This window comes from Streptomyces sp. NPDC025793, assembly GCF_055558375.1.
The window spans coordinates 113669-170077 of sequence record NZ_JBVHMR010000003.1; the positions used below are offsets into that span (position 1 = coordinate 113669).

Sequence of the window (56409 nt, forward strand, 5' to 3'; positions counted from 1 at the left end):
CCGGCGTCCACTGCTTCTCCTTGTTGAAGCCGAACGTCTCGCACAGCTGCCCGGCGGTCATCTCGCGCCCCTTGCCGAGGTCCACGCGCTCGCGTACCCGCTGCACGGCCTCCAGGACCCGCCAGGTGGGGTCGAGTTCGGCGACCTCCTGGGAGAGGTAGGCGAGCTTGACCGTCCTGCCGACGGCGATACGGCCCGCCGCCGGCTGCTCCTCACCCTCGGTGCGGGCCGCTTCGGCCATGGCGCGCAGCAGCGAGGTCTTGCCGGCGCCGTTCACGCCGACGAGGCCGATCCGGTCGCCCGGGCCGAGCTGCCAGGTGACGTGCTTGAGCAGCACCTTCGGCCCGGCCTGCACGGTGATGTCCTCAAGGTCGAAGACGGTCTTGCCGAGCCGAGAGGAGGCGAACTTCATCAGCTCCGAGCTGTCCCGGGGCGGCGGCACGTCCGCGATCAGCTCGTTGGCGGCCTCGACCCGGAAGCGGGGCTTGGACGTACGGGCGGGGGCGCCGCGGCGCAGCCAGGCCAGCTCCTTGCGCACCAGGTTCTGCCGCTTGGTCTCCTCGGTGGCGGCGATGCGCTCGCGCTCGGCGCGGGCGAAGACGTAGTCGGAGTAGCCGCCCTCGTACTCGTACACGTCGCCGCGCTGCACGTCCCACATGCGGGTGCAGACCTGGTCGAGGAACCACCGGTCGTGCGTCACGCAGACCAGCGCGGACCGCCGGTTCTGCAGGTGCCGGGCGAGCCAGGCGATGCCCTCGACGTCGAGGTGGTTGGTGGGCTCGTCGAGGACGAGCAGGTCCTGTTCCTCGATGAGCAGCTTGGCGAGCGCGATCCGGCGCCGCTCGCCACCGGACAGCGGTCCGATGACGGTGTCGAGCCCCTTCGGGAAGCCGGGCAGGTCGAGCCCGCCGAACAGTCCGGTCAGTACGTCCCTGACCTTGGCGTTTCCGGCCCACTCGTGGTCCGCCATGTCGCCGATGACCTCGTGCCGGACGGTGGCGGCGGGGTCGAGGGAGTCGTGCTGGGTGAGCACGCCGAGGCGCAGCCCGCCGGAGTGCGTGACGCGTCCGGTGTCGGCCTCCTCCAGCTTGGCGAGCATCCGGATCAGGGTCGTCTTGCCGTCGCCGTTGCGTCCGACGACCCCGATCCGGTCACCCTCCGACACGCCGAGTGAGACGCCGTCCAGCAGGGCACGGGTGCCGTACACCTTGCTGACGTTCTCGACATTGACCAGGTTGACGGCCATTTCACTCCTGTGCGCGGGGGTCGGTCAGCCTTCTAGCGTAGGGCCTCGGGGGGCGGAAGCGGGGCGCGAGGGAATGGTCACTCTGTGTGATGACGTGATCGGGAACGTGCCGCTACCGTGGAGGGCAGGCAGCAGGATCCCGTCCATGGGAGGAACCATGACAGCCCAGCGTGCTGAGCAGCCCGGATGGCGAATGCCCCCGCTGGACGGCTACACCATTGACGACCTGCTCACCTTGCCGGATCTCCCGCCGCACACAGAATTGATCGACGGGAGCCTGGTCCTTGTGAGCCCGCAGCGCTACTTCCACTTCGCCACGATTGACCTGCTGGTGAGCGGCCTGCGCCAGACCGTGCCGTCTGACCTGAAGGTCGCGCGTGAGATGACGGTGGTACTGGACCGCCGCAACGGCCCCGAGCCCGACATCTCCGTGATCAAGGCTGCCGCGAGGAAGGGACTGGACCAGACGTACTTCGAAGGAAAGGACGTGGTGCTCGCCGTAGAAGTCATCTCTCCGGAGTCCGAGGCCCGCGATCGGCTGACCAAGACACACAAGTACGCGGCGGCGGGTATCCAGTACTACTGGGTGGTCGAGATGACCGAGCCGCACAGCCATCCCGTTGTCGAGGTCTTCGAACTCTCGGCGGACACAGGTACGTATCGGTCGACCGGCAGCTACCGGGACCGCGTCAAGGTCGACAAGCCATACCCCATCGACATCGACCTGACGGCGATCGACGAGCTCTGAGGGGACGTCCCTCAGACCACCGTCGCCCCCGCCACCGGCCCCTCCGCCATCCGCACGGCCCTGCACGTCCCCGACGACCGCAGGGCCGCCGCCACCTTCTCCGCCGTCTCGGCGTCACGCCCGAGGAACGCCGTCGTAGGACCGGAACCGGACACCAGCGCGGCGAGCGCGCCCGCTCCGCGCCCCGCCTCCAGCGTGTCCGCCAGCTCCGGGAACAGGGACAGGGCCGCCGGCTGGAGGTCGTTGGAGACCGCCGCGGCCAGCGCCTCGGCGTCCCCCTTCGCGAGTGCCTGGAGCAGCTCCGCCGACGCCACCGGCTCCGGAACGTCCCGCCCCTCCGCCAGCCGGTCGAACTCGCGGAAGACCGCCGGGGTCGACAGCCCCCGCTCGGCCATCGCGAACACCCAGTGGAAGGTGCCGCCGGTCTCCAGAGCCGTCAGCTGCTCGCCGCGCCCGACCCCCAGAGCCGCGCCCCCCACCAGACTGAAGGGCACGTCACTGCCCAACTCGGCGCACACGGCGAGGAGTTCGGCCCGCGACGCACCCGTGCCCCACAACGTGTTGCAGGCGAGCAGCGCGCCCGCGCCGTCCGCGCTGCCGCCCGCCATGCCGCCGGCGACCGGGATGTCCTTGGCGATGTGGATGTGGACGTTCGGTTCGATGCCCCGGCGAGCGGCCAGCGCGATCGCGGCGCGCGCGGCGAGGTTGGTGCGGTCCAGGGGGACCTCGGCGGCGTCCGGGCCCTCGCAGGTGACACGGAGCTCGTCCGCGGGGGTCACCGTCACCTCGTCGTACAGGCCGACGGCGAGGAAGACGTTGGCCAGGTCGTGGAACCCGTCGGGGCGCGCGGCGCCGACCGCGAGCTGGACGTTGACCTTGGCCGGGACCCGTACCGTGACGCTCACTTGCCGCTCTCCCCCTGCTGCTGCTTGTGCTCGGCGATCCGCGCGAACTCCTCCACCGTCAGCGCCTCCCCGCGCGCCTGCGGCGAGACGCCGGCCGCGACCAGGGCGGCCTCGGCGGCAGCGGCGGACCCGGCCCAGCCGGCGAGCGCCGCGCGCAGGGTCTTGCGGCGCTGCGCGAAGGCGGCGTCGACGACCGCGAAGACCTCTTCCCTGGTGGCCGTGGTCTTGATCGGCTCGGTTCGCCGGACCAGCGAGACCAGGCCGCTGTCGACGTTCGGCGCGGGCCAGAAGACGTTGCGGCCGATGGCCCCGGCGCGCTTCACCTCGGCGTACCAGTTGGCCTTCACGGACGGCACGCCGTACACCTTGGAGCCGGGCGCGGCGGCGAGCCGGTCGGCGACCTCGGACTGCACCATCACGAGGGTGCGCTCGATGGTCGGGAACGTGGCCAGCATGTGCAGCAGCACGGGGACCGCGACGTTGTAGGGCAGGTTCGCCACCAGGGCCGTCGGGGCCGGGCCGGGCAGGTCGGTGACGTGCATCGCGTCGGAGTGGACCAGCGCGAACCGGTCGGCGCGCGCCGGCATGCGCGCGGTGACGGTCGCGGGCAGCGCGCCGGCCAGGACGTCGTCGATCTCGACGGCGGTGACCCGGTCGGCGGCCTCCAGCAGTGCGAGCGTGAGGGAGCCGAGCCCCGGGCCGACCTCGACGACCACGTCGTCGGGGCGGACCTCGGCGGTGCGGACGATGCGGCGGACCGTGTTGGCGTCGATCACGAAGTTCTGGCCGCGCTGCTTGGTGGGACGGACACCGAGCGCGGCCGCCAGCTCACGGATGTCGGCGGGGCCGAGGAGGGCGTCGGGGGTGGGGCTGCTCACGGGACAAGGGTACGGGGCGGTGACCCCTGGTCCGCCCGCCGATCGGAACGAAACCGCCTAGCCGTGCAGCTTCGCCCCGCAGTGCGGCCAGGGTGTCGTGCCCCGCCGTGTGTACAGCTTCTTCGCCCGGAACGTCTGTTCGTCGGCCGACGCGTCCTGGGGGCGGCCGTCGCCGCCGAGGCTGTGCCAGGTGTGGGTGTCGAACTGGTAGAGCCCGCCGTACGTCCCCGAGGCGTCGACCGCGTCCGGGCGGCCGCCGGACTCGCAGGCGGCGAGGCCCTGCCAGTTCAGGCCGTCGGCGCCGTCCACGGAGGCGGGCGGTTTCTTCGTGCCCACCTTCACGATCTGCGGGCGCGGCGTGCGGACCACCTCGGAGGTCACCCGGCGCGGCTTCTCCTGCACCCCGTTGACGGTGCGCAGCAGGTAGACGTCGCGCCGCAGTCCGGGCCGGCCGGGCTGGGCGACGACCTCGGCGCCCTGGAAGAGGGTGGGGTCCTCCGTGCGCTCGGTCGCGAACGGGAGCTCCTCCTCGCGGATCTCCCGGACGCCGCTGACCCGCAGCACGGTGATCGTCTGTCCGTCGCGCGGGAAGCTGTCGGGCGGGACGGAGGTGGTGTCCTGGCCGTTCAGGGTGACCCCGGCCTCCTCGACCGCCTGCGCGACGGTGGCCGCGTTGGTGCGGATGGTGCGGGCCCGGCCGTCGGCCATGACCGTGACGGCGCGCTCGGTGCGCACGTCGAGGGCGAGCCCGGAGCGTCCGATGGGCTGGGCGCGCGAGGTGGACAGATACGCGCCCTCGGCGCGCACGCCGAGCTCCGCCAGCGCTCCCGCCACGGTGTGCGCCGTCGTCCACACCTCGCGCTGTTCGCCGTCCAGCGTGAGCCGGACGGGGCGCCCGTAGCGCACGGCGATGGCGTCGCCGCTGGCGAGCACCGCGTCGGGGGCGGGCGCGACCATGTCGTGCGACCCCACGCGTACGCCCTGGTCCTCCAGCAGCTCGCGCACGTCGTCGGCGAAGGTGTGCAGGGTGCGCGGCTTGCCGTCGACGGTCAGCTCGACCGCCTTGTCCTTGGCGATGAACGCGGTGGTGCCGCCGGCCAGGAAGGCCACGACCAGCGCCTGCGGCAGCAGACGGCGCGCGGTGGACTCCGGGCGCGCGGCGCCGCGCCCCCTGCGTCGGCGCGCGGCACGCCGGCTCGCTCCGGCGGGCTTCCCGGTGTCGCACTCCGTCGTGTGCGCCTCTTCCTCCAGCGCGCTCCCGGCGTGCGCGCCGACCGTGTCCCAGTCCGCGTCCCAGCCCGCGCCGCCGGCCTGCCGGGGCAGCACCGGCTCGGTGACGTAGTACGCCTGCGCCTCGTAGGCGGGCCGGTAGGTGTCCTCGTACGGCCCGTACGACTGGGTCTCCGTGTGGTGCACGGACGCGCCGCGGCCGTACACCAGGGCGGAGACCCTGCCGGGGCCGTACGGCGGGGCGGAGACGTCAGGGCCGTACGGCTCGTGCTGCTCGAACGTCTCGTACTGCGACTTGCTCACACCGACACGCTCCAGAGGCGCCAGAGGGGTCCGGATCGGGCCCCCAGAACCTAGCGGAGCGGTCGTCACTCTCCAAAGCGACGCGACTACGCACTGTTGCCCGTACGCGCGTGTGTGCCGCGTGTTCCGTGTGCGCTCAGTAACCGAAGGCGCGGGCGGTGTTCGCGGCCAGGGCCGTGGCCAGCGTGTCCTCGTCGAGGCCGCGCACGGCGGCCATGGCACGCACGGTGACCGGGATCAGATACGGAGCGTTGGGCCGGCCCCGGTAGGGCGCCGGGGTCAGGAAGGGCGCGTCGGTCTCCACGAGGACCAGTTCCAGCGGGGCGACGGCGAGGGCGTCCCGCAGGTTCTGGGCGTTCTTGAAGGTGACGTTGCCGGCGAAGGACATGAAGTAGCCCTCACGGGCGCAGATCTCCGCCATCTCGGCGTCGCCGGAGTAGCAGTGGAAGACGGTGCGCTCGGGGGCGCCCTCCTCCTTCAGGACGCGCAGGACGTCGGCGTGCGCGTCGCGGTCGTGGATGACGAGCGCCTTGCCGTGCCGCTTGGCGATCTCGATGTGGGCGCGGAAGGACCGCTCCTGGGCGGCCTTGCCCTCGGGGCCGGTGCGGAAGTGGTCCAGGCCCGTCTCGCCGACGCCCTTGACCTGCGCCAGCCCGGCCAGCCGGTCGATCTCGGCGAGGGCCTCGTCCAGTGCCGCGTCTCCGCCCGGTTCGCGGGCGCCCTGCCGCGACCAGCCGTCGGGGTCGCCGTGCACGATGCGCGGGGCCTCGTTGGGATGCAGGGCGACGGTGGCGTGCACGCTGTCGTACGCGGCCGCGGTCTCGGCGGCCCACCGCGAGCCCTTGAGGTCGCAGCCGACCTGTACGACGGTCGTCACCCCGACCGACGCGGCCTTCGCGAGGCCCTCCTCGACCGTGCCCGACTGCATGTCGAGGTGGGTGTGGGAGTCGGCGACGGGCACCGTGAGGGGTGGCGGCAGCGGCGGTGCGCTGTTCTTGTCGTCCTTGGTGCTCTGGCCGGCGTTCGAAGGCATGCCCCGATCCTACGAAAGGGGCATGCCGTCGGCCGCCGGCGCCCGCTCAGCCCGCCTTGCGATGGAACGGGTGCAGGAGATCCGACAGATGCCAGTGGTGCGGCTCCCGGGGCAGCTCGGGCGCCACGGCCCCGGAGGGCACCGCGGGGGTCTCGACCGGGCCCGCCTGCGGCACGCTGTGCCGGTGCTCCGCGGTGCCGCACACCGAGGAGACCTGCCCGGCGCGCATGATCCGCACGACGTGACCGTCGCAGTTGTGGCAGCTGGGCCTGCTCAGCGGCGACGGCACGACCCGGCCGTCGGCCACGTACAGCACGAACTCCTGCCCGTCGGCATCCTTGTGGTGCTCTATCTCGTACGACTGCTCCCAGCCGTGCCCGCAGCGCATGCAGGCGAACGAATACGACTCGTGAACGACGGCTGTGGCCGTACCGCGGAGGCCGGTCTGCCCTGCGATCTCGCTCATGCCAGCTCCTCTGGTCCGCTGGTCGAGGGACCCGTGTGCGTCCCTTCGACCAGTGGACGCTTCCGTGGAGCCGAGCGCATCCGGTCTGTCGAGTGTTGGAGGCGATTTGGCGCTTCCTTGCCGAATACGCCCCGTCCGGTCCCTTTTCGCTTTGCCATCGGCGACAGCCTTTTGCCGTCCCATGGCCCACTCGCTCACCCGAGAACACCCCTGCTCAGAGGGTGTTTTCCCGCAGGTGGGGGCGGGTCCCGAAACGCCTCACCCGGCGGAGCGCTTGGCAGCCACCACGGCATCGAAAACGACCCTCTTCGGCAGTCCCGCCTCCACCGCCACCGCCGCGATGGCCTCCTTGCGCCGCTCCCCGGCCTCCTCCCGCACCCGCACGCGCCGCACCAGCTCCTCCGCGTCGAGTTCCTCGGGCCCGGCCTCGGGCGCCCCCTCGACCACGACGGTGATCTCCCCGCGCACCCCCTCCGCGGCCCACCGCGCCAGCTCGGCCAGCGGACCGCGCCGTACCTCCTCGTACGTCTTGGTCAGCTCGCGGCAGACGGCGGCCCGCCGCTCCGCGCCGAAGACCTCGGCCATGGCGGCCAGGGTGTCGTCGAGCCGGTGCGGGGCCTCGAAGTACACGAGGGTGCGGCGCTCGTCCGCGACCTCCCGCAGCCGGGACAGCCGCTCGCCCGCCTTGCGCGGCAGGAAGCCCTCGAAGCAGAACCGGTCGACGGGCAGCCCGGACAGGGCGAGCGCGGTGAGCACGGCGGACGGGCCGGGCACGGCGGTGACCTTGATGTCCTTCTCGACGGCCGCCGCGACGAGCCGGTAGCCCGGGTCGGAGACGGACGGCATCCCGGCGTCCGTCACGAGCAGCACGCGCGCGCCGCCGAGCAGCTCCTCGACCAGCTCCGGGGTGCGGGCGGACTCGTTTCCCTCGAAGTACGACACCACGCGCCCCTTGGGCGTGACGCCGAGCGCCTGGGTGAGCCGGCGCAGCCGCCGGGTGTCCTCGGCGGCGACCACGTCGGCGCCGGCCAGCTCCTCGGCGAGCCGGGGCGGCGCGTCCGCGATGTCGCCGATGGGGGTACCTGCGAGGACAAGGGTTCCAGTCACACCCCCATCCTCCCAGGAACCACTGACAGTCCGGCCCGGGAAGCGGACCGCGCCCCGGCCGGTACCGCACATGCACGGGACTCCCACAGAACGGTTCCCTACGATGGCGCGGTGACCAGTACCGCGTCCTCCATGGACCTCCGGCAGGGCCAGTCGCCGCACGACCGGCGGCCGGCGTGGCAGCAGCGGCTGCGCCGATTCGGGTACGTACCGGCGAAGGACGCGCCGTCGGGCGACGTGCGCGACCGTCTGGTGCCCCCGTACACCGAGCCGGGCCCGCGGCTGTGGCAGGCGCTGGGCGTGCCGCCGGTCCTCGCCGGACGGATCACCCGGTGGTCGGCCTGGCTCGGCCCGCTGCTGGTGACGCTGGTGGCGGGCCTGATGCGGTTCTGGAACCTGGGCAGCCCGCGCGCGGTGATATTCGACGAGACGTACTACGCCAAGGACGCGTGGGCGCTGGTCCACCGCGGCTTCGAGGTCAACTGGGACAAGAACGCCAACGACCTGGTCCTGCAGACGCACGGCCATCTCGCGATCCCGACGGACGCGTCGTACGTCGTGCATCCGCCGGTCGGCAAGTACGTGATCGGCCTGGGCGAGCTGCTCTTCGGGTTCGACCCGTTCGGCTGGCGGTTCATGACCGCCCTGCTCGGCACGGTGAGCGTGCTGCTGCTGTGCCGGATCGGGCGCCGGATCTTCCGCTCGACGTTCCTCGGCTGCCTCGCGGGCGCGCTGATGGCGGTGGACGGCCTGCACTTCGTGATGAGCCGGACGTCGCTGCTGGACGGTGTGCTGATGTTCTTCGTGGTGGCCGCGTTCGGCTGCCTGGTCCTCGACCGGGACCGGTCACGGGCGCGGCTGGCCGCGGCCCTGCCCGTGGACCGCGACGGCCGGGTCCGCCCGGACGCGCGCGTGGCCGACACGTTCCGCTTCGGCCTGCGCCCCTGGCGCTGGGCGACCGGGCTGATGCTGGGCCTGGCCATCGGCACCAAGTGGAACGGCCTGTACATCCTGGTCGCGTTCTGTGTGATGGCCGTCCTGTGGGACGTCGGCGCCCGGAAGACGGCCGGTGCCCATCACCCGTATGCCGCAGCCCTCAAGTACGACACCGGTCTCGCCTTCGTCGCGACCGTTCCGGTGGCCATCGCCGTCTACCTGATGTCCTGGCTCGGCTGGATCCTCTCCCCGTCCGACGGCACCGGCGGCTACTTCCGCAACTGGGCGGCCACCGACGGCAAGGGCGGCAGCTGGACGTTCCTGCCGGACTGGCTGCGCAGTCTGTGGCACTACGAGCACGAGGTGTACGAGTTCCACGTCGGGCTGACCTCCCCGCACACCTACCAGTCCAACCCCTGGAGCTGGATCGTGCTGGGCCGCCCGGTGTCGTACTTCTACGAGTCCCCGAACCCCGGCGCGGACGGCTGCCCGGCGGACGCGGGCCAGAAGTGCGCGCGCGAGGTGCTGGCGATCGGCACGCCGCTGCTGTGGTGGGCGGCCTGTTTCGCGATCCTCTACGTGCTGTGGCGCTGGGCGTTCCGCCGCGACTGGCGGGCCGGTGCCGTCGCCTGCGGCATCGCGGCCGGCTGGCTGCCCTGGTTCATGTACCAGGAGCGGACGATCTTCCTCTTCTACGCGGTCGTCTTCCTGCCGTTCCTGTGTCTGGCGGTGGCGATGCTGCTCGGCGCGATCATCGGCCCACCGGGCTCCTCGGACACCCGCCGCGTGATCGGCGCGTCCGCGGCGGGAGTGCTGGTGCTGCTGATCATCTGGAACTTCATCTACTTCTGGCCCCTGTACACCGGCACCGCCATCCCGATCGACCAGTGGCGGGCGCGGATGTGGCTGGACACGTGGGTCTAGCTGGGCATAGACGCCATGAGGGCGCGGCCGACTGCCGCGCCCTCATGGTCGTTGTTGGTCGTCAGTGGTCGTCGTCGGTCCCCCTCGGACGGCCCACAGACGGCCCGACAGGGATGAGGTGCAGCGCCGCCAACTCGCGTGTGACCTGCTCTTTCCCAGCATCGCCACCGGCACTCGACGTCCTTTCGCCAGGGGCCGTCTGTCGGCACGGCCCCTGCGGGCGGTAGCGTCAACCTATGATCTCGGGCGAGGGAGACACCCAGGGCGACGTAGCGCCGTTCACGGCGGAGACGGCGGAAGCCGTTCTCAGGGAGGCATGCCAGGGGGCTGGGCTTGATCCAGCGGGCGCCGAGTTGCTGAGGCTCGGCTCCAACGCCGTGTACCGGCTCAGCAACGCTCCCGTCATCGTCCGTATCGCGCGTGATCCTGACAGCCTGGCCGAGATGGACAGGGCTGTCCGTGTGGCCCGTTGGCTGGGCGAGCAAGACTTTCCTGCCACCCGCGTACTGCCTGGGGTCCCGCAACCGGTGATCGTCGGTGGCCGGGTGGTCACGTACTGGGAGAGCGCCCAGGACCGCGAAGAGTACGGGACCGTAACCGAGTTGGCAGACCTCCTACGACGCCTGCACTGGCTCGAAGAACCGCAGTCCCTCGGGCTTCCCTACTACGACCCGATGTCCAAGGTGTGGGCAAGCCTCCAAGGCTTGAATGGCGTAGCGGACGACGACCGTGCGTTCCTGGAGGAACGAGCCGGGAAGCTCGGCAAGGAGTACGACCGATTGGACTTCGTGCTCCCCTTCGGGATGATCCACGGAGACGCGAGCATCGGGAACATCCTCCGCCACCGGAACGGCCAAGCGGTCCTGAGCGACCTCGATGGCTTCGCCCTGGCGCCGCGTGAGTGGGACCTCATCCAGACAGCGATCTTCTACGACCGGTTCGGCTGGCACGAGCGATCACAGTACGAAGGGTTTGTTCATCACTACGGGTTCGACGTCATGAACTGGCCGGGATACAAGGTGCTGGGCGACCTCCGTGAACTCATGATGACGCTCTGGATGGGTGGGCAGGCCGCCGCGAACGAGAAGGCCGCTGAGGAGTTCGCGCGCCGTGTGGCCGACTTCAGGAGCGGCGACGGTCGGCGCGACTGGCGACCCTTTTAGCTCTCACCTGGGCTGCTGTGAGTCCGTAGCGCTCCACAGCCTGTGTTCCCGCGCCTGCTCATGGAAGTCCCGGACAGCGGCGACATCGCTGAAGCGCCCGAGGTGCTGGCGGAACTCGCCGAGATAGGCGACGCAGCGCGCGGACTTGAGCTGTTCCCCGAGGTCCAGCGCATCGAGCGCGACACGGCATGCCTCTTCCGGATCGCCTGCGTGTAGGTGGGCGTCGGCCAGGACCATGGTCACGAAGAAGTCGCTTCGGACGTGGCTGCCGCTCATGGCGTTCTCGGCGTGCTCCACGGCCTTGCGGGCGCTCTTCACGTCGCGGAAGCAGTGAGCGAACTCGGCTGCAAGCTCAGCTTGGTCGAAGTACGTGATCCACTCGGGCTCGTCGTCGCTGTTCACACTGTCCAGCGCCTTCGCCGCCTCTGCAAGGGCAAGCTCACAGGCCCGCGCGTCGCCGGTACGCGCGAGGGCCCGAGCATCCATCGCGTGGAACTGGGCTCGGAGAGTGGGAGTTGCCACGCCCGAGATGCCCATGAGGGCACCGCGTGCGAGCGTGGCAGCCTGCGTGAAGTGACCGAGGAACGTGGCCTGATGACTCATCGCGGACAGGATGCTGCCGGCCAACCGGCGGTTGTTGGCGTCCTGGGCGAGGCGGAGAGCCTGAAGGAAATACCGCTGAGCGAGGCCGTGGTGGCAGGCGTCGTAGGACATCCACCCGGCGAGCATCGTTGCCTCAGCAACGGTTGAGAACAGCGCGCGTCCGACTGGCTCTGTGTACTGACCAAAGAGCAGCGGCGCGACATCGCGGCTGAGGTACTGGATCACGGAGTGACGGGCGTGGTCGCCACCGAATCGGTCATCGAGCTGGGCGAACATGTCGGCCGTGGACTTGATCACCTGAACGTCGGCGAACCCGACGCGCGGACCGTTGGCCGACTGCGTCGCCGGGAAGGACGGCTCAGGCGCCACCAGCCAGCGAAGCGATGCTTCGTTCCACGCGGGCTGGGACGGCTCGGACTGAAGCAGCGGTTCGTAGCCGTTGAGATCAGCACGCCAGAGCCGGTCTACGTTGCCGATCGCCGCCTCTGGGCTTGCGGGGTAGCTGGTGTCCAGAAGGGGCGCGTCCTGGCCGGTGATGTGGTTGAGCCCCAGTTCTGCGGCGGTCATCCCCAGCGCCTCGCAGAGCAGCGGACCGTAGAACTCGTCCGGGACGCTGTGGCCGTTCTCCCAACTGGCGATGCGTCGCTTCACGCTGGCATCGGCGGGAAGCTCGTGACCGTGCCGGGCCGCGATGCGTCGCAGTTCGTTGACCAAGCGCGGCTGGCTCCAACCACGCTTCTTACGAGCCTCGCGGAGGAGATTGCCGATCTGCTGGACCGTGCTCGTGGCCCTCGCCTCCCCACACTTCGAGTACCACCACAGTGGATGTTCCCTTTCCCCTGATGGACAGGGTGAAAGCCCTTGCCACCAAGGAGGACTTGGAGACTACCTCCATAACAATGACGGGGGATGACGCGCTCGTGCGTTGCTCGTCACCCCTCGTCACCTCTCGTCATCTGCCCAGCTCAGGCCCCTAGGGGCGACGCTGGGAGCACAGCGGCTGATGAACCGCTGAGAGCCGGTAGGGGTGAGATGACGTGCAGAGGATGACACGGCGAGGCATCAAATGGCTGTCCGCTGTGGCAGAGGATCCGGAACTGTGCCGCGCACGGTGGGCGGACGACCCACGGCAGCCGTACACGCTACCGGCGGGCCGTCTCTTCGATGTCGTGGTGACCAACCAGCGGATCGGCATGGAGACATTCGACCAGCTTGAGCGGCGGAACATGCCGGTCGGCCCTACGGTGATCGACTACGCCGCGAAGCAAACGGGCTTCTTCCTCCCCACGCGTTCTCGTGACAGGTTCACTCGGGCGCTGGCCAGGGAGACCGACGCCCCGCCTGAGTACCGGTACTTGGAACAGGGGTCGTACATCGTGGTACCCGGCCCGTTGTCGCTCTCCGGCGACCGCTACCAGTGGCTGGATGCTCCCCTTCGGAGGCCCGAGGCTTCGCCGCTGCGGACCATCGCCCTGGCCGTCATGCTCGTCGCTGCCGCCGACATCATCGCCCGAGCGGACCGGTACGGAGAGCAGTACCCGAACGTGCAGGCCGCCTACGCGGAAGACGCTCAGACGGAGGCGGACCATGGACGCTGAGCACGAGTCGTACGACGCCGCGCGCTGGAACCCCCTCGAGAGCGACGAGTGGTACGCCGCACGCAACGCGACATCGGCCCTGCGCGACGTACTCACCGCGGCCGGCATGACACGGGACTTCCCCTACCTCCGCGCGGAGCTGAACGCCTTCGGACAAGGGCTCATCGAATTGGGTCGGGTGTCCCCGGAGACCGCCGAGCGCCTGGCCGAGCTGCTTCAGCGCGCCATCGAGTGCCAGCGCGATGCGGCAAGCGCAGACAGCCCGTGCGGGCGCAAGACCAACTGACCTAGGTGCATTGGGGTGATGTGGTGATGGATCCGCGACGGGTGATCGCGAAGCGTGCGGAGGACCTGGCACCCGCAGTGCCGTACGTACGCGGCTGGGCCGAGGCCAAGCGAGCGACTGACGCCCTGGCCGAACAACTTCAGGCACTCGGCCTGGACTCCGACTTTCTTGGGCTGAGGGCCGACGTGAGCGTGTTCGGTGACGGACTCGTCTGCCTGGGCCCGATCCGCTCCGAGGCGGCACAACTGCTCACCGAGGCCATCGCGACGGGCCTGGCTCTGGAAATGGCGTCATCGGACGCGGCGTTCCCCGACGCATCGGCCGCCTGAAAGCACGCCCATGCTGACGCCGACCTTCGCTGAAGACTTGCACGTGGGCGGACGGTACGCCACCTACCAGTGCTGGGCCGCCGCCTATCCCTTGCACGAGGTCCGTTCCATCACGCTGGGGTCGCATGACGCCACAAGCCCCCGTCTGGCGCTGCGTTGGCTTCAGGAGCGTACGGGCCACATCACAGACCAGTTCGACGCCGCATACGCACGACCAGGCCGCTACTGGCTCACCGACGAGCCGGAGCACGAACGAGCCCTGGCGTATCTGGACACAGGAACGGCCTACCAGCTCACCTTGTACGACGAGAACACGCGCTACGTGCTCGTGGCTTACCCCAGAGGAGCGGCATCGTGACGGGACTCGTGCGCGGCTACTGGTGCGAGTGCTGGACTGCGGACCTCAGCGGCGACCAGCCGCCGGCACTCCGGGCATCCCTCGACGCCTACTCGGCGCCCCAGGCAGACAGATGGGTCGCTGTCACACTTCGCACGATCTCACCGGCGCTGGACTCCGACGCGTCCGACGTGGCGTGGGCTTGGCTGTCCCAGGGCCGCATTGCAACACGACGAGCCCTCTTGCGCCTCGAGCCCTGCACGGTCACGGTCACCCAGGACGCCACGCGCATCACGTGGACGATCCGACCGGTGCTCTTCCTGCCGCTCGCTCACCGCCAGGGCGCCGAACTCCCTACTTGCGCACACGATTTCAAGCCACAGACGACTGACTGAGTTACAACTTTCACTACTGGTTCAAGGCGGCTCGCTCCGCTCACCGCGCGCGCCCCGGCCCCCGGCCGGGCCTGCGCTCCTGCCTCCGTCCCGCTCCAGCCCGGCCGGCGCCCGTGCCGCGCTCATGGCAATCAGTCGCCTGATGCCAGAGAAGGGGTACGTCGTGGCTGGGGCGGTCGGCTCCACGGCTTTACGGAGCCACTTTGGCGCGAGCCTCGAAGATCATGGCCCCAACGTCGTGCTTTACCGGGCAGGTCCACAGACTGCCCGACGCGCCGCAAGCTTACGGGGCCATGATCACTCGCGCCAAAGCAGCGCCACCCCAAAGCCGTTCCACCGACCTCTGCGCGCAGCTAGCCAGCCAGAAGCATCGTATGCTCATCGGCTATGACATCTCAGGGAGGCGAGAACCCGAGTTCGAGCAACAACGCCACGACCACGAGCGCCACCCCACCTAATGGCGATCCTGAACCGGGAAGCGTCAACACAGGAGAAAGTGACCGAGCTTCAAGCACTCCTCAGACACGGCGATCCGAAGAACACCGCTTGGCACGTCTCAGCCTGGCAGCCGCTCTTCTAGGAGCCCTTATAGGCGGGCTATTCTCTTACTGGGGCGCTTGGCAGCAGGCACATACCCAACTTGAGGCTCAAGCGGCCCAGAATCGTGACGACCAAAAGAAGGAAGATCGAGAAAAGAAGGCCGATATCTACCAGAGCTATCTCAGTAGCGCAAACGCATACGCGATAGAAACTAACACCATAATCACAGACTGCAAGAGCGGAAAATGTTCCCCAAATTGGAGCAAATGGAATACCGCACGCACAAAATATCAAGACGCCATCAATCAGGTATGGGTATACGGAACTGATACCGCCGTTACTGGGACTCGGGAGATTTCAGCCAGCCTACCCAATTCACTGTGGGCCCCTGATTCGGATTCAATATCGCTTCGTTTCGATGCAGAGCAGTTCACAGCCTCCTATCAGCGATTTCAGTCCATCATGTGCCGAGAACTACCAGCACAACCACGACGTGGCTGCTAATTAGCCTCCACAGCGAGCATTGGCGCCTGCCCCAGGGGTCCGCATCATAGCGGGGCCGAGGCTTCCCCGGTCACGACGGCAGACTCTAAATTGGCCTCCCTATCGGCAAATGCAGACCCCCGCGGGCTAGCGCAGGATCACATCCCCTCTGCGCCCGCGCGCATTTTGCGACGCACGTCAACCAGTCTCTTTTCTGCGCTGTCAGAGTCCGCCTGAACACGGGTCAGCATTTCTTCAGTAAACGTCCGACCCCCATATTTCTTCTTCACCTCAACGAAGAGGTGATCCACTCTATCAAGACACAAAATGACCGCCTGCGCTGCTATCGCACAAATACGCAACCGTTCTTCGATACTTGAGTCCTCCAAGGCCATCTGTCGAATTTCCTCATCTTCATTCGCAATCAAAGAAAGCTGCAGACCAAGGAGGTTGAGGTGTGAACTTAGAACATACAACTCAAGTCGCTGATCAATAGACAACCCCACGTGCCCCTGAATTTCCTCCACCCTTTCGCATAGTCGCTCAACGCCATAATAAAGATGCGCAAGTTCCTCCAGCGGGGTGTTCGCCTTCAAATTTATGAGAGTGTTGCGAATGTCAGTAGCGTGTGTGCGTGCGCCATGGAGTTCAGGTAGAAGGGCCGAGGCTAGAGACCTTTTTCGGTCCCGCCATTCGCGAAATTGCCCGACGGCGGGTACGACGCCGGCGCCGAACAGCAGGAAGGTGGCAGCAACCAATCCCCACGTGGCGAGAACGAGCTGATCTTCCATCCTGGACTCCTTATATTTGGTTCTGCACCTGACGACGAGCCGTGCAAGTTGGTGATGCCTACCTCATGGCGTCGTACATGCCTTCCATGACCTCGCCATACGCGTGCTCCACTCGCCGTGCCCAGGCCATGCCGCCATCCTCCGGCGGCAACGGCTCGTCCCGTACGAAGCATCCCAAGCATTCCAAGGCGTGATCGCAGAGCTGGCTCAGGAGGGTGACCGATCCTCCGAGCTGCGGCTCAGTGACGTCAGACCACGCCAGGAACTCGGCGACCTTGGTTAGCCGGAGGCGGAACTCCCGGTCGCGAATCCTGAGCAAAATCGGCTCCAGCCTGCTGACTTGGTTCTGGAGGGACTTCTCCCATCGCTGGATGCGCTCCCGTCCTTCGGCCACGCTCTCAGTTGGCCGGCCCCGCACATGCTGCTTGATCTGGAAGAACATCTGGATCGCCGAGTCCGCTGCGACGTCCACCCGCTGTGACACCACGAGCTCGCGAGCCGCCTTGGCCTGGTGCCTCTGTGCGGTGATCGAAGCCCAGATGGAGAGCCCACCGCCGAGCGCGGTGCCGCCCAGTCCGAAGATCGCCCCGACCCATACCCCTGCGTCCACGGCCTCATCATGCCGACGAACCAACCGACATGGGGCCGTTCCCGTCAACTCCGTCTAGCCATCTGTGCTCGTCCAACGTCTCCGGGACGCTCAGTCACAGCTGACCACCAGGACTACACGAAAAACGGTGACGGGGAAGCTGTACAGCAGCGGAGTACAGCACCACCGTGACCGCAGCCGACCGACAACGGCCCTTGACGGCCGAGTGACCAGCCCACCAGACCTCAATGACCTCTCGGCCGATAGTTCCGGACGAAGAGGTCGTGCCAGAACCGTGCCAGGTCGTGCGGGGAATCACGGGGAATGGCGGGGACCAGGTGGTCGGCCAGTCAGCCGCCGTAGCTGCTTTGCCACAGGCCAGCCCAGCAAGCGCCTACAGAAGACCTAAGCTTCCCAAGCTGAGGTCTCCGGCCAGGCGCTCGCACCGATTCACTCCGACCGCGGCCTTTCACATTGCCCGCTCATACAGCGGCCAACGTGCAGAGCCCTGCGCGTGTCGTCATCGGGCTCCGGCGGCGAGTGGGTATGAGAGTTCCAGGTCATCCCCTGGCACGTGAAACTCCTCCAAGGCGAGCGGCTTACCGCTCTGGTCGAGAGTCACACGGATGATGTGGAGAACAGGGACGCCGTCAGGCAGCCGGAGCGCCTGGGCCTGGTCCGGCAGCGGCATCCGCGTGCGCAGGTACTCCGTGAAGTGGAGTTCATGACCCAGCTCGGCGAGCGCCGTGTAGAGGTACGGGGCCGGCGGGGGCGCCTCCCCCTCGTACTTGGTGTCGAGCAACACAGAGAACGGCACGTAGGTGCTATGGAGTTGACGTAGACGCCCACGTTCGGCGGTCTCCAACCCGGCGTAGGTGTACATCGGCTCGCCCGGAGGGATGCGGAGCAGATCAGCCAGTGCGAGCGGTGCATCCGTGCGCGTGGCGGTGGGTTCCTCTGCGCTCTCCCACCGCAGGCCGTCCGCCTCCGTGTAACGGCCGTCGGCCTCGCGCCGGACGCCGCGCGGCCTGGTCAGGCTGGGGCGAGTATGAGGCGAGCGGACGAACATGCCCCGACCCATCATGACCTCGACCAGGCCCGCCGCCCGTAGCTCGGCGATCCCCTGCCGCACCGTCGGACGCGACACCCCGAACTGCTTGGCCAGGACTTCCTCAGATGGGAGGGGCTGGCCTGCGGGATAGGTGCCGTCCAGGATTCCTTGCCGCAGGTGATCCGCGATCTGCCGGTACTTGGCCGGGGTGTTGCTGGGCGGCATGTTCCCTCCGTCGCTCGCTCTGGTCCGTAGCCCGTACAGCGTCCCTCATAACAACCACCTTGACAACCCGTACTACGGGCTGCATTCTTGTGAACCAAGCCCGTAGTACGGGTGGAAGCCATCCCGTATGGAGGCGACGTCTGTGGGGCCGAAGGAGACCGGGAAAGGCGACGAAGTCGCACGTCAACGGGCCATCGGCAACCGCTGATCTTTGACAACTCCAGAGCGCGCTGAAGAACGCGAGTGATTTTGGTCCCCGACGCGCCCCAGGCGCGCCGGGGGTCATGACCACTCGTCACGCGACGCGTGGTCCACAAGACGCGCCGGGGCGGCTGCCAGTCCTTGGCCGGAGAGCAGCCGCCCCCACTGGGCCGTCACCTACGTAGAGAGGTAGACCCTTGCAGTACATCGATGCTGGTCAGGATGGTGTTACAGCCTCTGAGGCCGACCGCGAGCCGACCGCCGCAGAGCTTGCCGCCATCCAGCTTGAAATGCCCGTGATCGACGCAGAAATCGAGTTGCTGGACGCGGAGATCGCAACCCTGGGCCGTGACCGCTTCCACCTCGACGCGCGGCGGCTTCGCCGTGCCGAAAGGCGGCTGTTGGAGGAGCGCCGGCACCTGGCCGCCAAGCAGCGGAAGTCCACTCGGGAGGCAGCCGAGGTGACCGTGATCGCAAACGCCCACCGTTACCCTCTGCCGCTGCCGACAGATGGAGAGGACCCACGGTTCTCCTTCGGGCTTCTCATTGACATCGCCAAGGTCCTTGAGCAGCACGAATATCCGCCCATCAGGACAGGCCATGACCTGCTGGAACTGAAGATGGCCTTGTTCAGGTACCTCTACGCGGCCGAGACGTCCGACGCTGGCGCCGTCGACGGCGGTGCCGCATGACCGTCACACTCGGAAAGTCGAAGTCTCCGGCGCCACCGCTCAGCGGACCGGAAAAGGTCCTCCTGGGAAGCGCGGCCGGGCTGGGTGTCGGCGTCGGCGGAATCGGGCTGGCATCCTCGTTCGGCACCGTCTCCGCGGCCGGGGCCCGGTGGGGCTTCTCCGTTCCCCAAATGCTGCCGATCGGTATCGACACCGCCATTCCGGTCTTCACGCTGGTCAACCTGCTGTTGATCCGGACGGACATGCCGTTGGCCTGGGTGCGCTGGGTTCCCTGGGGACTGACCGGGGTCACCTGCTGGCTCAACGTCGCGGCTGGACACTCTCTGTCTGCCAAGATCGCACACGGCACCATGCCGCTCCTGTGGGTGGTGCTCTCCGAGGTGGCCGCTCATGTCTACGCGGTCCGAATCGGCGCGGTGACCGGGCGCCGGTTGGAGAGGATCCGGCGTTCCCGGTGGCTTCTCGCCTTCCCCTCCACGTTCGCCCTGTGGCGCCGTATGACGCTGTGGGAGATCACCTCGTACGCCGCTGCACTCGACTGCGAACGGCAACGTCTGCTTACGCGCGCCGAGTTGCGCGAAGAGTACGGCAGGGGGTGGCGGTGGAAGGCTCCCCGGCGTACGCGTGTGCTGCTCAAGCTCGGCGAACTCACACCCGTACGCGAGCGTGCGCAGGCCACACGAACGCCCTCGTGCGCTCCACAACAGGCGCCTGATGCGCAGCGTCCGGAATCGTCGTACGCGCAGGTCACGGGCCGTACGCCGCCCATGAAACGGCAGACGGAAACGCACCGTACGCCTGACACAGCAAGCGCCCGTGCGATGACTCGACGGGCGTACGACGAAGCCGAGATCGAGCGTAAGCGGCAGCGTGCGCAACAGGCGTACGCCGAATCCCTCGACGCCGGACGCCCCATCGGCCCGAAGGCCCTGGGCAAGGAATTCGGCTTCTCCGAAGGCTGGGGCCGTAAGCAGATCAAGGCTGTCGCAGCACACCGAGCCGCCCAGGCCGCCGAGCAGAGCGAGAGCGGCCGGCCGATGGCAGCCGTCGGCGCCGGTAGCGGCCAGTAGCCACAGCAATCACGCGGAGCCCGGTCCTCAACCGACCAAAGCAGGGGCCGGGCCCCGTCATCCCTCCCCGTTCCAGGAAGGAACCTCAGTGAACCACGAAGAGGAACACGAACTCTTCAGACGTCTCGAAGCGGACATGACCGCTGGCTCAGGCGCCGATGTGGTCGACCTGGGCAAGGCCCGGTCGGCCCGAGACGGATCGGCCGATCCGAGCACCCGACCCGACGCCGTTCGCGTGGTGGTCGACCAGCCGACTGCCCCGGCCGGTCCGGGCTATCTGGGTCGGCTGCTCGCTGCGAAGCGCCGTCCAGTCGTTCCCGAGTGGCTGAAGTCCACGACGGAGTTGAAGACGGCGGCTGGCTGGGTGGCGCGCCACTACGCGCACGCAGCGGGGTATCACGCCTTGCGTGCCCCGGTCTACGCCGGCCGCCTGGCCCTTCAAGCACCCTCGGGTACGGCGCGGTTCGTTGGCGGCACCATGCGATGGGTTGCCGACAGGGAGGGTGAGCCGGTACGGCTCGCCGCTGTCCGGCGCGAGGATGCGGCCGAGTACCTGAAGCTGTCACGTCAGCGTGACGGACGGGTACGCCTGCGCACACTCGTCACTGTGCTGGCGATGTTCGTCGGCCTGGGCGCCGCGCTCGCCATGTACGTGCTCGCCCCCGGCTGGCTTCAGGCGGTGTCGGTCAGCGCGGTCGTGATGGCGCTCGGGTTCGCCGGCCGCCGCGCGGATGACCCGGTCATCCATCGGGCGGTGGAGCTGCCCAAGGCGACCAAGCTCACGAGTGACATCGTGCTGCGGGCGCTCGGCTCCCTGGGCATCCCGTCCATCAACCAGGCGCAGGCCAAGGGGCGGGACGGCTTCGAGTTCACCGCCCCGATCACCCGCGACGGTCCCGGTTGGCGTGCGGAGGGCAACCTCCCATTCGGCGTGACCGTGACGGACATCATCGAGCGGCGCGAACGCCTCGCATCCGGCTTGCGCCGCCCCCTGGGCTGCGTGTGGCCAGAGGCCGTGCCCAACGAGCACACGGGGCACCTGGTGCTGTGGGTCGGCGACCAGGACATGTCGCAGGCCAAGAAGCCCACTTGGCCACTGCTGAAGTCCGGCAGTGTGGACCTGTTCAAGCCAGTCGCGTTCGGCACCGACCAGCGCGGGCGCTGGGTGGAGATCACGCTCATGTACATCGCGGCCGTGATCGGCGCGATCCCCCGCATGGGCAAGACGTTCCTGCTGCGCCTGTTGCTGCTCATCGCGGCGCTGGACCCGCGCGCCGAGCTGCACACCTACGACCTGAAGGGCACCGGCGACCTGGACCCGGTCGGCAACGCCGTCTCGCACCGACACCGCGCCGGGGACGAAGAGGAGGACATCGAGTACGCGGTTCGGGACATGCGGGCGTTGCGCGATGAGCTACGACGCCGCGCGAAGGTGATCCGCACCCTGCCGCGAGACGTCTGCCCGGAGTCCAAAGTGACGTCCCAACTGGCGGACATGAAGGCGCTGGGTCTGCATCCGATCGTGGTCGGTGTGGATGAGTGTCAGGTCTGGTTCGAGCACGACAAGCACGGCAAGGAACTCGAAGAGATCTGCACTGACCTAGTCAAGCGTGGTCCCGCGACCGGGATTGTGCTGCTGCTGGCCACCCAGCGGCCGGACGCGAAGGCGCTGCCCACGGGCATCAGCGCGAACGCGTCAGCCAGGTTCTGCCTGAAGGTCATGGGCCAGCTCGAAAATGACATGGTGCTCGGTACCTCCGCGTACAAGCGGGGCGTGCGCGCCACCATGTTCAGCTGGGACGACAAGGGCATTCACTACTTCGTCGGCGAAGGGGCAGACGCCCGGATCGTCGGCTCGGTGTACGTGGATGCCCCGGCCGCCGAGTCCATCGGCGCCCGCGCCCGTAAGGCGCGCGAACTGGCAGGCACGCTCTCCGGTCACGCGCTCGGAGAAGAGCCGGAGCCGGACGAGTCCAGCGCGTATGACCTGCTGCGCGACATTCTTGCCGTGGTTCCCGCCGATGAGCCCAAGGTGTGGTCCGAAACGGTCGTCGCCCGGCTCGCCGAGCTGCGCCCGGAGGTCTACGAGGGATGGGATCCCGAGTCCCTGGCTGCGGCCCTGAAGCCGCACGGCGTCTCCACTATCCAGGTGGGGCGCCGGGTGAACGGCAAGGTCGTCAACCGGCGTGGTATCGACCGGTCCCACATGGTCGCCGCGATTGCGGAACGTGACGGAAACCGGGGCATGGGCTGACTGGTCGGGGCCGCTAGCGCTAGCGGCACACCCCGCTAACGTTAGCGGCCCCGCTAGCGCCCCAAACCAGCTCTGATCAGGCCGCTAGCGGATAGCGGCCCACCTGCGGAAACCTCTGGAAACCGCCTGGAAAGGCCCGTCATGCCCCCCGCGCTGCTCGCTATCACCTCGATTCTCTTCGTAACACTGTGTTATGTCGCTCTGTGTGCTGCCTCGCCGTTCGGCAACTGCCGCAAGTGCCGGGGCATGGGCCACAAGCTGAAGACCGACCGCAAGGGACGGCTGAAGCGCGGCAAGGACTGCCGCCGCTGCCACGCCACCGGCAAGCGAATACGCGTCGGCCGCTGGCTCTACAACCGCTGGGCTCGCATCTACCGCGCCGGCACCGACACGCCCCGCCCGGAAGGCTTCCGATGACGCTCACCTTCTCCGCCGTGCTGCTGTTCGGCGTCGCCTCCGTCGTTGCTGTGAAGACCAAGGCGGCCCGCGCGGGCGCTGCCGTCCTGCTGTTCCTCTTCGGCTTCTTCACCGCCGGGACCGGCGCCTACGCGCCCATCCACGGCCTGGTGGCCTCCTTCGCCCGCTTCCTGTCCCAACTCGGCCACTGACGGGAGAACTTCGTGAACGAACCCATAGTCGCGCGGCACTGGCTCGCCATCGCCACGCCCAAAGCCGCGCCCGCGCTCGCCACCACGACCGTGCTCGCGCTGGCCCGCATCTGGAACGCCAACGGCGCCGAACACTCTGTAGGCGACGCCGCACTCATGACCGCTCTGTCCCTGGGCGCCGCCGCTGCGGGCGCGTGCGCGAGCGTCGGCCGCGCCGGGGACAGCACCATCGCCGGGACCGCGTTCGCCGCCTCCGGTGCGCTCGCCTTCGCCGGGGTCACCGGATACTCCGACGGTCTGTCCCTGCCGCTGCTGCTGTGGTCCGTGGCCACCGCCGGCGCCTACGGGCTCGCCGCGCGGTACTGGCGCCAGGACCGCCGCGAGACGGCGGCGTACCAGCGGCACGTGAGCGAGCGGCGCGAGGAACGCGCCCACGTCGAACGTGTCGAGACCATCCGCGCCACCGCTCAGATCGAGGTGTCCCGCACCGGCGCCGCCTACGCCGAACAACTCGCCGCAGCGCTCACCGCCCGCGCCACGCTGCCCGGCTTCGACCCCAAAGCCCTGGAAGCCGCAGGGCTGCCCGCACTCCCCGCCCACAACAACCACGCATGAAGTCGCCCAGGGCGGTCGCCTCTCGCCAAAGACCGCGACCGCCCCCGGCTCTCCGCTCCGTTGCACAGAAACAGGAGAAGTCCAGCATGGCATCCGAGCACCACCCGCCGCCCCCAACCCGCGTTCGCAACCTCTACGCGGTGGACGGCGCATCCACCGAGCGCCTGCCTCCGCAGGACATCGAAGCCGAACGGGCCGTGCTGGGTGGCATGATCCTCTCGGCCGACGCTATCGGCGAAGTGGTGAACGTGCTCGATCCCGGCGACTACTACCGCCCCGCGCACGAGACCATTCACCGCACGATCTGCGACCTGCACCACGCAGAGCAGCCGGTAGACCCCATCATCCTCACCGCGGAACTGTCCAAGCGCGGTGATCTCACCCGCATCGGCGGAGCCTCGTACATCTACGGTCTCCTCAACGCAGTTCCCACCGCAGCGAACGCCGAGTACTACGCCGAGATCGTGCGCAACAAGGCGAGGCTCCGGCGCCTGGTCGAGCACGGCACCCGTCTTGTGGAGTGGGCCTCAGCGCCGGGCGCCGACCCCGAAGAAGTCGGGGCTGTAGCCGTCACTCAGGTCAGGGAGCTTGCCGCCCCGGAGCGTTCCGCGCTGGACAGCAGCCCGGCGGAGGAAGCCCCCAACGGCACAGTGCCGAACCCCCTGTACGACCCGAAGCCTGGGCTTCGGCGCCCGAACCGGCCCGGTCCCACCCCGCACCCAGACGTGTTCTGCGGCTGGTTGGGTGAGACCGTGCGAGAGCTGGACCCGACCACTGAGGCGGATCCCGTCGCCGTGCTCGTGAACCTCATGTCGGCGGCCGGGGCGATCACCGGGCGTCGCCCGCACCTGTGGATCGGCAACGACCGTCATCCGGCCTTGCTTTGGGCGCTTACCGTCGGTGCCACTTCCGCCGGCCGCAAGGGTTCCGCGACGTCGACGGCGAATCGCCCCCTGGCTGCCGCCTTCCCTGAGTTCTTCGGCCCGGACCACACGCCACGGGGCCTCAACTCCGGTGAGGGGCTGATCGAGTACGTCAAGGACGCCGACGGCGACAGCGCGTCCCCTGCCAGCCTGGACAAGCGGCTCTGGGTGGTCGAGTCCGAGTACGCCGTGACCATGAGCCGTGGACGGCGTGAGGGCAGCAGCCTTCCGGGTGTTCTGCGGCAGGCGTGGGACGGCGAGGATCTGGGCTCGATGGTCCGGAACTCGGTGAAGGCCACGAACCCGCACATCGCGATTCTCGGCCACATCACCCCCGACGAGTTCCGGGCCAAGATGCAGGACTCAGAGATGGCAGGCGGGACGTACAACCGGTTCCTGCCGATCTTCTGCCACCGCAACCTGATCCTTCCCGAGTCGCGAGGGGCAGACTCTCAGCTGATCGACAACCTTGCGCACGCCTGGCGGACCGTGCTCGACGACGCCGCGAAGGTCGACGAGGTGAAGATCAGCAGCGAGGCGCGAGCGCTGTACCGCGATGAGATCTATCCCGCTCTCACCGAGGACACGGCGACTGGAGCACTCGCCGAGTTCACGGCCCGCGCCGCCCCGTACGCCCTGCGCGCCGCGATGATCTACGCCCTGTGCGACCACGGCGACACGATCCGGGAAGAGCACATGCGCGCGGCCTGGCACCTGATCAACTACGCGCACGCGACAGCAGCTCACCTCGTCGGCTCCGGCTCGGGTGATCCCAAACTCGACAAGCTCGCCGCCGCAGTCCGAAAGGCCGGTGCAGAGGGACTGACCGGCAACGACATCCACCGCCTGTTCAAGAACGACCGCAAGGCCGAGCGGGAACGGCTGATGGCCGCACTCCTCGAACAGCCCGGATACACCCGCCGTCAGCGAGCCACACGGGGACGGCCAACCACGGTCCTCGCCTACGCAGGCTGAGGCGGCAAGGGCGCAAAGGGCGGAAAGTGCACTGGCCTGCGGAGACGGCAGGGCAAGAAGTGCGCCGCGAACGGGGCGGTAAGCCCCGAGCGATCTGATCACGCACCCTTAGCGCCCCTCTTTCCACGCTCTTAGCGTCCAAGCAAAACCCCAGCTCAGGCGGCTTTTCGCCCTTAACGCCCTTTGCGTCTGCCCCTGAGCCTCCGCACGACCCCCCGACCCGTACTCCGGCCCCGAGGAGTCACGCCCCCATGCCCACCCCGACACCCGCTCTGCCCGACCGCTACCTCACCCCGGAAGACCTGGCCTCGCTGCTCGGCGTGCCGCTGGAGACCGTCTACCAGTGGCGCCGGAAGCGCACGGGCCCGCCCGGCTTCAGAGTCGGCCGGCACCTTCGCTACGACCCCGCCGCCGTAAGCCGATGGATCGCTGACCGCATGGCGCACGACACCGCTTAACGCCCCTGCACACCCAACCGGGGACGGCCGTTTCGGCCGTCCCCGGACTTCCACTGCCCCTGACATCCGACCAACCCGAAGGGAAGTCCTGTTCATGGCAGGCCACATCCAAGACCGCTGGTACAAGACCGAGACCAATGCCGACGGCAGGCCCGTCAAAGTCAAGACGGACCGCTACGGAACGGGTCTCCGGTACCGCGCCCGGTACGTCGGCCCGGACGGCACCGAGAAGAGCAGGTCATTCCGCGACAAGGAGTTGCGGCTCGCCAAGCAATGGCTCGTACAGATCGAAGCGGACATGTCGCGCGGCCAGTACATCGATCCCCGTGCCGCGCGGACGACGTTTCGCCAGTACGCAGAGCGTTGGATCAAGACGCACACCGGTGAGATCAACAGCCGTGAGGCTGCGGAGCGCCGACTCCGGCTGCACGCTTACCCCCACATCGGCTCGCGCCCGCTCGGCTCGTTCCAGCCGGAGCACATCCGCGCCTGGATCTCTGCTCTGGAAGGCACCGTGCCGGCGGAGTCGCACCGCCGCATCATCGTGGGCACCGTCTCCGCAGCGCTGAGCGCGGCGGTCGATGACGGGCTGCTCAGCAAGAACCCCTGCCGCGCCCGCACGGTGCAGCTCCCGAAGCCGGGCAAGCCGCGCGTCGTCCCGTGGACGGCAGCACAGGTCTTCGGCGTACGCACTGCCCTTCCCCGGCGCTATCAGGCCGCCGTGGACGCTGGGGCGGGCTGCGGACTTCGACAGGGTGAGATCTTCGGCCTGGCCGTTGACGAACTCGACTACGAGGGTGGTTGGCTGGCCGTGGGTCATCAGCTCAAGCGCATCCGGGGCAAGTACGTCTTCGCTCTACCAAAGGGGGGCAAAGTACGCGACGTGCCACTTCCCAAGGCTGTGGCCACCGCGCTCCGCGATCACTCGAAGAAGTTCGAGCCGATCGACGTGACACTTCCCTGGCGCACGCCCGACGGGCCGCCCGTGACGAAGCGACTCCTCTTCAGCGGATCGGAGGGCAACCACGTCCGCGTGAGCAACTTCAATGACCACCACTGGAAGCCAGCCCTGGCCGCCGCAGGTGTCATCCCGGCACGGAAGGCAGGCGAGCGGTACGCGTCGGCCCCCGAACACGGCATGCACGCGCTCAGACACTTCTACGCGTCGGTACTGCTGGACGCCGGCGAGAACATCCGGGCCCTGAGCCAGTACCTCGGTCACGCCGATCCGGGGTTCACCCTACGGACGTACACGCACCTCATGCCGAGCAGTGAGGGGCGCACCCGGAAGGCCGTCGACAGCCTCTATCTGGCGTCGAGCCCTCAAGATCACGGCCCAGAGACGGCCCAGGCCGCCTAATCCGGCCCCAGCCAGAGACAAACACCCTGGTCAGGGAGCCACAAGGCCGGATGTGTCAGACTTCATCTACTTCTGGCCGCTCTACACCGGCACCGCGATCCCCATCGACCAGTGGCGGGCGCGGATGTGGCTGGATACGTGGGTCTAGCCCACGGCCCGCGTCACGGTTTCGGCAACATCGGTCACAACTTCCCCACAAGCGCTTACAGTTCCCCCGCTGCCCTGTTGAACGCGTTCAACAGGGCTCGGCCATGCACGGGGAAACGGGGAAGGGATGCGCGCGATGCGCAACGGGGTGAAGGGTGCCGTCATCGGCACCGTGTGCGCGGTGATGCTGGGCGGAGCCGGTTACGGCGCCTACACCATGGTCTCCGCGCTGAACGGCGACGCGGGTACGAACAGCCACGCGGGCGTGCGGACCGGCCCGCCCGGCGGCTCCGAGGTCGAGGAGGCCGCCAAGGGCTTCTTCGCCGCCTGGGAGAAGGGCGACGCGGCGACGGCGGCGGCGTACACGAACTATCCGCAGGCCGCCCGGGAGTTGCTGACGGCCTACGCCGGCGCCGCGCACATCGGCAAGGTGCGTGTCACACCGGGCGCGGCGACCGGCACGCGCGTGCCGTTCACGGTCGAGGCGACGGTGTCCTACGGCGGGAAGAGCCGGCCGCTGTCCTACCGGAGCACGCTGACCGTCGTGCGCGGCGAGACCACGCACCGTCCGCTGGTCGACTGGCGGCCGTCGGTCGTCCATCCGCGGCTGCGTCAGGGGGACACGCTCACGACCGGTGAGTCGGCGGCCCCGCCGATCGAGGCGGTGGACCGCGACGGCGCGGTGCTGACGAAGGAGAAGTACCCGTCCCTCGGTCCCCTTCTGGACCAGTTGCGCGAGCGGTACGGCGACAAGGCGGGCGGCACGGCCGGCGTGGAGCTGGCGATCCGTCACGCGGGCGACGACGCCGACACCCCGCTGCTCACGCTCGCCGAGGGCAGACCGGGCCGGGTGCGCACGACGCTCAGCGCGAGTGCCCAGGCGGCGGCCGAGACCGCCGTGCAGAAGTACGCCGAGTCGTCGGTCGTGGCGGTCAAGCCGAGCACGGGCGAGGTGCTGGCCGTCGCCAACCACCGCGCGGACGGCTTCAACGCGGCCTTCCTCGGCACCCTCGCGCCCGGCTCCACGATGAAGATCATCAGCGCCGCGACCCTCATCGACTCCGGCCTGACCACCGCGAACGGCCCGGCGCCCTGCCCGCCGTCGGCCGTCTGGCAGAGCCAGACCTTCCACAACCTCGCGGGCCTCGCGCCGGACGAGCACGCCACCCTCGCGGAGAGCTTCGCCCGGTCCTGCAACACGGCGTTCGTGAAGTTCGCCGACTCGGTGAAGGTGGACTCGCTCACCCAGGAGGCCGAGCAGCGCTTCGGGCTCGGCGGCGACTGGAAGGTGGGCGTGCCGTCCTTCGACGGCCGGGTCCCCGCCTCCGGCGGCCCGGACACGGCGGCCGGCCTGATCGGCCAGGGCCAGGTCCAGATGAACCCCCTGAACATGGCCTCCGTGACGGCCACCGCGGCGACCGGAACGTTCCGCCAGCCGGTCGTCGTGCCGCTCTCCCTGGACGGCCGTGAACCGGCACGCGCGCGTGGGCTGTCGCCCAGCACGGTCCAGCAGCTGCGCGCCATGATGAGCCGCACCGCGCACAGCGGCACGGCGGCCGGCGTCATGGCCGGGCTCGGCGGTGACATCGGCGCCAAGACCGGCTCGGCGGAGGTCGACGGACAGGCGAAGTCCAACAGCTGGTTCACCGGTTACCGGGGCGACGTCGCCGCCGCCGCGATGACCCAGGACGGCGGGCACGGCATTGACGCGGCCGGCCCGATTGTCGCAACCGTGCTACGAAATGCCGACTGACGTCACCCTCAAAGGTGGGGACTTTAAGGTGATTGCCGTCGTTGGGGAGAGTGAAGGGGTGGCGGGGACCCTGGGGAACGCACGGAGGAACTGAGGCTGTGGGCAACAGAAGGCGCGTCGCCGAGCGACGGAGGACGACGAGGCCGGCGGTGCTCGGCGGGGTGATCGCCGTGGTCGCCGCCGGCGCCGCATTCGCCGTCTACGCGGTGGCGGACGGCGGCGCGGCGGCCGACGAGCGCACGTCCGCCTCGGCGGACCACAAGGCCGTCAAGACCGGTCCGCTCAGCGCCGCCGAGGTCCACGCGGCCGCCACTCGCTTCCTGTCGGCCTGGCAGCAGGGCAAGGTCGCCGACGCGGCCGGCGCCACGAACGACGCCTCGGCCGCCACCGCGCTGCTCACCGCCGTCGCCAAGGACGCCCATCTGACGGGCGTCACCCTCACCCCGGGCACGGCCGCGGGCGCGAAGGTGCCCTTCTCCGTCAAGGCGACGGTGTCGTACGACAAGCTCAGCAAGCCGCTGACGTACGGCAGTTCGCTCACCGTGGTGCGCCGGGCGAGCGACGGCACGCCGCTGGTCGACTGGCACTCCTCCGTCGTCCAGCCGGACCTGGAGGACGGCGACACCCTCGTCACCGGCGCGTCGGGCACCCCGCCCGTCAAGGCGCTGGACCGCGACGGCGGCGAGCTGACGGCCGCCAAGTACCCCTCCCTGGGCCCGGTGCTGGACGGGCTGCGCGCGAAGTACGGCAAGACCGCGGGCGGCAAGGCGGGCATCGAGCTGCGCGTGGTGCGCGGCAAGGCGTCGCAGAAGGCCGAGCTGTCCGACAAGACGCTCGTCGCGCTGAGCCAGGGCACACCGGGCACGGTGCACACGACGCTGAACCCCACGCTCCAGGCGGCCGCCGAGCAGCAGGTGGGCAAGCAGAAGCAGGCCTCGGTGGTGGTCGTGCGGCCGTCAACGGGCGAGATCCTCGCGGTCGCCAACACCGGACACGGCTTCAACGTCGGCTTCCAGGGCTCCCTCGCGCCCGGTTCCACGATGAAGATCGTGACGTCGACGATGCTGTTCGAGAAGAACCTCATCACCCCGGACGCCTCCCACCCCTGCCCCAAGACGTACAAGGTCGCCGGCTGGACGTTCCACAACGACGACAACTCCGAGATCAAGAAGGGCACGTTCAGGCAGAGCTTCGGGGCCTCCTGCAACAACGCCTTCATCGACTTCGCGCCGAAGCTGTCGAACGACGACCTGACGAAGGAGGCCCAGCAGGTCTACGGCCTCGGCATGGACAACTGGGCCATCGGCGTCCCGTCGTTCGACGGCTCCGTGCCGGTGCAGAGCGGCGCGCAGATGGGCGCCTCGCTGATCGGCCAGGGCGCGGTGCGGATGAACCCGCTGAACATGGCGTCGGTGGCGGCGACGGTCGAGTCGGGCTCCTTCCACCAGCCGTACCTGGTCGCGCCCTCGGTGGACCACCGCACGCTGGCGAAGGCCGCGCGCACGATGTCGGCGAAGACCCAGTCCCAGCTGAAGGACGTCATGAAGTTCACGGCGGACTACGGCACGGCCGCCAAGGCGATGGCGGGCATGAGCGGGGACTACGGCGCCAAGACGGGCTCCGCCGAGGTCGACGGCCAGAAGAAGCCGAACGGCTGGTTCACGGCCTACAAGGGCGACCTCGCCGCGGCGGGGGTGGTCCAGGCGGGCGGCCACGGCGGCGACACGGCCGGGCCGATCGTGGCGACGCTGCTGAAGACGGGCGGCTGATCAGGTCCCTACGGGTTCCGCGGTGTAGGTGCGCCGCAGGAACCTGAGCAGCGCCTTCGACTCGAACTGGACGACCTCGACACCGTTGTCGGAATGGAACTCCACGACGGCCTGCACGCGGCCGCACGGCCACACGCGTACGTCGCCGCTCTCGGCCGGCGTCCGCAGCCCCTGCTCCAGCAGGGAGCGCGAGAAGGTCCACTCATGGGTACCGGGCAGGTCGATCCGCACCGAGCGTGGATCGCTGTCGGGGTCGTACCGCAGCAGCACCGGTACGGCCTCCGGATCCTCCTCGTCCTCTTCCGTGACGATGTGGACGCGCGCGTACTGTTCGACCACAGACATCGGACTACCCTTTCACGCTGAGTCACCTTCACGGAAGTCCCGCATCCGCTTTGTCTCCAATGTGCCATATTTTCCGATTTGCGCCCCCGGAGACGACCAGCTGTTCATGCCGACCGGCGCGACACGCGTCCGCGAGAATGGGGCGCGTGACGCCTCAAGACGACCGAGACGACAAAGGGGCCGCCGGGTCGCTGCTGCTGGACGACCAGCTCTGCTTCGCGCTGTACGCCGCACAGCGCGCCGTGACCGCCGCATACCGTCCACTTCTGGACGACCTCGGGCTCACCTACCCCCAGTACCTGGTGCTGCTGGTGCTCTGGGAGCACGGCGAGACCAGCGTGAAGGAACTGGCGCGCGCCCTGCGCCTGGACTACGGGACCCTCTCGCCGCTGCTGAAGCGGCTGGAGGCGGCGGGTCTGGTGCACAGGGAGCGCGCGGCGGACGACGAGCGCTCGGTGCTCGTCGCGTGCACCGGGCGCGCGGAGGAGCTCAGGGAGCGCGCGGCGCGGGTCCCCGGCGCACTCCTCACCACGACGGGGCTCGGCGCCGAGGACGTGGCGCGGTTGCGCGCGGAGTTGCGGGACCTCGCCGAGCGCGCCGCCGCGGCGGCCGACCGGCACCGAGCGCGCTGATCCCGCCTTACCCGCGGTCGCCCACCCTGACGGCGCACACCGACCTACCGACCAGTACCTTGTGCACGATGTATCTGTGCGTCACTCATTCCGGGGAAGGCCTGCCATGACCGAGGACTCCGCCGTCGACACCCGTCCGACGAAGATCGTGTACGTCGCCGAAGCCACCGCCCACGGCGGCCGGGACGGCCATGTCACCAGCCAGGACGGCCGGCTCGCGCTGAAGGTCGCGATGCCCCCGCAGCTGGGCGGCGACGGCGACGGCACCAACCCGGAGCAGCTGTTCGCGGCCGGTTACAGCTCCTGCTTCCACAACGCGCTGATCCTGGTCGGCAACCGCGCGGGCTACGACCTGACCGGCTCCACGGTGGCCGCGAAGGTCGGCATCGGCCCGAACAAGCAGCGCGGCTACGGCCTCGCCGTGGCCCTCAGCGTCTCCCTGCCGGTCCTGGACGCCGACCTGGCGGCCCGGCTGGTGGACGCGGCGCACGAGGTCTGCCCGTACTCCAACGCGACGCGCGGCAACATCGACGTAACGATTCTGCTGGGCTGATCCCGCCGAGGAATCGCAGGCGCACGGGCGATGTTGCACGCACTGTCGCAGGCGACGGGACAGTGCGGGAAGGGACGACGGACGTGGGCGTGGACGTGCACGGCACGGTGGCCGAGGGCTTCGAGCCGGTCAAGGAGGCGTTCGCCGCGAACTTCGCGCTGCTCGGGGAGCGCGGCGCGGCGGTGGCCGTGTACCGCGACGGGCACAAGGTCGTCGACCTGTGGGCGGGCGTGAAGGACGTCGACGGCAGGGCCGAGGGGGCTCCCTGGGAGCGCGGCACGGCGCAGATCGTCCGCTCGGCGACCAAGGGCGTCGCCGCCGCCGCGCTGCTGCTCCTGCACCAGCGCGGCGAACTGGACCTGGACGCCCCGGTCGGCACGTACTGGCCCGAGTACAAGGCCGCCGGCAAGGAGCACACCCTCGTCCGGCATCTGCTGGCCCACCGCGCGGGCATACCCGTGCTGGACCGCCCGCTGACCCCCGCCGAGGCCGCCGACCCCGACCTGGGCGCCGCCGCGGTCGCCGCACAGGCGCCGGTGTGGGAGCCGGGCACGGACCACGGCTATCACGCCCAGACCTACAGCTGGCTCACCGGCGAGCTGGTCCGGCGGGTCACCGGCCGCCCGGTCGGCGACTGGATCGCGGACGAGATCACCGGACCCGTCGGCGCGGATCTCTGGCTCGGGCTGCCGGAATCGGAGCACGCGCGCGTGGGCCGCGTCGGACCGGTCCAGGCGCCGGAGACCACGGGCACGCTGAAGACGCGCCCCAAGCGCGCGGTGGCCGAGGCCTACGCCGATCCGGACTCGCTGACCCGGCGGGCGTTCGCCGCCATCACCCCGCTCCCCGACGAGAACGACCCCGCCTACCGCGCGGCCGCCCTGCCCGCCTCCAACGGCATCGCCACCGCCGACGGGCTGGCCCGCGTCTACGCGTCCCTCATCGGCGACGTGGACGGCGGCACGCGCCTGTTCACCCCGCAGACGACGGAACTGGCGCGCACCGAGCGGTCGGCCGGACCGGACCGGGTCCTGGTGGTGGGCACCCGGTTCGGCCTCGGCCACATGCTGCACGGCAGCGCGTCCCCGCTCCTCGCCCCCGGTTCCTTCGGCCACCCGGGCCGCGGCGGCGCCCTCGCGTTCGCCGACCCGGAGACCGCAGTCTCCTTCGGCTACGTCACCAACGGCTTCCGCAAGAGCGTGACGGCGGACCCGAGGGCGCAGGCGCTGGTACGGGCGCTGCGCACGGCGCTCGCGTAACGCGCCGCCGGGCCCGCCCGGTGTCACACGTTGATCGGGTGCGAGGTCCGTCCGGACGCCGTGTCGATCTCCTCGTGGGCCTTGGTGAGCAGTTGCATGGCCAGTTCGTTGAGGGCCCGCGCGCCCGCGATCTCCTCGCCGACCCTGGGCTGGTTGGCGTCGACGGTGTGCCTGCTGGCCCGGCCGTGCGCGCGCATCTCCGAGCCGTCGGGCAAGCGCACCATGGCCACCGCGCGCGTGTGCAGATCGTCCTCCACGAACTCCATCTCGACATGCCATCCGACAGCGGTTTGCAACATGACGACCACCTCCGAAGACCGCTGCTTCCAGGGTGCGCCCTGGCACCCCCGGCCGTCATGTCGGCGCCTGCGCGCCCTTCTCGGCTACGCGCCCTTCTCGTCGAAGCTGGCGAAGTACGCGGCGGCCATGTCCTCGTCGGCGTGGCCCTGGGCGGCGGCACGGGCGAACCGCTCGGCGGTCGCGGCGGCGACGTCGAGGCGTACGCCGCCGCGCTCACCGGCCTGCACGATCAGCCGGGCGTCCTTCTCGGCGGTGGCCACGGCGAACGACGCCGGTGACAGCTTGCCGTCGAGCACCAGCGCGGCCTTGGCGCGCAGATAGCCCATGTCGAGCGGGCCGCCCTCGATGAGGTCGAAGAAGCCCTGCGGATCCACGCCGAGGGCCCGGGCGAGGGCGAGCACCTCACCGGTAGCGGCCGTGGCGGCGAGGACCCAGCTGTTGGCCACCAGCTTCAGCCGGCTGGCGCTGCCCGACGCGCCGTCGTCCCCGGTCCACACGGTCTTCGCGCCGACCGCGTCGAAGACTGGCGTGACCGTGGCCCGCCCCTCCTGGGGCCCGGCGGCCAGCACGGTCAGCTGACCGGCCTCGGCGGGCTGGCGGGTGCCGAGGACGGGAGCGTCGTAGAAGACCAGCCCGTGCTCGCGGGCGAAGCCGGCCAGGTCGGTGACCAGGTCGGCCCCTGCGGTGGTGCACTGCGCCCACACCGTGCCGGGGCGCAGCGCCGGGGCGGCCGCGCGCAGGGTGTCCAGGACCGTCCGGCCGTCGTAGAGCATCGTCAGGACGACGTCGGCGCCCGCCACGGCCTCGGCGGGCGTGGCGGCGACGCGGGCGCCGTCGGCGGCGAGCGGTTCGGCTTTCTCGCGCGTCCGGTTCCAGACCCGCACGTCCAGCCCCGCCCGGCACAGATTGCGGGCCATGGCGGCCCCCATGATGCCGGTGCCCAGCACGCTCACGGTCGGCTTGTCGGTCATTGACGGCTCCCTGTCGTCGTCCGGCTGCTGTCGCATGGCCCCCGGCCACGTGGTCCCCGGCCATCTTCGCGGCGCGGACGGACACACGCACGCGCGCGTACGGCGGTTCACGCCTGCTGCTCCGGAAGCAGCACGGGGCGGCACGCACCTGCGAGAGTCCGGGCGCGACCTGGTCGAACAGTCCGTAGGACCTCTGCGAACTCCCGTGACGCATACCGTGACTTGACCCCATTCGGGGCCGGTCGGCCCCCTCGGAAGGGCGACGACTTCATGCGCTCGTCCTCGTCACACAGACCCCGCCCCGGGCGCACCACCACGACGACGGCAGCGCGCGGCCTGCTGACAGCCGCGGGGATCGTCCAGTCGACCGCTGCCTCGGCCGCGACACGGGACAATCCCCGACCGGCAACAACGCGGGCGGCGGCGTGATCATCAAGGGCAACGGCGACGGCTCGCCGCTCAAGCCGGTGAGCGGGAACGTCGTCACCATGCCGGCCGGTGCGTTCCAGGGCATCAAAGGAACAACCCGGTCCAGACGCCGTCGGCGGCGAAGACCAGCGACTTGCAGATCCGGCTCAGCCCACACCCGATCGCGGCGGCGGCCTCGGCGGCGGTCCGGGTGGCCTCCGGGAAGCGCCGGGTCCGCGCGAGGACGTCCTCCAGCCCGCGCGCACGCATCGCTTCGGCGAACCGGGGGTGGGCACCGGACTCGCCGGTGTCAGTGGCGGTCGTCGCCATGCGGGGCACGCTACGGCATCGTTCCGGCCGTGCTCACGGCGTTTTCAGCTGCCACCGGAACAAAAGCGGCCGGTGAGGGTGCAGCCCCGTCCCCACGGGCACCCTCACCGGCTGGTCCTCGTAGTCCTTGCGGACTACGAGCGGTACGTCACGCGCGTACCAGCTCCCGCTCCCCGTCCGGGTCGGCGTCCTTGCCGTCCGTGGAGGACTGTGTGCGCAGGCCCTCGCCCTCGACATCGACGTTCGGCAGGGCGCGGTCGAGCCACTTGGGCAGCCACCAGGCCCGCTTGCCGAGCAGGGCGAGCACCGCCGGGACGATCGCCATGCGGACGATGAACGCGTCGAAGAAGACGGCGATCGCGAGGCCGAAGCCGATCATCTTGATCATCGACTCGCTGGAGCCGATGAAGCCGGAGAAGACCGCCATCATGATGACCGCGGCGGCGGTCACGACCCGCGCCCCGTGCCGGAAGCCGGTGACCACGGCCTGGGTCGGCTTCTCGCCGTGGACGTACGCCTCGCGCATCCGGGTCACGAGGAAGACCTCGTAGTCCATGGCGAGACCGAAGACGACGCCCACCATGAAGATCGGCATCATCGACATGACCGGGCCGGTCTCGGAGACGTTGAACAGGCCGGACAGCCAGCCCCACTGGAAGACCGCGACCACGGCGCCGAGCGCCGCCGTCACGCTGAGCAGGAAGCCGAGGGCCGCCTTCAGCGGGACGAGGACGGAGCGGAAGACCACGATCAGCAGGAGGAAGGCCAGGCCGACGACCAGCGCCAGGTACGGCAGCAGCGCGTCGTTCAGCTTCTGCGAGACGTCGATGTTCATCGCCGTCGAGCCGGTGACCAGGATCTTGGAGTCGGTCTGCCGCGCGACCTCCGCGCCCTTGTCGCGGATGGCGTGCACCAGGTCCTCGGTCGTCTTCGAGGACGGCTTGGACCCGGGGACGACGGTGATGGTCGCGGTGTCACCGGCCTTGTTGGGCATGGCCGGGGTGACGGTGACGACGTCCTTCAGGCCCTTGATCTCGTCGCCGACCTTGGTGAAGGCCGCCTTCGCGTCCTGGCTGCCCTTGGCGTCGACGACGACCATCAGCGGGCCGTTGAAGCCCGGCCCGAAGCCCTCGGAGAGCAGGTCGTAGGCGCGGCGCTGGGTGGTGGAGGTCGGCTGGGAGCCGTCGTCCGGGAGGCCGAGTTCGAGGGAGGCGGCCGGGACCGCCGCCGCGCCGAGGCCGATCACACCGAGGAGGAGGACGGCGACCGGGCGGCGTACGACGAAGCTCGCCCAGCGGGTGCCCATGTTGGGCCGGCCCGGCTTCTTGGGCTTACGGCCGCCGCCGAGCAGCTTGCTCTTCTCGCCGGCGGGCTTGACCCTGCGGCCGGCGTAGCCGAGCAGCGCCGGGATCATCGTCAGCGCGATGAGGACGGCGATGGCGACCGTGCCGGCGGCCGCGATGCCCATCTTGGTGAGCATCGGGATGTTGACGACCGACAGGCCGACCAGGGCGATGACGACGGTCAGGCCCGCGAAGACCACCGCCGAGCCCGCCGTGCCGACGGCGCGGCCGGCCGCTTCCTCGCGCTCGCGGCCCTCGGCCAGTTCGGCGCGGTAGCGGGAGACGATGAACAGGGCGTAGTCGATGCCGACGGCCAGGCCGATCATCGACGCCAGGGTGGAGGTCGTGGAGCCCAGGTCCAGGGCGCTGGCGAGCGCGGTGATCGTGGAGACGCCGATACCGACGCCGATGAGCGCGGTCAGCAGCGGGAATCCGGCCGCGAGCAGCGAGCCGAAGGTGATGACGAGGACGACGGCGGCGATCGCGATGCCGATGACCTCGCTGGAGCCGGTCTCCGGGGTCGCGGTGAGCGCGTCACCGCCGACCTCGACGGTCAGCCCGGCGTCGCGTGCGTGCTGCGCGGCTTCCTTCAGGGCGTTCTTGGAGGAGTCCTTGAGCTCCATCCCGGAGACCTTGTACTTCACCGAGGCGTAGGCGATCGAGCCGTTCCGGCTGACGGCGTGCCCGGCGTACGGGTCGGCGACGGAGACGACCTCGGAACCGCTGCCCAGCTCCTTGACCGTCTTCTCGACGGCCGCCCTGTTGAGCTTGTCGGTCATCTTCTCGCCGGCCGGCGCCTTGAAGACGACACGCGCGGTGGCGCCGTCGGCGCTCATCCCGGGGAAGCGCTGTTCGAGCAGGTCGAAAGCCTTTTGCGCCTCGGTGCCGGGGATGGAGAAGGACGTGCTGCCGGCAGGCGGCGCGGAGGCGGCGCCGACCCCGGCGAGGGTCAGCAGCGCCACCCATATGAGGGCGACGAAGTGCCGTCGCCGGAAGGCGAGACGGCCCAGTTTGTACAGGAATGTGGCCACGGAGGCGTACTCCCGGTCAGGTCGTGGGGTTGATCAGGGCAGGGGTGGTCAGCCCGACGACGTGAGCGGTGACGTCAGAAGGTGGGCTTGCTGGGGAGAGATCAGTCGGTGGGAACGCCGAGGGCGGGGAGGACCACGGCGTCGATGTACGACATGAGGAAGGCCTGCGTCGGCGGCAGCTCGTCGATCATGGTGCGGGCGGCGAACCCTCCGAGCATCATGTGCATCATGAACTCGACCGCCGGGTTGTCCGCACGGACCTCGCCCCGGTCGACGGCCCGCTGCACCACGCGGCGGAACGACGCCATCTCGGGCTCGATCAGATGATCCCGGAACGCCCGCAGGAGATCCGGGTTGCTGTGCACCGCCATGGCCAGGCCCCGCATCAGCGCGGAGTTCTGCTCCATCTCGCAGTCGTCCGAACGCAGGGTGAGAGCGTGCAGGTCGCCCTTGAGCGATCCCGTGTCGATCTCGTCGAGGCCCATGCCGCCCGGCTTGGTGTGCCGCACCGCCTTCGCCACCAGCTCGGCCTTGCCGCCCCACTGGCGGTAGAGCGTCGCCTTGCTGGACTTGGTACGGGCGGCGACGGCGTCCATGGTGAGGGCGTCGTAGCCGACTTCGCGGAGCAGGTCGAGCACGGCCTCGTACAACTCGGCCTCCCGCTCGGGCGTGATCCGACTGCGGCGCCCCGTTGCGACGACCTCGGTCATGCCACTCACCCTCCCGCTCCGGAGCCTCCTGTTTCGTACTCCATGAACATACCCTGAGAGCAAGCGAAACGAAACCGTTTCGTACGTGGGTTGGGTCACGCTTGTTGGCTTTCCATAAACCGGCGCCGGTCGCCCGCGTACGAGTTGCTCGTGTCGTTTGCCCGGAAAAGCATAGGGAGGTGAGCTATCTGCGCCTTCCCCACCTCAGCGGCGACCTGCTGTGCTTCGTGGCCGAGGACGACCTCTGGCTGGCCCCCCTCGACGCGCCCGGCCGCGCCTGGCGCCTCACGGCCGACCGTACCAAGACCGGTCACCCGCGTTTCTCGCCCGACGGCCGCCGCATCGCCTACACGACCTGGCGCAGCCTCGACCCCGAGATCCATCTCGTCGGCGTCGACGGCGGTCCCGCGCGGCAGCTGACCTACTGGGGCAGCTCCGACACCCGGGTCTGCGGCTGGACGCCCCCCGAGAACGGGGAGAGCGACATCCTCGCGGTCGCCTCGCACGACCAGCCCTTCTCCTACTTCACCTGGGCCTACAAGGTCCCCACCGACGGCGACCCCGGCGCGCGGCTGCCCTGGGGGCCGGTCACCGACATCCAGGTCGCCGACGTCGACGGCGAACACCGGACCCTGCTGCTCACCGGCACCCCGCCGCACGAACCGGCCTCCTGGAAGCGCTACCGCGGCGGCGCCATGGGCCGCCTGTGGCTGCACGGCGAGCAGCTCGTGCCCGACATCGGCGGCCATCTGGCCTGCCCCATGTTCGTCGCCGGCCGCGTCGCCTTCCTCTCCGACCACGAGGGCGTCGGCAACCTCTACTCCTGCGCGTACGACGGCACCGACCTGCGCCGCCACACCGACCACGACGCCTACTACGCCCGGCACGCCGCGGGCGACGGCACCCGGGTGGTCTACCAGTGCGCGGGCGACCTGTGGCTCGTGGACGACTTCTCCCCGAACGCCGTGCCGCACAAGCTGGACGTCCGCCTCGCCGGGCCCGCCACCGGCCGCCGCCGCTATCAGGTGCCCGCCGCGCAGAACGTCGACGGCATCTCCGTGGACGAGACGGGCCGGGCCAGCGCCGTCGTCGTCCGCGGCAGCCTGTACTGGCTCACCCACCGCGACGGCCCGGCCCGCACCATCGCCGACACGCCCGGCGTCCGGGTACGGCTGCCGGAGATGCTGGGCACGACCGGCAAGGTCGCGTACGTCACCGACGCCGACGGCGAGGACGCCGTCGAGATCGCCCAGCTGCCCCGCGCGTCCGGCGACCGCGCCCCGCACCGGCTGGCCTCCGGCGCGCTCGGCCGGGTCCTGGAGATGGTCTGCGACCCGCTCGGCGAACGGCTCGCCATCGCCTCGCACGACGGGCGGCTGCTGCTGCTCGACACGGGGGAGGGGGAGGGCGGCGAGGCCGCGGAGACCCCGGCCGCGCAGGCCGCCGCCGAGGACTCCGCGCAAGCAGAGGGGCCCGAGGAGGGCGAGGGGGCCGGGCAGGCCGGGGAGAGCGCGCGGACCGAGGTGCCGGGGGGCACGGCCGGCCAGGTGACCGAGCTGATCCGCTCCGTCAACGGCCCCGTTCGCGACCTCGCCTTCTCCCCCGACGGAGCCTGGCTCGCCTGGTCCCACCCGGGCATCGGCCGCTCCCTGCGCGAGATCAAGCTGGCCCGGATCAAGGACCGGCACATCGTGGACGTCACCAACGGCCGCTTCGAGGACGAGAACCCCGTCTTCACCCGCGACGGCCGCTACCTCGCCTTCCTCTCCTGGCGCGGCTTCGACCCGGTGTACGACGTCCACACCGGCGACCTCTCCTTCCCGCTCGGCTGCCGGCCGTACCTCGTCCCGCTGAGCTCGGCGACCCCCTCCCCCTTCGCGCTGAACCCCGAGGGCCGCCCGGCCGCGGGCGGGCTCGACCCGGTCGAGGACGAGGAGACGGGCGAGGCCGGCACGGTGACGGTGGAGGTGGAGGGCCTGGAGAACAGGGTCACGCCATTCCCGGTCATCGCCTCCAAGTACTCCGCGCTGCACCCGGTCGCGGGCGGTGGCCTGGTCTGGCTGCGCTGGCCGATCTCCGGCGCGCTCGGCGAGACCTTCGCCAACCCGGCCGACACCAGCGGCCGTCCGACGCTGGAGTACTTCAACATCACCAAGGCCAAGAAGTCCGAACTGGTCGACCATCTGGACTGGTTCGCGGTGAGCGGCGACGCCACCCGCCTGGTCGTCGTGGACGAGGGCGAGCCGCGCGCGGTCCCGTCCACCGAACCGGGCGACGGCGACACGACCGTGTGGATCGACCTGCGCCGCATCCTGCACGAGGTCGACCCGCCCGCCGAGTGGCGCCAGGCCTACGAGGAGGCGGGGCGCATCATCCGCGGCTACTTCTGGGAACCGGGCATGTGCGGCATCGACTGGGACGCGGTGCTCGACCAGTACCGCCCGCTCGTCGAACGCGTCGCCTCCCCCGACGAGTTCGCGGACCTCCTGCGCGAGGTCCTCGGCGAACTGGGCACCTCGCACGCGTACGTCACCGCCGCCCGCCGCAACGAGGGCCCGCCGCACTACCAGCGCCGGCAGGGCCTCCTTGGCGCCAACTTCGTCCGCCGGGACGCCGGCTGGGCCCTCAGGCGGATCCTGCCCGGCGACTCCTCCGACTCCCGGGCCCGCTCGCCGCTGGCCGGCACGGGCATCCGCGAGGGCGCCGTGCTCACCCATGTCGACGGCCGCCCGGTCGACCCGGTGACCGGGCCGTATCCGCTCCTCGCCGGCGCCGGCGGAACGACCGTGGAGCTGACGTTCGTGCCGGCGGAAGGGGGTGCGGACCGGGCCCGGCGGGTCGCGGTCGTCCCGCTCGTCGACGACCGTCCCCTGCGCTACCAGGACTGGGTCGCCAAACGCCGTGGCGTCGTACGGGAGTTGAGCGGCGGCAAGTGCGGCTATCTGCACATCCCCGACATGGGCGGCTCCGGCTGGGCCCAGTTCAACCGCGACCTGCGCATGGAGGTGTCCCGGCCCGCGCTGATCGTGGACGTGCGGGGCAACGCGGGCGGGCACATCAGCGAACTCGTCATCGAGAAGCTGACCCGGACGATCCTGGGCTGGGACCTGACCCGGGACGCCCAGCCGGTGTCGTACACCTCGAACGCGCCACGGGGTCCGGTGGTGGCCCTCGCCGACGAGGCGACCTCCTCGGACGGCGACATGATCACGGCCGCCTTCAAGCTGCTCAGGCTCGGCCCGGTGGTCGGCCAGCGCACCTGGGGCGGCGTGGTCGGCATGACCGGCCGCCACCGGCTGGGCGACGGCACGGTCATCACGGTCCCGATGAACGCGGCCTGGTTCGATGCCTACGGCTGGTCCGTGGAGAACCACGGCGTCGCCCCCGACCTGGAGATCATGCGCACCCCCCTGGACTGGGCCGAGGGCCGCCACGCCCAGATGGACGACGCGATCCAACTCGCCCTGGACCTCCTGACCACCACCCCCGCGGCCATCCCCCCGGACTACAGCGACGTCCCGAACCGCTCCCGCCCGAAACTGCCGCCGAGGAACAGTCGACAAGAGGGCCGTCGATAAGGGGCGGGGCACCCCCCAGAAGGAGGGTGCCCCGCGCCGAACAGCCGGCCGAAGCCGAGCGCAGCGGCTACGCGTCGTAGTCCCGGTCGAACCGGTCCTTCATCTCCTGGTCCGAGTCCTCGATGTCACGCATGTTCTCGTGCCTGAGTCCCCGCTCGGGCGGCGCCTGCTGCTTACCGCGCTGCCCGGCCTGCTGACGGGCCTGGTCGCCCTTGCCCTTCGCCCGCTGCTTCGGCTCTCCGGCCTTGTTCCGGGACTGGTCCTTCATACCCATGAGGGTTCACTCCTGTGGTGAGTGAGAGGGAAATCGGGGGAACGGCCCCGCTGGGGCCTCGACCAGACTCACACGGCGGACCGGGGAACGCATGTGGATCAGTTACGGTGCGTAGCCCGCGCCGCGTCGTCGGCCGCGCCGCCCGCGCCCACGAGCCCCGAGCTCATCCCCTGCAACCGGGGCGCGAACCGCTTCATCTCGCGCTGTCCGACGGTCCCGATGAGCGCCGGCAGATATCCGCGCACCCCCTGCATGCCGCGCAGCCACCACTGTCCGTACACGTGCGCCGAGCGCCGCTCGATGCCCTCCACGATCCGCTCCACGGCGGGGCCCAGCGGGTACGTCTTGTTCGACGGCCACGGCAGCCGCTGGCGCAACTCCCGCATCACGTCGTCCTGGTCGGCACCGCGCACCATGTCGGTGTCGGTCCACGACAGGTAGCCGACGCCGACGCGCACGCCCTGGTAGCCGACCTCGGCGCGCAGACTGTGCGCGTACGCCTCCACGCCCGACTTGGAGGCGCAGTACGCCGTCATCATCGGCGCGGGCGTGATCGCGGCGAGCGAGGCGATCTGGAGCAGATAGCCCCGGCTCTCGACCAGCACCGGCAGGAACACGCGCGCGGTCACCGCCGAACCGATCAGGTTGACCTCGATCACCCGCCGCCAGGCCTGCGGATCGGAGTCGATGAACGGACCGCCCGTCGCCACACCGGCGTTGGCGACCACGATGTCCACCTTCCCGAACCGCTCCTTCACCTCCCGCGCGACCCGGCCCATCGCCTCGTGGTCGGTGACGTCGGCGTACCAGTACGCGCTGTCGCTGTGCAGCCGCCCGGAGACCTCCTTGAGCGTCTCCTCCTCCAGCCCGACCAGCGCGACCTTCGCGCCGCGCGCCGAGAGCTTGCGCGCCAGCAGCTCACCGACGCCGCGCGCCGCCCCCGTGACGACCGCGACCTGCCCTTCGAGGCCGACCCTGCTCATGCGCCCTCCTTGATCTGCGCCGTGACATACGTGGTGACGAGCTCCCGGATCCTGCCGATCACCAGGTCGGGGGCCTCGATCGGGGTCATGTGCCCGACGCCGGTCAGCTCGGTGAGACCGACGCATTCCGGCAGCGCGGCGGCCAGCGCGCGGGCGTGCATCGCCGGCGTGAGCCGGTCGGACGCGCCGTGCACGATCGCGGTGGGCGTGTGCAACTCCCGTACGCCGTGGTCGAGATCGAGCGCCGCCAGCACACCGGCCCACGCATGGCGCACGGCGCGCGGGCAGGCGTGCACGATCCGGGCGCACGCCTCCACCATGTGCGGGGCGGAACCGGCGCCCATGGTGGCGTACTTGAGGACGCTCTTCGCGACCGGCGTGACCGGCCCGAGGGGAGCGCGCGAGCCCAGGATGTGCCCGGTGATCCAGGTGCGCACGCCCCCGGCGCGCATCGGCACCACGCGCGACTCCGCGACCAGCCGCGAACTGCCCGTGCTGCACAGCAGAACGGCGGCGGCGTGCTCCTGGAAGCGGGGGCGCGTGGCCGCGGCCATGACCGTCATGCCGCCCATGGAGTGGCCGACGATCAAGGCCTTCTCCCCGCGTGCGAGCGTCCGCGCGAGCACGGCTTCGAGATCGTCCGCCAGCGCCTGGGTGGTGCACGCGGGGCTCGCGGGGCTGCGCCCGTGCCCCCTCTGGTCGTAGGCGATCACCCGGTGGTCCCTCGCCAGGTCCCGTATCTGCGCCGCCCAGAAGGCGGTCGAGCAGGTCCAGCCGTGGGAGAGGACGATCGGGGGCGCGTTCTCGGGGCCGTGCACCTCGACGTGCAGGGGCGCGCCGTCGGCGGAGACGACGGTGAGTTCGTGGGCGGGGGCGGGCGGGGCGTAGCGGCCGCCGGTGACAGGGGCGGGCGCGGGGGCGGTCCGGCTCATGCGGCGCCCTCGCTCTCCGCGACGGCGGCCGGCGTCTGCCGCACGGCCGTACCGGCCGGCTTGCCGTCGGCGTTCCGGACGACCTCGTACTCCGCCAGGTCCACGCGCCGGGTCGCGCTGCGGAACTCGGACGTCGTGCCGGGCCAGATCGTGGTGTTGCGGCCGCTCGCGTCCAGGTACCAGCTGGTGCAGCCGCCGGTGTTCCACACGGTCCGCTTCATGCGCTCCTGGACCCGGTGGTTCCAGGACTCGACGGCGGCGGGCCGGGCGTCCAGGGCGGTGCGGCCGCCGAGGACGTCGAGCTGACGCAGATAGTCGGCCATGTAGTTCAGCTGGGACTCGATCATGAGGATCATGGAGGAGTTCCCGAGGCCGGTGTTGGGCCCGATGATCGTCATGAAGTTCGGGAACCCGGCGGCGGTGGCACCGCGCAGCGCCCGCATGCCGTTCTTCCAGGAGTCCGCGAGCGTGTCGCCCGCCGCGCCGACCACCCGCTCGGCGATCGGCATGTCCGTGACGTGGAAGCCCGTACCGAAGACGATCGCGTCGGCCTCGGCCTCGGTGCCGTCGGCCGCCACGAGCGTCGATCCGCGGATCTCGCCGAGCCCGCTGGCGACGACGTCCACGTTCGGCCTGGCCAGCGCCGGGTAGTACGCGCTGGACAGCAGGATCCGCTTGCAGCCGATGCGGTAGTCGGGCGTGAGCTTGGCGCGCAGGGCCGGGTCCTTGATCGCGCGGGCCATGTTGCGCTTGGCGAGCTGTTCGACCAGGCCGAGTTCGTCGGGGTGCTTGGTGAACGCTTGGACCTGCAGTTCCCGGATGCCCCACAGCAGCCCGCGCCGCACCTGGGTCGTGAAGGGGAGCAACCGGTGCAGTCCGCGCTCGACGCCGCTGATGGCGCGGTCCACCCGGGGCATCACCCAAGGCGGCGTGCGCTGGAAGAGGGTCAGCCGGCCGACCTGCGGCTGGATCGTGGGCACGATCTGGATCGCGGAGGCCCCGGTGCCGACCACCGCGACGCGCTTGCCGCGCAGGTCGTAGTCGTGGTCCCAGCGGGCGGAGTGGAACACCTTGCCGGGGAAGGACGCGAGGCCCGGGATCGCGGGGATCTTCGGGTCGGACAGCGGTCCGGTGGCGGAGACGACGACGTCGGCGGTCAGCGAGCCGCGCGTGGTCTCGATGGTCCACCGCAGGTTCTCGGTGTCCCAGGTCATCAGCTTGACCTCGGAGTCGAGGCGAAGGTGCGGGCGCAGACCGAAGAGGTCGGTGACGTGCTCCAGGTAGGCACGGATGTGCTGCTGCCCCGAGAAGGTGCGCGGCCAGTCCGGATTGGGCGCGAAGGAGAAGGAGTAGAGGTGGGAGGGTACGTCACAGGCGCACCCGGGGTAACTGTTGTCCCGCCAGGTGCCGCCGACGCTGTCGGCCCGCTCCAGGACGACGAAGTCGGTGATCCCCTCGCGGCGCAGCCGCACGGCGGCCCCCAGCCCGCCGAACCCGGACCCGATCACCGCCACCCGTACATGCTCGTGCTCGGCCATCCCGAAGCCTCCACGCATCGCCTTCGACTCCGCCAGTGAACACTGGCGCAATGGGACTGTAGAGCAGCTCCGTACCGAGCGGTAGGGGGCGGGGGCACGAAAGTTACCGGCGGTACAACATAGGCTGCGGACGTGGCAGAGGACGCAGAACACTCGGGGACAAGGCCGCGGGAACGGCGCGAGTACCGCATGGAGGAGCTGGCCCGGCTCGCCGGGATCACCGTGCGCACCCTGCGCTTCTACCGGGAGCGCAAGCTGATCCCGCCGCCCCGGCGCGAGGGCCGTATCGCCTGGTACGACGACCACCACCTCGCGCGCCTGCGCACGATCGCCGCCATGCTGGAGCGCGGCCACACGCTGAACGGCATCGCGGAACTCGCGGAGGCCCTCGACCAGGGCCGCGACGTCGCCGACCTGCTCGGCGTCGGCACCCCCACCGAGGAGGAGCCGGTCCGGCTCACCCCCGAGGAACTCGCCGCCCGCTTCGAGGGCGAGGTCACCCCCGAGAACCTCGCCGCGGCCATGGCACTGGGCTACCTCGGCACCGACGGCGACGAGATCGTCCACATCAGCCGCCGCCTGCTGGACGTCTCGTCCGCCCTGGTCCGCGAGGGCATCCCGCTCGGCGAGGTCCTCACCGCCGCCGCCCGCGTGCGCGAACACGCCGACGCCCTCGCCGAACTCTTCGCCGACGTGATCCTGCGCCACGCCCCCGAGGAAGACCTCCACCGTCTGCGCCCCCTGGCCCGCAGCGTGGTGGAGGCGGAACTCTCCCTGGCCCTCGACCGCCGCCTGACCAAGAAATCCGGCGAACGCGACACCTGATCCCGCCTGCCGCCGACGGACGGGCCCAGCGGGCGGGGCCGCGCCTACAGGTCGTAGACGACGGTCACCGGCGCGTGGTCCGACCACCGCTCGGCATGCGTGGCCGCGCGCTCCACGACCCCCTTGACGGCCTTGCCGGCGAGCCCGGGCGTGGCGACCTGGTAGTCGATGCGCCACCCCGAGTCGTTGTCGAAGGCCCGCCCGCGGTACGACCACCAGGTGTACGGCCCCTCGACGTCGGGGTGCAGGGCGCGCACGACGTCGACGTAACCGCCCTCCTCGGCGGCGAACACCCGGCCGAGCCACTCCCGCTCCTCGGGCAGGAAGCCGGAGTTCTTGGTGTTGCCGCGCCAGTTCTTGAGGTCGGCCTGCCGATGGGCGATGTTCCAGTCGCCGCAGACGACGACCTCGCGCCCGTCGGCGGCGGCTCGCGCGCGCAGCTCCTTGAGATGGACGAGGAACTCGTCCATGAAGCGCACCTTCTCGTCCTGCCGCTCGGTGCCGACCTCGCCGGAGGGCAGATACAGGGAGACGACCGTCACACCGGGCAGGTCGGCCTCGACGTAGCGGCCGCTGCCGTCGAACTCGTCCGAACCGAAGCCGACCCGGACGCGGTCCGGCTCCCGCCGCGTGTAGAGGGAGACGCCCGCGCGCCCCTTGGCGGCGGCCGGGGCGTGCACGACGTGCCAGCCGTCGGGCTCCCGGACCTCCTCGGGCAGCTGGTGCGGCTCGGCACGCACCTCCTGGAGACAGACGACGTCCGCCTCCGTCCGGGCGAGCCACTCCACGAAGCCCTTCTTGGCGGCGGCCCGCAGCCCGTTCACGTTCACCGAGGTCACAGTCAGCACCAGGGCACGATACCGGCACACTGGTCGGAGCCCGTCCACACCGTCCGACGAACACCGTCCTGCATAGAAGTACAATGCCCAGCATGAATATACGCCGCGTCCGTTTCGATCACCCCGACGCCGTGACGCTCAACGACGAGGTACAGGCCGAGTACCAGCTGCGCTACGGCGGCGACGGCGACGCCACGGCTCTCGACACCACGGACTTCGACCCGCCGCGCGGCGCCTACCTGATCGCGTACGACGAGCTCGACCGCCCCGTCGCGACCGGCGGCTGGCGCAGACAGGACCTCAACGACGAGGGCAACGAGAACGGCGACGCCGAACTCAAGCGCATGTACGTGGTCGCGCAGATGCGCGGCCGGGGCCTCGCGCGCCGCATGCTCGCGGTCCTGGAGGAGGACGCCCGCGCCGCCGGCCGGGTCCGCATGGTGCTGGAGACGGGCAGCAAGCAGCCGGAGGCCGTCGCCCTGTACACGTCGAGCGGTTACGAGCCGTGCGCCAAGTTCGGCTACTACCGCTTCCACGAGGAGAGCCTCTGCTTCGCGAAGAAGCTCTGAGCAGCCCTGAGCCGGTAACTCGGATCACACCAGGCCCGCTTGAGCCCCGGCAGGCCTGGCCGCGGTCCGACACCGCGCCCGGACATACGATGAAGCCCCTGTCGACTACTGCCGACAGGGGCTTCATGCTGCGTGGACCTGAGGGGATTTGAACCCCTGGCCCCCTCGATGCGAACGAGGTGCGCTACCGGACTGCGCCACAGGCCCTTGCAACGAGTGAAACTCTAGCATCCTCGTCGGGGTGCTTGGAAATCCGTTCCGTGACTGGTCACGGCGGGGGTCTCCGGAGGGGGCGCGCGCCGGGGAGCGCGCCGGAGGAGCGTGCGGGAGTTACTCGTTCGCCGCGCGCGGGCGGTCGCCGTCCTCGTACTGATCGAACAGGGGCGTGCGTCCGCGCTCACGCGCCCGGCGCGCGGACGCGGCGCGGCGCGCGTCGCTGCGGCCGCCCGCCGGCTTGTCCTCGGCCACGGGCGCCTGCTCGTCGGCGCCGGCCTCCGGCGCGTGGACGGCCTCCTGCTCCGGCGCGACCGAGCTGGAACGCGCCGAGCTCCAGGTGTCCGGCGCCCCCAGGTCCACGTCGGACGTGGCACGCGGCGCCACCGGCGCGGTCACATACGTCGGCAGGGGCACCGGCACGGGCTCCCAGCTGTCCCCGCCGGGCCGCCGCTGCCGCTCACGCTGCTGGTCGACCCACTCGGCGTGGTCGGTCTGCTCGACCAGGGCACGCCGGTCCGCGGCGAGCGCGGAGAGACCGGGATCCGTCTCGGCCTCCTGAACCTCCTCCGCTTCGTCCGCGCCGGCGCTCGTCGTATCGGGCGACACGCGCCGACGCGGCTGACGCTCACGCTCCCGCAGCCGCTGCGCGGCGACCTCGGCCCGCCTGCGGTCCATCTGGTAGGCGAAGCGACGGCGCTCCTGGGAGCGCAGGTACGCGATGTACCCGCTGAGCATCACGGCCGGTACGGCGGGCGCCCACAGGAAGGCGAGCCCGCCGACCGCGGCGACGATCGCACCGAGCGTGAAGCCGAGGAAGAGCATCACGGTGGTGCGCCGGCGGCGCGCCAGGACCTTCAGGCGCCGGTCGCGCGCCGCGGCCGCCTGGGCCGAGGCCGTGCGCCGCGCGGCCGGCACCGGCCGCTGCGGGGGCGCGGGCGCCGGCTTGGGCGCCCGTGCGGGCTCCTGTTCGCGTGCCGCTTCCGCTCTTCCGGGTGACTCGCCCCCGGCTTCCGCGCGCACCTGACGACGGGTCGGAGGCATGGCGAAGCCCCGGACGTCCACCGAGTCGGTGGCGGCGTCCGGGTCACCGGCGTCCGGCTCCCCCTCCTGGGCGGAGCGCGCCCGCAGGTCCCTGGCGTATCGACGCTCCATGCCCGCCCGTCCGGACAGCAGCCGGATGGCGGTGCTGAAGCGTTCCGTCGGACGGGCCTCGTTCAGCTCGTCCTGCCTACGGAGCCACATCGGCACCAAGTAGGCGGCCCAGGCCCCGACAATGACTGCGTAGATGAGGCCGCTGCTGCTCACGCCTCACACCGTAGAGGGGTTTGCCTGAGGCCATCCGCCAATTGGGCCGGTGTGTCGCACGATCTGGCTGATATTTCCAGCTTTTTTTGCGATCCATGCGATCAGAGGACCACCTCGGTCGCGAATTCAATGCCCTGAGACGGTCAGCATCCGATCAATTTCGAACACATATTCAATTTCGGCGGGCCTAGGCGGGATTCCCCGGCGTGTTCTGCGGATTCCGCGACGGATTCGCGTCGTCCGCCGGGCGCTCGATGTGCCGCTCCCTCTGGGAGCGTGCCCGCTGCCAGCGCGCGAGCAACCCGTCGGGCACCTCTTCCGCGGTGAGCGCGAAGACCAGATGGTCGCGCCAGGCCCCGTCGATGTGCAGATAGCGCGGCCGGAGCCCCTCCTCGCGGAATCCGAGTTTCTCCACGACCCGGCGGCTGGGCCGGTTCTCGGGCCGAATGCAGACCTCGATGCGGTGCAGCCCGACGGCACGGAAACAGTGATCCACCACGAGCGCGACCGCCGTCGGCATCACGCCGCGGCCGGCCACCGACTCGTCCACCCAGTACCCGACGTGCCCCGAGCACATCGACCCCCAGGTGATCCCGGCGACCGTCAACTGCCCGACGAGCTGCCCCTGGTACTCGATGACGAACGGCAGCATCCGGCCCGCGTTGGCCTCCGACCGCAGGTGCCGGACCATCTGGCGGTACGTCGGCCGGTGGGTGATCGGCCCGCTCGGCGTGGGCGGCGGAATGGTCGCCTCCCAGGGGCGCAGCCAGTCCCGGTTGCGCCGGTTCACCTCGCGCCAGGCTCGCTGGTCGCGCAGCCTTATCGGCCGGAGGACGACATCGCCGTCCGCCAGCACGACGGGCCAGTAGGGGCTGTTCAGCTCGCACCCCCGCTCCTGGGTCTGGGGTGGTCGCCGCCGCGGATCTGGTCGACGGCGTGGACCAGCAGCGGCTCCAGCACGGCGAGGCCGTCGCGCACCCCGCCCGTGGAGCCCGGCAGATTGACGATCAGGGTCCGTCCCGCCACCCCGGCCAGGCCCCGGGACAGCACGGCGGTCGGCACCTTCCGACTGCCGAACGCCCGGATGGCCTCCGCGATGCCCGGCACCTCGTAGTCGATCACCGCGCGGGTCGCCTCGGGAGTGCGGTCGGTCGGTGAGACGCCGGTGCCGCCGGTGGTGACGATCGCGTCGTACCCGGCGGCCACGCCCGCCCGCAGGGCCTCCCGCACGGGATCCCCGTCGGGCACGATCCGGGGGCCGTCCACGGCGAACCCGAAGCCCGTCAGGCCGTCGACGATCAACGGGCCGCCCTTGTCCTCGTAGACACCCGCCGCGGCCCGGTTGGAGGCGGTGACCACCAGAGCCCGGTAGGTCATGCCCGGCTCCAGTCGCCCGAGGTGCCGCCCGTCTTCTCCTCCACACGTACGTCCGTGATGACCGCTCCCTTGTCGACCGCCTTGACCATGTCGATCACGGTCAGCGCGGCGACCGTGACGGCGGTGAGGGCCTCCATCTCGACGCCCGTACGGTCCGTCGTCCTCACGGTGGCCTGGATCTCCACGGCGTCGTCCGCGACCGACAGATCCAGTTTCACACCGGACACCGACAACGGGTGGCACAGCGGGATCAGGTCCGGGGTGCGCTTGGCGCCCATGATGCCCGCGATCCGCGCGGTGGCGAGGGCGTCCCCCTTGGGTACCCCCTCGCCGCGCAGCAGCTCGACCACGCGGGGCGAGACGAGCACGCGGCCGCTGGCACGGGCGGTGCGCGCGGTCACGTCCTTCCCGGATACGTCGACCATGCGGGCGGCGCCCGCCTCGTCGATGTGCGTCAGTCCGTCCTGCGTACTCATGCTCTGTGCCGCTCCCGGTCCGGGCCCGTCACAGTGCGGTTGCGCGGGCCTGCTGTGCGCGCCACGGTACCGCCAAGTCGGCGCACGCACCGGGCCAGGACCCCCGTGGGGCCCCGTCGCTCGCTCACGCGCGCGTGCGTCAGCCGAGCAGGACGACCTCCACCTCGTCGCCGGGCTCGGCGGACTCCGCGTCCTCGGGGACGACGATCAGCGCGTCGGCGTGCGCCAGAGCCGCGATCAGGTGCGAGCCGGCCCCGCCCACCGGGGCCACCTCGCCGTCGGCGTAGGCGCCCCGCAGGAACTGCCGGCGCCCCATGGGCGAGCGCAGCGCCTCGTCCGCCTTCAGCGTCGCGCGCGTGCGGGGCCGGTGCAGGTCCGGCAGGCCCATCAGGGCGCGGATGGCGGGGCGGACGAACAGCTCGAAGGAGACGTACGACGACACCGGGTTGCCGGGCAGGGCCAGCAGCGGCGTGTGGTCGGGGCCGATCGAGCCGAAGCCCTGGGGCTTGCCGGGCTGCATGGCGAGCTTGCGGAACTCCACGCCGCCGCCCGCCTCATCCTCGTCACCGGCGTACGACAGCGCCTCCTTGACCACGTCGTACGCCCCGACGCTCACCCCGCCCGTGGTCACCAGCAGGTCGGCGCGGACGAGTTGGTCCTCGATGGTCGAGCGGAGGGTGTCGGCGTCGTCGGCGACCGCGCCCACCCGGTAGGCGATGGCGCCGGCGTCCCGCGCGGCGGCGGTGAGGGCGAAGCTGTTGGAGTCGTAGATCTGGCCGTCGGCCAGGTCCTCGCCGGGCTGGACGAGTTCGCTGCCGGTGGACATGACGACCACGCGCGGGCGCGGACGTACGCGTACCGTGCCGCGGCCGATCGCGGCGAGGAGCGCGATCTGCGGCGGGCCGAGGATCGTGCCGGCCTCCAGGGCGCGTTCGCCGGCCTTCACGTCGCTGCCCTTGGCGCGCACGTGCGCGCGTGCCTGGGCGGGACGGTGCACGCGCACCTGTCCCTCGGCGCCCTCAGGGGCCAGGCTGCGTGCCGGCATGCCGCTCACCGGTCCCTCGCCGAGCCCGCCGTCGGTCCACTCGACGGGGACGACGGCCTCGGCGCCGGGCGGCAGCGGGGCACCGGTCATGATGCGGGCGGCCTGCCCGGGGCCGACCCGGACCGGATCGGCCGCGCCCGCCGCGACGTCCCCGACGACGTCCAGGACGGCCGGGAACTCCTCACTGGCACCCTCGACGTCCGCGACCCGCACCGCGTACCCGTCCATGGAGCTGTTGTCGAACGGCGGCAGGGCCACCGGCACCGTGACGTCGTCGACCAGGACACAGCCCTGGGCGTCGAGCAGTTGCAGCTCGATGGGCTCCAGGGGGCGGACGGCGGAGAGGATGTCCTCCAGGTGCTCGTCCACCGACCACAGATGGTCCGGGCCGGCGGGGCGGGTCGCGGCGCTGCTCAAGATTGCTGCATCTCCTCGGCTACGTAACTGCGAAGCCAGGCCCGGAAGTCCGGGCCCAGGTCTTCACGTTCGCACGCGAGTCTGACAATGGCACGCAGATAGTCGCTGCGGTCGCCGGTGTCGTAGCGGCGGCCCTGGAAGACGACGCCGTGCACCGGACCGCCGACCTTCTCGTCCTGGGCGAGTTGCTGGAGGGCGTCGGTGAGCTGGATCTCGCCGCCGCGGCCCGGCTCGGTCCGGCGGAGTATGTCGAAGATGTGCGGGTCGAGGACGTAGCGGCCGATGACCGCGTAGTGCGACGGGGCGTCCGCCGGGTCCGGCTTCTCGACCAGTCCGGTCACCTTCACGACGTCGGTGTCGGCGGTGGCCTCCACGGCCGCGCAGCCGTAGAGGTGGATCTGCTCGGGCGCGACCTCCATGAGGGCGATCACGCTGCCGCCGTGCTGTTCCTGGATCTCGATCATGCGCTGGAGCAGCGGGTCGCGGGGGTCGATCAGGTCGTCGCCGAGGAGGACGGCGAAGGGCTCGTGGCCGACGTGCGGGGCGGCGCACAGGACGGCGTGGCCGAGGCCCCTGGGGTCGCCCTGGCGGACGTAGTGCATGGTCGCCAGGTCGCTGGACTCCTGGACCTTGGCGAGCCGGCCGGCGTCGCCCTTCTTCTGAAGGGCCGATTCCAGCTCGTAGTTGCGGTCGAAGTGGTCCTCCAGGGGACGCTTGTTGCGTCCGGTGACCATGAGCACGTCGTCGAGACCCGCCGCCACGGCCTCCTCGACCACGTACTGGATCGCCGGCTTGTCGACGACCGGCAGCATCTCCTTGGGAGTGGCCTTGGTGGCCGGCAGGAACCGCGTACCGAGGCCTGCCGCAGGGATGACAGCCTTGCTGATCCTGGGGTGCGACTGAGTCATGCCCGCCACCTTAACCGGCTCTTTGTACGGAATCCGTAGCCCCGGTTGGTTGACCCTTTATGACCGAATTGAACAATCAAGAAGGAGGCAGACGACCCGTGGAACACGAGGGACGCATGAGCGAGCCTGACAAGCGAACGTTGCGGCGGGAGCTCCTCACGGTGAGGAACAGGTTGACACCGGATGACGCGGACGCGACAGGGCGCGCGCTGGCGGAGCGCGCCCTGGAGCTGCCCGAACTAACGCGTGCGCGCACGGTGGCGGCGTACGTCTCCGTAGGGAGCGAACCCGGCACGCGGGCGCTGCTGGACGCGCTGCGCGCGCGGGGCGTGCGGGTCCTGCTCCCCGCACTGCTGCCGGACAACGATCTGGACTGGGGCGAGTACACCGGCCCTGACTCCCTCGCGCGGATCCGACATGGCGGAAAGATGGCGCTCTTCGAGCCCGCGGGCGCGCGCCTCGGCCCGGACGCGGTGACGGGCGCCGACGTGGTCCTGCTGCCCGGGCTCGCGGTGGACGCGCGCGGGATGCGCCTGGGGCGGGGCGGAGGGTCGTACGACCGCGTGCTGGCCCGCCTGGAGAGCGCGGGCGTACGACCCCACCTCGTGGTCCTGCTCCACGACACGGAGGTCGTCGCCCACGTCCCGGCGGAGGCGCACGACAAGCCGGTGCACGCGGTGGTGACGCCCTCCGGCGTGCACCGTTTCCGGGGCGCCTGAGCGGGCGCCGCCCTCACGGAAAACGGCCCTCCACGCGTGCGTGGAGGGCCGTTTCGGGTCGCGTGCCGTCAGGTGCTCACGGCTTCAGGGTGAGCGTGTCGCTCGTGCTCTTGTCGACCGCCGTGGCCGAGAACGACCAGGGCAGCAGCTCCCCCTTGGTCCACAGGCTCGTCTGGTCCGTGTAGTGCGCGCTGAAGGCGTGCCCGGAGGCGCCGGTCAGGTTGATCCACTTGGACTTGTCGAAGTCGGCGAGGTTCACGACCATCCGCATCGACGGCACCCAGACGACGCCGTAGCCGCCCGCGGCGTTCCAGCCGGTCGCGTTGACCGTGGCCTCGCCGCCGCTGAGCTTCCAGGGGCCCCTGTTGAGGATGTACTGCAGGACCTGGGGGCCGTCGGTGCCGAGCGTCTGGTTCTTCAGGAACAGGCGGTGCAGCCGGCCCCAGCTCCAGGTGTCGATGTCCTTGCCGAGCTTGGCGGTCAGCTCCCAGCGGGCGTCGATCATCGCGCGGGCGAAGAGCTGGTCCATGTTGTTCGCGGCGGGACGGGTGCCCGACTTGGGCGTCTTCCACCAGTCGCTGTCCGGCTTGTCCATCAGGTTGCGCACGACCTCGAACCAGCGGTCGCCGCCGTCCGGCTGCGCCTGGTCGGCGTCGCGCTCACCGCACTCGCGCACCTTGGTGTTGTCGTCGACCGGACCGGTGCTGTCGATCTTGTCGACCCACAGACACTGACCCTTGACGCGCAGTTCCTTGGGCATCTTGTTGCCGAAGGCGAGCTTGAGGACGTTGCGCCAGACCGAGTTGAAGTACGCGGCCGCCGCGGAGTCGGAGTCCTGGGTGTAGTCCCAGCCCTCCAGCAGCTTCTGCGCCTGGCGCACGTTCTTGTCGTCCAGGTTGATCTTCAGCAGCTTCGGCACCAGGAGCTTGGCGATCTCGCTGCTGTTGTCCAGCTGCATCTGCCGCATGTCGTCGGTCGAGATCTTGCCGCCGTCCTTGATCTTGGACTCGATCAGGTCGGTGATGCGCTGGCTGCGCGTGCCGTAGCCCCAGTCCGTGGTCAGCGTGTACGGGTACTTGCCCTTGTCGACCACGGCCTGGTTGGCGGTGACGATGTAGCCGCGCTTGGGGTTGTACTCGTAGGGGAGCTCGCCCTGCTTGACGAAGCCGGTCCAGCGGTACTTCGACTCCCATCCCGGCGCCGGGACGGAGCCGTCGTCCACCGAGGAGCGCGTGGGGATCTTTCCGGGCAGCGTGTAGCCGATGTTGTTGTTGGTGTCGGCGTAGATGAGGTTCTGGGACGGCACGTCGAACAGGGCGGCGGCCTGGCGGAACTCGCTCCAGCCGGAGGCCCTGTCGAGGGCGAAGACGGCGTCCATGGAGGTGCTCGGGTCGAGCGCGGTCCACCGCAGGGCGACGCCGTAGCCGTCACCGCGGTCGGGCGCGGCGGTGTTGACCGTGGCCTTCCTGCCGACCTGGACGAGTTCGTCGTCCCGGTCGGACAGCAGCGGCATCCCGTCCTGGGTCTGGCGGACG

At 70.2% G+C, this 56409-nt stretch carries 54 protein-coding genes, 1 tRNA gene and 1 pseudogene (2 of these 56 only partly in view); 26 read left to right on the top strand and 30 right to left on the bottom strand.

Features of this window, described 5'->3' with window-relative positions:
• Positions 1-1246 carry the 5' portion of an ABC-F family ATP-binding cassette domain-containing protein gene (locus tag ACZ4MF_RS07920; RefSeq protein ID WP_467490861.1) on the bottom strand. It extends 563 nt beyond the left edge of the window, so the window shows 1246 of its 1809 coding nt (coding positions 1-1246); its start codon is at positions 1244-1246; the stop codon falls past the left edge of the window.
• A gap of 157 nt (positions 1247-1403) precedes the next feature.
• Here ACZ4MF_RS07920 and ACZ4MF_RS07925 point away from each other — a divergent pair, with 157 nt between their 5' ends.
• The gene (locus ACZ4MF_RS07925; RefSeq protein ID WP_467490863.1) at positions 1404-1994 is read left to right on the top strand and encodes a Uma2 family endonuclease; all 591 of its coding nucleotides are present in this window, start codon (positions 1404-1406) and stop codon (positions 1992-1994) included.
• A gap of 11 nt (positions 1995-2005) precedes the next feature.
• Here the strand turns inward: ACZ4MF_RS07925 and ACZ4MF_RS07930 are convergent, their stop codons facing one another.
• From ACZ4MF_RS07930 to rsmI, 6 genes are all read right to left on the bottom strand, one after another.
• The gene (locus ACZ4MF_RS07930; RefSeq protein ID WP_467490865.1) at positions 2006-2899 is read right to left on the bottom strand and encodes a 4-(cytidine 5'-diphospho)-2-C-methyl-D-erythritol kinase; all 894 of its coding nucleotides are present in this window, start codon (positions 2897-2899) and stop codon (positions 2006-2008) included.
• Positions 2896-3777 (bottom strand): 16S rRNA (adenine(1518)-N(6)/adenine(1519)-N(6))-dimethyltransferase RsmA, encoded by an 882-nt coding sequence (gene rsmA, locus ACZ4MF_RS07935; protein WP_467490867.1) that lies wholly within the window; start codon positions 3775-3777, stop codon positions 2896-2898. The genes ACZ4MF_RS07930 and rsmA overlap by 4 nt, the downstream gene beginning before the upstream one ends.
• A gap of 57 nt (positions 3778-3834) precedes the next feature.
• Positions 3835-5310, bottom strand: coding sequence for a ubiquitin-like domain-containing protein (locus tag ACZ4MF_RS07940; protein WP_467490869.1), 1476 nt, complete (start codon positions 5308-5310; stop codon positions 3835-3837).
• A 136-nt stretch (positions 5311-5446) separates the two neighbouring features.
• A complete protein-coding gene (locus ACZ4MF_RS07945; RefSeq protein ID WP_356027082.1) occupies positions 5447-6343 on the bottom strand; it encodes a TatD family hydrolase in 897 nt (298 codons plus the stop codon).
• A gap of 46 nt (positions 6344-6389) precedes the next feature.
• Positions 6390-6809 (bottom strand): hypothetical protein, encoded by a 420-nt coding sequence (locus tag ACZ4MF_RS07950; RefSeq protein WP_467490871.1) that lies wholly within the window; start codon positions 6807-6809, stop codon positions 6390-6392.
• A gap of 258 nt (positions 6810-7067) precedes the next feature.
• Positions 7068-7916, bottom strand: coding sequence for a 16S rRNA (cytidine(1402)-2'-O)-methyltransferase (gene rsmI / locus ACZ4MF_RS07955; protein ID WP_356027078.1), 849 nt, complete (start codon positions 7914-7916; stop codon positions 7068-7070).
• A 111-nt stretch (positions 7917-8027) separates the two neighbouring features.
• On the opposite strand from rsmI, the gene ACZ4MF_RS07960 reads away from it, so the two are divergent.
• A complete protein-coding gene (locus ACZ4MF_RS07960) occupies positions 8028-9776 on the top strand; it encodes a dolichyl-phosphate-mannose--protein mannosyltransferase (protein ID WP_467490873.1) in 1749 nt (582 codons plus the stop codon).
• A gap of 236 nt (positions 9777-10012) precedes the next feature.
• Complete coding sequence (locus ACZ4MF_RS07965) at positions 10013-10939, top strand: phosphotransferase (RefSeq protein WP_467490875.1); 927 nt, start codon at positions 10013-10015, stop codon at positions 10937-10939.
• Positions 10940-10942: 3 nt separating this feature from the next.
• Here the strand turns inward: ACZ4MF_RS07965 and ACZ4MF_RS07970 are convergent, their stop codons facing one another.
• The gene (locus ACZ4MF_RS07970) at positions 10943-12193 is read right to left on the bottom strand and encodes a hypothetical protein (RefSeq protein ID WP_467491558.1); all 1251 of its coding nucleotides are present in this window, start codon (positions 12191-12193) and stop codon (positions 10943-10945) included.
• A gap of 395 nt (positions 12194-12588) precedes the next feature.
• Between ACZ4MF_RS07970 and ACZ4MF_RS07975 the strand changes: the two genes are divergently transcribed.
• The 5 genes from ACZ4MF_RS07975 to ACZ4MF_RS07995 are packed head-to-tail and all read left to right on the top strand — an operon-like array spanning position 12589 to position 14487.
• Positions 12589-13140 carry a bifunctional DNA primase/polymerase gene (locus tag ACZ4MF_RS07975; RefSeq protein WP_467490877.1) on the top strand — a complete coding sequence of 184 codons (552 nt, stop codon included), beginning with the start codon at positions 12589-12591 and terminating at the stop codon, positions 13138-13140.
• Complete coding sequence (locus ACZ4MF_RS07980; RefSeq protein WP_467490878.1) at positions 13130-13426, top strand: hypothetical protein; 297 nt, start codon at positions 13130-13132, stop codon at positions 13424-13426. The genes ACZ4MF_RS07975 and ACZ4MF_RS07980 overlap by 11 nt, the downstream gene beginning before the upstream one ends.
• 41 nt (positions 13427-13467) lie before the next feature.
• A complete protein-coding gene (locus ACZ4MF_RS07985; RefSeq protein WP_467490879.1) occupies positions 13468-13755 on the top strand; it encodes a hypothetical protein in 288 nt (95 codons plus the stop codon).
• 10 nt (positions 13756-13765) lie between these two features.
• Positions 13766-14113, top strand: coding sequence for a hypothetical protein (locus ACZ4MF_RS07990; RefSeq protein WP_467490881.1), 348 nt, complete (start codon positions 13766-13768; stop codon positions 14111-14113).
• Positions 14110-14487, top strand: a complete 378-nt coding sequence (locus tag ACZ4MF_RS07995) for a hypothetical protein (RefSeq protein ID WP_467490883.1) — start codon at positions 14110-14112, stop codon at positions 14485-14487. Before ACZ4MF_RS07990 ends, ACZ4MF_RS07995 begins: the two co-directional genes overlap by 4 nt.
• A gap of 1181 nt (positions 14488-15668) precedes the next feature.
• Here the strand turns inward: ACZ4MF_RS07995 and ACZ4MF_RS08000 are convergent.
• From ACZ4MF_RS08000 to ACZ4MF_RS08010, 3 genes are all read right to left on the bottom strand, one after another.
• Positions 15669-16301: a hypothetical protein gene (locus ACZ4MF_RS08000; RefSeq protein WP_467490885.1), complete on the bottom strand. Its 633-nt coding sequence runs from the start codon at positions 16299-16301 to the stop codon at positions 15669-15671.
• A 58-nt stretch (positions 16302-16359) separates the two neighbouring features.
• On the bottom strand, positions 16360-16911 hold the full coding sequence (locus tag ACZ4MF_RS08005; RefSeq protein ID WP_467490886.1) for a hypothetical protein: 552 nt from the start codon (positions 16909-16911) through the stop codon (positions 16360-16362).
• A 499-nt stretch (positions 16912-17410) separates the two neighbouring features.
• Positions 17411-18166, bottom strand: coding sequence for a GntR family transcriptional regulator (locus tag ACZ4MF_RS08010; protein ID WP_467490888.1), 756 nt, complete (start codon positions 18164-18166; stop codon positions 17411-17413).
• 398 nt (positions 18167-18564) lie between these two features.
• On the opposite strand from ACZ4MF_RS08010, the gene ACZ4MF_RS08015 reads away from it, so the two are divergent.
• The 11 genes from ACZ4MF_RS08015 (at position 18565) to ACZ4MF_RS08065 (ending at position 30991) form a co-directional block, all read left to right on the top strand.
• Positions 18565-19059: a DUF6284 family protein gene (locus ACZ4MF_RS08015; RefSeq protein ID WP_467490890.1), complete on the top strand. Its 495-nt coding sequence runs from the start codon at positions 18565-18567 to the stop codon at positions 19057-19059.
• Positions 19056-20129 (top strand): DUF2637 domain-containing protein, encoded by a 1074-nt coding sequence (locus ACZ4MF_RS08020; RefSeq protein WP_467490892.1) that lies wholly within the window; start codon positions 19056-19058, stop codon positions 20127-20129. The genes ACZ4MF_RS08015 and ACZ4MF_RS08020 overlap by 4 nt, the downstream gene beginning before the upstream one ends.
• A gap of 136 nt (positions 20130-20265) precedes the next feature.
• The gene (locus ACZ4MF_RS08025; RefSeq protein WP_467491559.1) at positions 20266-22383 is read left to right on the top strand and encodes a cell division protein FtsK; all 2118 of its coding nucleotides are present in this window, start codon (positions 20266-20268) and stop codon (positions 22381-22383) included.
• Between the two features lie 141 nt (positions 22384-22524).
• Positions 22525-22800 (top strand): hypothetical protein, encoded by a 276-nt coding sequence (locus ACZ4MF_RS08030; RefSeq protein ID WP_467490894.1) that lies wholly within the window; start codon positions 22525-22527, stop codon positions 22798-22800.
• On the top strand, positions 22797-22991 hold the full coding sequence (locus tag ACZ4MF_RS08035; protein ID WP_467490896.1) for a hypothetical protein: 195 nt from the start codon (positions 22797-22799) through the stop codon (positions 22989-22991). The genes ACZ4MF_RS08030 and ACZ4MF_RS08035 overlap by 4 nt, the downstream gene beginning before the upstream one ends.
• Positions 22992-23003: 12 nt before the next feature.
• Positions 23004-23606, top strand: a complete 603-nt coding sequence (locus tag ACZ4MF_RS08040; RefSeq protein ID WP_467490898.1) for a hypothetical protein — start codon at positions 23004-23006, stop codon at positions 23604-23606.
• 86 nt (positions 23607-23692) lie between these two features.
• On the top strand, positions 23693-25504 hold the full coding sequence (locus ACZ4MF_RS08045; protein WP_467490900.1) for a DnaB-like helicase N-terminal domain-containing protein: 1812 nt from the start codon (positions 23693-23695) through the stop codon (positions 25502-25504).
• A 251-nt stretch (positions 25505-25755) separates the two neighbouring features.
• Positions 25756-25962 carry a helix-turn-helix domain-containing protein gene (locus tag ACZ4MF_RS08050; protein ID WP_467490902.1) on the top strand — a complete coding sequence of 69 codons (207 nt, stop codon included), beginning with the start codon at positions 25756-25758 and terminating at the stop codon, positions 25960-25962.
• 94 nt (positions 25963-26056) lie between these two features.
• Positions 26057-27322: a tyrosine-type recombinase/integrase gene (locus ACZ4MF_RS08055; RefSeq protein WP_467490904.1), complete on the top strand. Its 1266-nt coding sequence runs from the start codon at positions 26057-26059 to the stop codon at positions 27320-27322.
• A 283-nt stretch (positions 27323-27605) separates the two neighbouring features.
• On the top strand, positions 27606-29222 hold the full coding sequence (locus tag ACZ4MF_RS08060) for a penicillin-binding transpeptidase domain-containing protein (protein WP_467490906.1): 1617 nt from the start codon (positions 27606-27608) through the stop codon (positions 29220-29222).
• 98 nt (positions 29223-29320) lie between these two features.
• Complete coding sequence (locus tag ACZ4MF_RS08065; RefSeq protein WP_467490908.1) at positions 29321-30991, top strand: penicillin-binding transpeptidase domain-containing protein; 1671 nt, start codon at positions 29321-29323, stop codon at positions 30989-30991.
• Here the strand turns inward: ACZ4MF_RS08065 and ACZ4MF_RS08070 are convergent, their stop codons facing one another.
• A complete protein-coding gene (locus ACZ4MF_RS08070; protein ID WP_467490910.1) occupies positions 30992-31336 on the bottom strand; it encodes an SsgA family sporulation/cell division regulator in 345 nt (114 codons plus the stop codon). It abuts the gene before it with no gap.
• A gap of 137 nt (positions 31337-31473) precedes the next feature.
• On the opposite strand from ACZ4MF_RS08070, the gene ACZ4MF_RS08075 reads away from it, so the two are divergent.
• The 3 genes from ACZ4MF_RS08075 (at position 31474) to ACZ4MF_RS08085 (ending at position 33780) form a co-directional block, all read left to right on the top strand.
• The gene (locus tag ACZ4MF_RS08075) at positions 31474-31968 is read left to right on the top strand and encodes a MarR family winged helix-turn-helix transcriptional regulator (RefSeq protein ID WP_467490912.1); all 495 of its coding nucleotides are present in this window, start codon (positions 31474-31476) and stop codon (positions 31966-31968) included.
• Positions 31969-32074: 106 nt separating this feature from the next.
• Positions 32075-32521, top strand: a complete 447-nt coding sequence (locus ACZ4MF_RS08080; RefSeq protein WP_467490914.1) for an organic hydroperoxide resistance protein — start codon at positions 32075-32077, stop codon at positions 32519-32521.
• 89 nt (positions 32522-32610) lie between these two features.
• On the top strand, positions 32611-33780 hold the full coding sequence (locus ACZ4MF_RS08085; protein WP_467491560.1) for a serine hydrolase domain-containing protein: 1170 nt from the start codon (positions 32611-32613) through the stop codon (positions 33778-33780).
• Positions 33781-33803: 23 nt separating this feature from the next.
• Here the strand turns inward: ACZ4MF_RS08085 and ACZ4MF_RS08090 are convergent, their stop codons facing one another.
• From ACZ4MF_RS08090 to ACZ4MF_RS08110, 5 genes and pseudogenes are all read right to left on the bottom strand, one after another.
• Positions 33804-34079 (bottom strand): DUF1876 domain-containing protein, encoded by a 276-nt coding sequence (locus ACZ4MF_RS08090; protein WP_467490916.1) that lies wholly within the window; start codon positions 34077-34079, stop codon positions 33804-33806.
• An 84-nt stretch (positions 34080-34163) separates the two neighbouring features.
• Positions 34164-35051: an NAD(P)-dependent oxidoreductase gene (locus ACZ4MF_RS08095; RefSeq protein ID WP_467490918.1), complete on the bottom strand. Its 888-nt coding sequence runs from the start codon at positions 35049-35051 to the stop codon at positions 34164-34166.
• Between the two features lie 534 nt (positions 35052-35585).
• A pseudogene (locus ACZ4MF_RS08100) lies at positions 35586-35789 on the bottom strand (YbaK/EbsC family protein); the annotation flags it as partial.
• Positions 35790-35937: 148 nt separating this feature from the next.
• Positions 35938-38163, bottom strand: coding sequence for an MMPL family transporter (locus tag ACZ4MF_RS08105; protein WP_467490920.1), 2226 nt, complete (start codon positions 38161-38163; stop codon positions 35938-35940).
• A gap of 101 nt (positions 38164-38264) precedes the next feature.
• A complete protein-coding gene (locus tag ACZ4MF_RS08110; protein ID WP_356027053.1) occupies positions 38265-38873 on the bottom strand; it encodes a TetR/AcrR family transcriptional regulator in 609 nt (202 codons plus the stop codon).
• 179 nt (positions 38874-39052) lie between these two features.
• On the opposite strand from ACZ4MF_RS08110, the gene ACZ4MF_RS08115 reads away from it, so the two are divergent.
• Entirely contained in the window at positions 39053-42451 is a 3399-nt protein-coding gene (locus ACZ4MF_RS08115; RefSeq protein ID WP_467490922.1) for a S41 family peptidase, read from the top strand.
• A 67-nt stretch (positions 42452-42518) separates the two neighbouring features.
• Here ACZ4MF_RS08115 and ACZ4MF_RS08120 read toward each other — a convergent pair whose 3' ends face one another.
• From ACZ4MF_RS08120 to ACZ4MF_RS08135, 4 genes are all read right to left on the bottom strand, one after another.
• Positions 42519-42725 (bottom strand): hypothetical protein, encoded by a 207-nt coding sequence (locus ACZ4MF_RS08120; RefSeq protein WP_467490924.1) that lies wholly within the window; start codon positions 42723-42725, stop codon positions 42519-42521.
• Between the two features lie 98 nt (positions 42726-42823).
• Positions 42824-43708, bottom strand: coding sequence for an SDR family oxidoreductase (locus tag ACZ4MF_RS08125; protein ID WP_467490926.1), 885 nt, complete (start codon positions 43706-43708; stop codon positions 42824-42826).
• The gene (locus ACZ4MF_RS08130; RefSeq protein WP_467490928.1) at positions 43705-44640 is read right to left on the bottom strand and encodes an alpha/beta fold hydrolase; all 936 of its coding nucleotides are present in this window, start codon (positions 44638-44640) and stop codon (positions 43705-43707) included. The genes ACZ4MF_RS08125 and ACZ4MF_RS08130 overlap by 4 nt, the downstream gene beginning before the upstream one ends.
• Entirely contained in the window at positions 44637-46178 is a 1542-nt protein-coding gene (locus tag ACZ4MF_RS08135) for a flavin-containing monooxygenase (RefSeq protein ID WP_467490930.1), read from the bottom strand. The genes ACZ4MF_RS08130 and ACZ4MF_RS08135 overlap by 4 nt, the downstream gene beginning before the upstream one ends.
• A gap of 189 nt (positions 46179-46367) precedes the next feature.
• On the opposite strand from ACZ4MF_RS08135, the gene ACZ4MF_RS08140 reads away from it, so the two are divergent.
• Positions 46368-47003, top strand: coding sequence for a MerR family transcriptional regulator (locus tag ACZ4MF_RS08140; protein ID WP_467491561.1), 636 nt, complete (start codon positions 46368-46370; stop codon positions 47001-47003).
• 44 nt (positions 47004-47047) lie between these two features.
• On the opposite strand, the gene ACZ4MF_RS08145 is transcribed toward ACZ4MF_RS08140, so the two are convergent.
• Entirely contained in the window at positions 47048-47842 is a 795-nt protein-coding gene (locus tag ACZ4MF_RS08145; RefSeq protein ID WP_467491562.1) for an exodeoxyribonuclease III, read from the bottom strand.
• A 92-nt stretch (positions 47843-47934) separates the two neighbouring features.
• Between ACZ4MF_RS08145 and ACZ4MF_RS08150 the strand changes: the two genes are divergently transcribed.
• Positions 47935-48411 carry a GNAT family N-acetyltransferase gene (locus ACZ4MF_RS08150; RefSeq protein WP_467490932.1) on the top strand — a complete coding sequence of 159 codons (477 nt, stop codon included), beginning with the start codon at positions 47935-47937 and terminating at the stop codon, positions 48409-48411.
• A 133-nt stretch (positions 48412-48544) separates the two neighbouring features.
• Here the strand turns inward: ACZ4MF_RS08150 and ACZ4MF_RS08155 are convergent.
• From ACZ4MF_RS08155 to galU, 7 genes are all read right to left on the bottom strand, one after another.
• Positions 48545-48618, bottom strand: a tRNA-Ala gene (locus ACZ4MF_RS08155).
• 123 nt (positions 48619-48741) lie between these two features.
• The gene (sepX, locus tag ACZ4MF_RS08160; RefSeq protein WP_467490934.1) at positions 48742-49932 is read right to left on the bottom strand and encodes a divisome protein SepX/GlpR; all 1191 of its coding nucleotides are present in this window, start codon (positions 49930-49932) and stop codon (positions 48742-48744) included.
• Between the two features lie 187 nt (positions 49933-50119).
• Positions 50120-50788: a GNAT family N-acetyltransferase gene (locus tag ACZ4MF_RS08165; RefSeq protein ID WP_467490936.1), complete on the bottom strand. Its 669-nt coding sequence runs from the start codon at positions 50786-50788 to the stop codon at positions 50120-50122.
• Positions 50789-50808: 20 nt separating this feature from the next.
• Positions 50809-51309 carry a MogA/MoaB family molybdenum cofactor biosynthesis protein gene (locus ACZ4MF_RS08170; RefSeq protein ID WP_467490938.1) on the bottom strand — a complete coding sequence of 167 codons (501 nt, stop codon included), beginning with the start codon at positions 51307-51309 and terminating at the stop codon, positions 50809-50811.
• Entirely contained in the window at positions 51306-51785 is a 480-nt protein-coding gene (moaC, locus tag ACZ4MF_RS08175; RefSeq protein ID WP_071374740.1) for a cyclic pyranopterin monophosphate synthase MoaC, read from the bottom strand. The genes ACZ4MF_RS08170 and moaC overlap by 4 nt, the downstream gene beginning before the upstream one ends.
• Positions 51786-51924: 139 nt before the next feature.
• The gene (glp, locus tag ACZ4MF_RS08180) at positions 51925-53247 is read right to left on the bottom strand and encodes a molybdotransferase-like divisome protein Glp (protein ID WP_467490940.1); all 1323 of its coding nucleotides are present in this window, start codon (positions 53245-53247) and stop codon (positions 51925-51927) included.
• On the bottom strand, positions 53244-54155 hold the full coding sequence (galU, locus tag ACZ4MF_RS08185) for a UTP--glucose-1-phosphate uridylyltransferase GalU (RefSeq protein WP_467490942.1): 912 nt from the start codon (positions 54153-54155) through the stop codon (positions 53244-53246). Before galU ends, glp begins: the two co-directional genes overlap by 4 nt.
• A gap of 116 nt (positions 54156-54271) precedes the next feature.
• Here galU and ACZ4MF_RS08190 point away from each other — a divergent pair, with 116 nt between their 5' ends.
• Positions 54272-54874: a 5-formyltetrahydrofolate cyclo-ligase gene (locus tag ACZ4MF_RS08190; protein WP_467490944.1), complete on the top strand. Its 603-nt coding sequence runs from the start codon at positions 54272-54274 to the stop codon at positions 54872-54874.
• 76 nt (positions 54875-54950) lie between these two features.
• Here ACZ4MF_RS08190 and ACZ4MF_RS08195 read toward each other — a convergent pair whose 3' ends face one another.
• Positions 54951-56409 carry the 3' portion of a penicillin acylase family protein gene (locus ACZ4MF_RS08195; RefSeq protein WP_467490946.1) on the bottom strand. Its footprint extends 1367 nt past the window's final position, so 1459 of the gene's 2826 nt are visible here — the last part of the coding sequence; the start codon falls outside the window, past its right edge — the gene reads right to left on this strand; it ends in the stop codon at positions 54951-54953.

Excerpts from the sequence above, each read along its gene's own strand:
- ACZ4MF_RS08020 (WP_467490892.1), top strand. The coding sequence starts at position 19,056 with ATGACCGTCACACTCGGAAAGTCGAAGTCTCCGGCGCCACCGCTCAGC.
- ACZ4MF_RS08045 (WP_467490900.1), top strand. The coding sequence starts at position 23,693 with ATGGCATCCGAGCACCACCCGCCGCCCCCAACCCGCGTTCGCAACCTC.
- ACZ4MF_RS07990 (WP_467490881.1), top strand. The coding sequence starts at position 13,766 with ATGCTGACGCCGACCTTCGCTGAAGACTTGCACGTGGGCGGACGGTAC.
- ACZ4MF_RS08055 (WP_467490904.1), top strand. The coding sequence starts at position 26,057 with ATGGCAGGCCACATCCAAGACCGCTGGTACAAGACCGAGACCAATGCC.
- ACZ4MF_RS08120 (WP_467490924.1), bottom strand. The coding sequence starts at position 42,725 with ATGGGTATGAAGGACCAGTCCCGGAACAAGGCCGGAGAGCCGAAGCAG.
- ACZ4MF_RS08035 (WP_467490896.1), top strand. The coding sequence starts at position 22,797 with ATGACGCTCACCTTCTCCGCCGTGCTGCTGTTCGGCGTCGCCTCCGTC.
- galU (WP_467490942.1), bottom strand. The coding sequence starts at position 54,155 with ATGACTCAGTCGCACCCCAGGATCAGCAAGGCTGTCATCCCTGCGGCA.
- ACZ4MF_RS07975 (WP_467490877.1), top strand. The coding sequence starts at position 12,589 with ATGACACGGCGAGGCATCAAATGGCTGTCCGCTGTGGCAGAGGATCCG.
- ACZ4MF_RS07950 (WP_467490871.1), bottom strand. The coding sequence starts at position 6,809 with ATGAGCGAGATCGCAGGGCAGACCGGCCTCCGCGGTACGGCCACAGCC.
- ACZ4MF_RS08010 (WP_467490888.1), bottom strand. The coding sequence starts at position 18,166 with ATGCCGCCCAGCAACACCCCGGCCAAGTACCGGCAGATCGCGGATCAC.
- ACZ4MF_RS08140 (WP_467491561.1), top strand. The coding sequence starts at position 46,368 with ATGGAGGAGCTGGCCCGGCTCGCCGGGATCACCGTGCGCACCCTGCGC.
- ACZ4MF_RS08190 (WP_467490944.1), top strand. The coding sequence starts at position 54,272 with ATGAGCGAGCCTGACAAGCGAACGTTGCGGCGGGAGCTCCTCACGGTG.
- moaC (WP_071374740.1), bottom strand. The coding sequence starts at position 51,785 with ATGAGTACGCAGGACGGACTGACGCACATCGACGAGGCGGGCGCCGCC.
- ACZ4MF_RS07945 (WP_356027082.1), bottom strand. The coding sequence starts at position 6,343 with ATGCCTTCGAACGCCGGCCAGAGCACCAAGGACGACAAGAACAGCGCA.
- ACZ4MF_RS08095 (WP_467490918.1), bottom strand. The coding sequence starts at position 35,051 with ATGACCGACAAGCCGACCGTGAGCGTGCTGGGCACCGGCATCATGGGG.
- ACZ4MF_RS08130 (WP_467490928.1), bottom strand. The coding sequence starts at position 44,640 with ATGAGCCGGACCGCCCCCGCGCCCGCCCCTGTCACCGGCGGCCGCTAC.
- ACZ4MF_RS08000 (WP_467490885.1), bottom strand. The coding sequence starts at position 16,301 with ATGGAAGATCAGCTCGTTCTCGCCACGTGGGGATTGGTTGCTGCCACC.
- ACZ4MF_RS08030 (WP_467490894.1), top strand. The coding sequence starts at position 22,525 with ATGCCCCCCGCGCTGCTCGCTATCACCTCGATTCTCTTCGTAACACTG.
- ACZ4MF_RS08150 (WP_467490932.1), top strand. The coding sequence starts at position 47,935 with ATGAATATACGCCGCGTCCGTTTCGATCACCCCGACGCCGTGACGCTC.
- ACZ4MF_RS08070 (WP_467490910.1), bottom strand. The coding sequence starts at position 31,336 with ATGTCTGTGGTCGAACAGTACGCGCGCGTCCACATCGTCACGGAAGAG.
- ACZ4MF_RS07980 (WP_467490878.1), top strand. The coding sequence starts at position 13,130 with ATGGACGCTGAGCACGAGTCGTACGACGCCGCGCGCTGGAACCCCCTC.
- ACZ4MF_RS08025 (WP_467491559.1), top strand. The coding sequence starts at position 20,266 with ATGACCGCTGGCTCAGGCGCCGATGTGGTCGACCTGGGCAAGGCCCGG.
- ACZ4MF_RS08090 (WP_467490916.1), bottom strand. The coding sequence starts at position 34,079 with ATGTTGCAAACCGCTGTCGGATGGCATGTCGAGATGGAGTTCGTGGAG.
- ACZ4MF_RS08135 (WP_467490930.1), bottom strand. The coding sequence starts at position 46,178 with ATGGCCGAGCACGAGCATGTACGGGTGGCGGTGATCGGGTCCGGGTTC.
- ACZ4MF_RS08170 (WP_467490938.1), bottom strand. The coding sequence starts at position 51,309 with ATGACCTACCGGGCTCTGGTGGTCACCGCCTCCAACCGGGCCGCGGCG.
- ACZ4MF_RS08060 (WP_467490906.1), top strand. The coding sequence starts at position 27,606 with ATGCGCAACGGGGTGAAGGGTGCCGTCATCGGCACCGTGTGCGCGGTG.
- ACZ4MF_RS08125 (WP_467490926.1), bottom strand. The coding sequence starts at position 43,708 with ATGAGCAGGGTCGGCCTCGAAGGGCAGGTCGCGGTCGTCACGGGGGCG.
- ACZ4MF_RS07925 (WP_467490863.1), top strand. The coding sequence starts at position 1,404 with ATGACAGCCCAGCGTGCTGAGCAGCCCGGATGGCGAATGCCCCCGCTG.
- ACZ4MF_RS08110 (WP_356027053.1), bottom strand. The coding sequence starts at position 38,873 with ATGACCGAGGTCGTCGCAACGGGGCGCCGCAGTCGGATCACGCCCGAG.
- ACZ4MF_RS08050 (WP_467490902.1), top strand. The coding sequence starts at position 25,756 with ATGCCCACCCCGACACCCGCTCTGCCCGACCGCTACCTCACCCCGGAA.
- ACZ4MF_RS08080 (WP_467490914.1), top strand. The coding sequence starts at position 32,075 with ATGACCGAGGACTCCGCCGTCGACACCCGTCCGACGAAGATCGTGTAC.
- ACZ4MF_RS07965 (WP_467490875.1), top strand. The coding sequence starts at position 10,013 with ATGATCTCGGGCGAGGGAGACACCCAGGGCGACGTAGCGCCGTTCACG.
- ACZ4MF_RS08075 (WP_467490912.1), top strand. The coding sequence starts at position 31,474 with ATGGGGCGCGTGACGCCTCAAGACGACCGAGACGACAAAGGGGCCGCC.